The sequence below is a fragment of the Pandoraea communis genome (assembly GCF_902459745.1).
Taxonomy (GTDB): Bacteria; Pseudomonadota; Gammaproteobacteria; order Burkholderiales; family Burkholderiaceae; genus Pandoraea; species Pandoraea communis.
The window spans coordinates 115,344-173,014 of the sequence record NZ_CABPSJ010000006.1 but is presented as its reverse complement, the minus strand read 5'-3'; the positions used below and the strand labels follow the sequence as shown (position 1 = coordinate 173,014).

General features: G+C 61.9%; 45 protein-coding genes, 2 tRNA genes and 1 pseudogene (2 of these 48 cut by a window edge). 25 read left to right on the top strand and 23 right to left on the bottom strand.

All coding sequences use genetic code 11. The features are described from left to right. The 3 genes from mhpA to PCO31110_RS20515 all read right to left on the bottom strand — a co-directional run. A protein-coding gene (gene mhpA, locus PCO31110_RS20525) for a bifunctional 3-(3-hydroxy-phenyl)propionate/3-hydroxycinnamic acid hydroxylase MhpA (RefSeq protein ID WP_246189920.1) crosses the window boundary here: on the bottom strand, window positions 1-418 show its 5' portion. The gene continues 1,286 nt to the left of window position 1, outside the view; the window shows 418 of its 1,704 coding nt (coding positions 1-418); it begins with the start codon at window positions 416-418; the stop codon falls past the left edge of the window. A gap of 48 nt (window positions 419-466) precedes the next feature. Next, entirely contained in the window at window positions 467-1,405 is a 939-nt protein-coding gene (locus PCO31110_RS20520; protein WP_010808759.1) for a VOC family protein, read from the bottom strand. Window positions 1,406-1,469: 64 nt separating this feature from the next. Beyond that, on the bottom strand, window positions 1,470-2,321 hold the full coding sequence (locus PCO31110_RS20515) for a fumarylacetoacetate hydrolase family protein (RefSeq protein ID WP_010808758.1): 852 nt from the start codon (window positions 2,319-2,321) through the stop codon (window positions 1,470-1,472). 215 nt (window positions 2,322-2,536) lie between these two features. Here PCO31110_RS20515 and PCO31110_RS20510 point away from each other — a divergent pair, with 215 nt between their 5' ends. Then, on the top strand, window positions 2,537-3,148 hold the full coding sequence (locus PCO31110_RS20510; RefSeq protein ID WP_246189919.1) for a TetR/AcrR family transcriptional regulator: 612 nt from the start codon (window positions 2,537-2,539) through the stop codon (window positions 3,146-3,148). Window positions 3,149-3,367: 219 nt separating this feature from the next. Here PCO31110_RS20510 and PCO31110_RS20505 read toward each other — a convergent pair whose 3' ends face one another. The 3 genes from PCO31110_RS20505 to PCO31110_RS20495 all read right to left on the bottom strand — a co-directional run bounded on the left by PCO31110_RS20505 (window position 3,368) and on the right by PCO31110_RS20495 (window position 6,132). Beyond that, a complete protein-coding gene (locus tag PCO31110_RS20505) occupies window positions 3,368-3,784 on the bottom strand; it encodes a cupin domain-containing protein (RefSeq protein WP_150691289.1) in 417 nt (138 codons plus the stop codon). 123 nt (window positions 3,785-3,907) lie between these two features. Continuing rightward, window positions 3,908-4,684, bottom strand: coding sequence for a 3-hydroxybutyrate dehydrogenase (locus PCO31110_RS20500; RefSeq protein ID WP_150691288.1), 777 nt, complete (start codon window positions 4,682-4,684; stop codon window positions 3,908-3,910). A 47-nt stretch (window positions 4,685-4,731) separates the two neighbouring features. After that, window positions 4,732-6,132, bottom strand: a complete 1,401-nt coding sequence (locus PCO31110_RS20495) for a GntP family permease (protein ID WP_010808754.1) — start codon at window positions 6,130-6,132, stop codon at window positions 4,732-4,734. 419 nt (window positions 6,133-6,551) lie between these two features. Between PCO31110_RS20495 and PCO31110_RS20490 the strand changes: the two genes are divergently transcribed. From PCO31110_RS20490 to PCO31110_RS20480, 3 genes are all read left to right on the top strand, one after another. Then, window positions 6,552-7,982, top strand: coding sequence for a sigma-54 interaction domain-containing protein (locus tag PCO31110_RS20490; RefSeq protein WP_370855847.1), 1,431 nt, complete (start codon window positions 6,552-6,554; stop codon window positions 7,980-7,982). 191 nt (window positions 7,983-8,173) lie between these two features. After that, complete coding sequence (locus PCO31110_RS20485; protein ID WP_246189918.1) at window positions 8,174-9,100, top strand: AraC family transcriptional regulator; 927 nt, start codon at window positions 8,174-8,176, stop codon at window positions 9,098-9,100. A 278-nt stretch (window positions 9,101-9,378) separates the two neighbouring features. Then, entirely contained in the window at window positions 9,379-10,800 is a 1,422-nt protein-coding gene (locus tag PCO31110_RS20480; RefSeq protein ID WP_036662296.1) for a DUF1254 domain-containing protein, read from the top strand. 36 nt (window positions 10,801-10,836) lie between these two features. Here the strand turns inward: PCO31110_RS20480 and PCO31110_RS20475 are convergent, their stop codons facing one another. The 3 genes from PCO31110_RS20475 to PCO31110_RS20465 form a co-directional block, all read right to left on the bottom strand. Next, a complete protein-coding gene (locus PCO31110_RS20475) occupies window positions 10,837-11,490 on the bottom strand; it encodes an aspartate/glutamate racemase family protein (RefSeq protein ID WP_036662293.1) in 654 nt (217 codons plus the stop codon). A 19-nt stretch (window positions 11,491-11,509) separates the two neighbouring features. Further along, window positions 11,510-12,943: an MFS transporter gene (locus PCO31110_RS20470; protein WP_150691285.1), complete on the bottom strand. Its 1,434-nt coding sequence runs from the start codon at window positions 12,941-12,943 to the stop codon at window positions 11,510-11,512. A 357-nt stretch (window positions 12,944-13,300) separates the two neighbouring features. Beyond that, a complete protein-coding gene (locus tag PCO31110_RS20465) occupies window positions 13,301-14,143 on the bottom strand; it encodes a MurR/RpiR family transcriptional regulator (RefSeq protein ID WP_010808748.1) in 843 nt (280 codons plus the stop codon). A gap of 371 nt (window positions 14,144-14,514) precedes the next feature. Here PCO31110_RS20465 and PCO31110_RS20460 point away from each other — a divergent pair. Continuing rightward, window positions 14,515-14,640, top strand: a pseudogene (locus PCO31110_RS20460) (IS3 family transposase); the annotation flags it as partial. Window positions 14,641-14,732: 92 nt separating this feature from the next. On the opposite strand, the gene yiaY reads toward PCO31110_RS20460, so the two are convergent. Both yiaY and exaC read right to left on the bottom strand, forming a co-directional pair. Further along, entirely contained in the window at window positions 14,733-15,881 is a 1,149-nt protein-coding gene (yiaY, locus tag PCO31110_RS20455) for an L-threonine dehydrogenase (protein ID WP_010808746.1), read from the bottom strand. A 172-nt stretch (window positions 15,882-16,053) separates the two neighbouring features. Beyond that, the gene (gene exaC, locus PCO31110_RS20450) at window positions 16,054-17,574 is read right to left on the bottom strand and encodes an acetaldehyde dehydrogenase ExaC (protein WP_010808745.1); all 1,521 of its coding nucleotides are present in this window, start codon (window positions 17,572-17,574) and stop codon (window positions 16,054-16,056) included. A gap of 293 nt (window positions 17,575-17,867) precedes the next feature. Between exaC and PCO31110_RS20445 the strand changes: the two genes are divergently transcribed. Continuing rightward, the gene (locus PCO31110_RS20445; protein WP_150691284.1) at window positions 17,868-19,772 is read left to right on the top strand and encodes a sigma-54-dependent Fis family transcriptional regulator; all 1,905 of its coding nucleotides are present in this window, start codon (window positions 17,868-17,870) and stop codon (window positions 19,770-19,772) included. Between the two features lie 30 nt (window positions 19,773-19,802). Here the strand turns inward: PCO31110_RS20445 and PCO31110_RS20440 are convergent, their stop codons facing one another. The 6 genes from PCO31110_RS20440 to PCO31110_RS20415 all read right to left on the bottom strand — a co-directional run bounded on the left by PCO31110_RS20440 (window position 19,803) and on the right by PCO31110_RS20415 (window position 27,212). After that, window positions 19,803-20,273: a CreA family protein gene (locus PCO31110_RS20440; RefSeq protein WP_010808743.1), complete on the bottom strand. Its 471-nt coding sequence runs from the start codon at window positions 20,271-20,273 to the stop codon at window positions 19,803-19,805. 94 nt (window positions 20,274-20,367) lie between these two features. Continuing rightward, window positions 20,368-22,506 (bottom strand): UvrD-helicase domain-containing protein, encoded by a 2,139-nt coding sequence (locus tag PCO31110_RS20435; protein WP_150691283.1) that lies wholly within the window; start codon window positions 22,504-22,506, stop codon window positions 20,368-20,370. A 239-nt stretch (window positions 22,507-22,745) separates the two neighbouring features. Next, window positions 22,746-24,176, bottom strand: a complete 1,431-nt coding sequence (locus PCO31110_RS20430) for a CsgG/HfaB family protein (protein ID WP_174979679.1) — start codon at window positions 24,174-24,176, stop codon at window positions 22,746-22,748. A gap of 22 nt (window positions 24,177-24,198) precedes the next feature. Further along, window positions 24,199-24,849, bottom strand: coding sequence for a hypothetical protein (locus PCO31110_RS20425; protein ID WP_010808740.1), 651 nt, complete (start codon window positions 24,847-24,849; stop codon window positions 24,199-24,201). Between the two features lie 39 nt (window positions 24,850-24,888). Next, complete coding sequence (locus PCO31110_RS20420; protein ID WP_010808739.1) at window positions 24,889-26,019, bottom strand: hypothetical protein; 1,131 nt, start codon at window positions 26,017-26,019, stop codon at window positions 24,889-24,891. Next, window positions 26,019-27,212: a hypothetical protein gene (locus PCO31110_RS20415; RefSeq protein ID WP_010808738.1), complete on the bottom strand. Its 1,194-nt coding sequence runs from the start codon at window positions 27,210-27,212 to the stop codon at window positions 26,019-26,021. Before PCO31110_RS20415 ends, PCO31110_RS20420 begins: the two co-directional genes overlap by 1 nt. Before the next feature lie 296 nt (window positions 27,213-27,508). Here PCO31110_RS20415 and PCO31110_RS20410 point away from each other — a divergent pair. The 13 genes from PCO31110_RS20410 to PCO31110_RS20350 all read left to right on the top strand — a co-directional run bounded on the left by PCO31110_RS20410 (window position 27,509) and on the right by PCO31110_RS20350 (window position 43,095). Further along, window positions 27,509-27,584: transfer RNA gene (locus PCO31110_RS20410), tRNA-Ala, on the top strand. Window positions 27,585-27,601: 17 nt separating this feature from the next. Next, window positions 27,602-27,677: transfer RNA gene (locus PCO31110_RS20405), tRNA-Glu, on the top strand. Between the two features lie 656 nt (window positions 27,678-28,333). Next, on the top strand, window positions 28,334-29,503 hold the full coding sequence (gene wecB, locus PCO31110_RS20400; RefSeq protein ID WP_150691282.1) for a non-hydrolyzing UDP-N-acetylglucosamine 2-epimerase: 1,170 nt from the start codon (window positions 28,334-28,336) through the stop codon (window positions 29,501-29,503). Between the two features lie 15 nt (window positions 29,504-29,518). Next, the gene (locus PCO31110_RS20395) at window positions 29,519-31,885 is read left to right on the top strand and encodes a hypothetical protein (protein WP_306439171.1); all 2,367 of its coding nucleotides are present in this window, start codon (window positions 29,519-29,521) and stop codon (window positions 31,883-31,885) included. A 19-nt stretch (window positions 31,886-31,904) separates the two neighbouring features. Further along, the gene (locus PCO31110_RS20390) at window positions 31,905-33,611 is read left to right on the top strand and encodes a glycosyl transferase family protein (RefSeq protein WP_010808735.1); all 1,707 of its coding nucleotides are present in this window, start codon (window positions 31,905-31,907) and stop codon (window positions 33,609-33,611) included. After that, window positions 33,608-35,842 (top strand): NfrA family protein, encoded by a 2,235-nt coding sequence (locus PCO31110_RS20385; protein WP_150691281.1) that lies wholly within the window; start codon window positions 33,608-33,610, stop codon window positions 35,840-35,842. The genes PCO31110_RS20390 and PCO31110_RS20385 overlap by 4 nt, the downstream gene beginning before the upstream one ends. Window positions 35,843-35,850: 8 nt before the next feature. Next, window positions 35,851-36,552, top strand: coding sequence for an alginate O-acetyltransferase AlgF (locus tag PCO31110_RS20380; RefSeq protein WP_168162885.1), 702 nt, complete (start codon window positions 35,851-35,853; stop codon window positions 36,550-36,552). Window positions 36,553-36,640: 88 nt separating this feature from the next. Beyond that, the gene (locus PCO31110_RS20375; protein WP_150691280.1) at window positions 36,641-37,624 is read left to right on the top strand and encodes an alginate O-acetyltransferase AlgX-related protein; all 984 of its coding nucleotides are present in this window, start codon (window positions 36,641-36,643) and stop codon (window positions 37,622-37,624) included. Between the two features lie 7 nt (window positions 37,625-37,631). Then, the gene (locus PCO31110_RS20370; RefSeq protein WP_010808731.1) at window positions 37,632-38,744 is read left to right on the top strand and encodes an alginate O-acetyltransferase AlgX-related protein; all 1,113 of its coding nucleotides are present in this window, start codon (window positions 37,632-37,634) and stop codon (window positions 38,742-38,744) included. A 141-nt stretch (window positions 38,745-38,885) separates the two neighbouring features. Next, the gene (locus PCO31110_RS20365) at window positions 38,886-40,787 is read left to right on the top strand and encodes an HAD-IIIC family phosphatase (RefSeq protein ID WP_150691279.1); all 1,902 of its coding nucleotides are present in this window, start codon (window positions 38,886-38,888) and stop codon (window positions 40,785-40,787) included. Then, on the top strand, window positions 40,784-41,035 hold the full coding sequence (locus tag PCO31110_RS20360; protein ID WP_010808729.1) for an acyl carrier protein: 252 nt from the start codon (window positions 40,784-40,786) through the stop codon (window positions 41,033-41,035). The genes PCO31110_RS20365 and PCO31110_RS20360 overlap by 4 nt, the downstream gene beginning before the upstream one ends. 50 nt (window positions 41,036-41,085) lie before the next feature. After that, window positions 41,086-42,678: an MBOAT family O-acyltransferase gene (locus PCO31110_RS20355; RefSeq protein WP_010808728.1), complete on the top strand. Its 1,593-nt coding sequence runs from the start codon at window positions 41,086-41,088 to the stop codon at window positions 42,676-42,678. Window positions 42,679-42,687: 9 nt separating this feature from the next. After that, window positions 42,688-43,095, top strand: coding sequence for a VOC family protein (locus tag PCO31110_RS20350; protein ID WP_010808727.1), 408 nt, complete (start codon window positions 42,688-42,690; stop codon window positions 43,093-43,095). A gap of 36 nt (window positions 43,096-43,131) precedes the next feature. On the opposite strand, the gene PCO31110_RS20345 is transcribed toward PCO31110_RS20350, so the two are convergent. Beyond that, complete coding sequence (locus tag PCO31110_RS20345) at window positions 43,132-44,118, bottom strand: DUF4434 domain-containing protein (RefSeq protein ID WP_036662284.1); 987 nt, start codon at window positions 44,116-44,118, stop codon at window positions 43,132-43,134. Between the two features lie 216 nt (window positions 44,119-44,334). Here PCO31110_RS20345 and PCO31110_RS20340 point away from each other — a divergent pair, with 216 nt between their 5' ends. After that, window positions 44,335-44,559: a hypothetical protein gene (locus PCO31110_RS20340; protein ID WP_010808725.1), complete on the top strand. Its 225-nt coding sequence runs from the start codon at window positions 44,335-44,337 to the stop codon at window positions 44,557-44,559. 121 nt (window positions 44,560-44,680) lie between these two features. Here PCO31110_RS20340 and PCO31110_RS20335 read toward each other — a convergent pair whose 3' ends face one another. Genes PCO31110_RS20335 through PCO31110_RS20325 form a run of 3 tightly spaced genes read right to left on the bottom strand, consistent with a single transcriptional unit; the run spans window position 44,681 to window position 49,055 of the window. After that, complete coding sequence (locus PCO31110_RS20335) at window positions 44,681-45,820, bottom strand: acyltransferase family protein (protein WP_010808724.1); 1,140 nt, start codon at window positions 45,818-45,820, stop codon at window positions 44,681-44,683. Between the two features lie 5 nt (window positions 45,821-45,825). Then, entirely contained in the window at window positions 45,826-46,815 is a 990-nt protein-coding gene (locus tag PCO31110_RS20330; protein WP_010808723.1) for a DUF6492 family protein, read from the bottom strand. 20 nt (window positions 46,816-46,835) lie between these two features. Next, window positions 46,836-49,055 carry a GumC family protein gene (locus PCO31110_RS20325; RefSeq protein ID WP_150691278.1) on the bottom strand — a complete coding sequence of 740 codons (2,220 nt, stop codon included), beginning with the start codon at window positions 49,053-49,055 and terminating at the stop codon, window positions 46,836-46,838. Window positions 49,056-49,261: 206 nt separating this feature from the next. On the opposite strand from PCO31110_RS20325, the gene PCO31110_RS20320 reads away from it, so the two are divergent. The 4 genes from PCO31110_RS20320 to PCO31110_RS20305 all read left to right on the top strand — a co-directional run bounded on the left by PCO31110_RS20320 (window position 49,262) and on the right by PCO31110_RS20305 (window position 54,364). After that, window positions 49,262-49,978, top strand: a complete 717-nt coding sequence (locus tag PCO31110_RS20320) for a polysaccharide biosynthesis/export family protein (protein WP_010808721.1) — start codon at window positions 49,262-49,264, stop codon at window positions 49,976-49,978. A 106-nt stretch (window positions 49,979-50,084) separates the two neighbouring features. Beyond that, window positions 50,085-51,380, top strand: a complete 1,296-nt coding sequence (locus tag PCO31110_RS20315) for a hypothetical protein (RefSeq protein WP_010808720.1) — start codon at window positions 50,085-50,087, stop codon at window positions 51,378-51,380. Next, window positions 51,355-53,022 (top strand): glycoside hydrolase family 44 protein, encoded by a 1,668-nt coding sequence (locus PCO31110_RS20310; RefSeq protein WP_010808719.1) that lies wholly within the window; start codon window positions 51,355-51,357, stop codon window positions 53,020-53,022. The genes PCO31110_RS20315 and PCO31110_RS20310 overlap by 26 nt, the downstream gene beginning before the upstream one ends. A 1-nt stretch (window position 53,023) precedes the next feature. Continuing rightward, the gene (locus PCO31110_RS20305) at window positions 53,024-54,364 is read left to right on the top strand and encodes an oligosaccharide flippase family protein (protein ID WP_246189917.1); all 1,341 of its coding nucleotides are present in this window, start codon (window positions 53,024-53,026) and stop codon (window positions 54,362-54,364) included. Here the strand turns inward: PCO31110_RS20305 and PCO31110_RS20300 are convergent, their stop codons facing one another. After that, window positions 54,365-55,294: an NAD-dependent epimerase/dehydratase family protein gene (locus PCO31110_RS20300; RefSeq protein ID WP_010808717.1), complete on the bottom strand. Its 930-nt coding sequence runs from the start codon at window positions 55,292-55,294 to the stop codon at window positions 54,365-54,367. Window positions 55,295-55,307: 13 nt separating this feature from the next. Beyond that, on the bottom strand, window positions 55,308-57,032 hold the full coding sequence (locus PCO31110_RS20295) for an FAD-dependent oxidoreductase (RefSeq protein WP_150691277.1): 1,725 nt from the start codon (window positions 57,030-57,032) through the stop codon (window positions 55,308-55,310). A 233-nt stretch (window positions 57,033-57,265) separates the two neighbouring features. On the opposite strand from PCO31110_RS20295, the gene PCO31110_RS20290 reads away from it, so the two are divergent. Then, window positions 57,266-57,671 carry the 5' end (the start) of a WecB/TagA/CpsF family glycosyltransferase gene (locus PCO31110_RS20290; protein ID WP_150691276.1) on the top strand. 425 nt of this gene lie beyond the right edge of the window, so only the first 406 of its 831 coding nucleotides appear in the window; the start codon lies at window positions 57,266-57,268; the stop codon falls past the right edge of the window.

The window sequence follows — 57,671 nt, the reverse complement described above, 5'->3', positions numbered from 1 at the left end:
CCTTTTGGTCGAGCAGTGCCTCAAGGTTCGGCTGATTGAAGAGATAGCAGTTCGGGCCATCACTGATCGATTCCGCAGACCAGTCGATTTCCACGAGCGTTTTCCAGTCGGCGTTGAACCACTGGTACGTGGCGGACGGTTGCGAGACTGCTTCGATCGCTTTGCCTATCCCCATCGCATGAAATACGCGCCGAATTTCATGATCGTGAACCACCGCGCGGGGCAGCGGATACAGCGACGGCCAACGGTCGAAAACCGCGACGTCATAACCGCGCTCGCCGAGCATGATGCTGAGGGATTGTCCGATTGGCCCGTAGCCGATCACGGCCACATCGTGAATTTTGTCTTCAAACATATTAGGATACCTAAATAAATATGTGCGACTCCCTGGCGCCAAACATAGGCAGCCATACGGCACAAATCTAGAAATGAGATTGCTTAGCCTTGCGGCTTCACACCCGGGCGCTTATACCGGCGCCTCAGTGTTATGAATGAAATTCTGCGGAACCGGCGGTCCCCACAGATATAGCGAATCTTCGGGGGGGTAATCACCCGCAGGCCATTGATGCCCAGCGGTAACGAAATCGATGTCAGCCGAGTATTCGCAGAATGATCCCCATGGATCTTCGACGTAATGGAAATAATTCGATCCGAGGACGTGCCGGCCTGTGCCCCACCCTTTCGTATAACCAGCAGCCGCCATTTGCGACGCACCTTCGCCCACGACGTTGATGTTGTCCACGTCCCACGCCGAGTGATGCCAGCCGCGCGCGCTGCTCTTCGCGAATGCAACGAGATGGTGATCGCTGCCGTGCGGGGCATGAGTGAATGCAATCACATCGGCCGAGCGATCGGATAATCGAAGGCCCAAGGCCTTCGAGTAAAAATCGAGCGCACGCGAAACATCGGGCGTGAACAGAAGCAGATGTGACAAGCGTCGCGGCCGCACGCTCTGGGACGATGAACGGGTATGGGAGCCGCGCTCGTCGGCGGCGCAGACATCCACTTTGCTTGGCGATTTCGCCGACGGACTGGTTTTCGGTCCGACCTTCACCTGAATCAGGTTGCCGTCGGGATCGTGGAACCCGAAACCCTGCGCGTCGGGTACGTCGCTCGTTTCGATGGTCGCGCCAGCCGCTCGAACCTGGGCGCGCAGCCCCTCCAGATCCCCCTCGAAACAATTGAAGCTCAGCCACGCCAGACTTTTCTTCTCGGCGGGCAGCACACGTGCCCAGCGATGGCCGTCGGCAGCACGAAGCTCAAGCTCCGAACCCGTGGCCCCCACTCTCCTCACATTGAGTCCGAATGCACTGAAAAACCGCTCGGCCACGTCAACCGAGGGAACGTTAAGCGCGAAATGGTCTATCGAATGCACGGCCACGCCTGCGGAAATCACGCTATCCATGATTCGTCTCCTACCTCCGTGGAATTTGGCCCGGCTCTATGGCCGGGTACCCTGATCAAACGCTTCAGATCACCGCTTCGTCGGCAATGACGTTTCGCAGCGTGCCGATCTTCTCCACGGTCACTTCGCAAACGTCGCCGGCTTTCATCAACAGCTTGGGTGCACGTGCCCAGCCGATGCCGGCTGGCGTACCCGTCACGATCACATCCCCGGCCTCAAGCGTGATCGCCTCGCTAATGACGCTGATCAGCGTCGCCACATCGTAGATCATGTCGTTCGTGCTGGCCGACTGCACGACCTCACCGTTCAGGCGCGTCTCAAGTTTCAGTCCCTTGATGCCCGGTGGCAGTTCATCCGCCGTCACGAGATCCGGGCCGAATGCGCCGGTACCGTCGAAGTTCTTGCCAACCGTCCATTGCGGCGCCTTGAACTGGTATTCGCGTACCGAACCGTCGTTGAACACCGAATAGCCGAGCACATGCGAGAGCGCGTCAGCCTTGGCGATATGACGGCCACCCTCGCCGATCACGGCGGCAATTTCGCCCTCGAAGTCCAACCCCTCGGAGTCGGTTACGCGTGGACGGATCATCGGCTGCTCGTGCGCAATCAGACTCGTAGCGACACGGAAGAACAGTGTCGGATACTCAGGCTGCTTATACGGACTCTCGGCGGTGTGGTCCGCGTAGTTCAGACCCACGCAGATGATCTTTGGCGGACGACTCAGCGGCGGAAGGAATTTCAGTCCGGCCGGGTCCACATATTCCTCTTGCGAACCCTGGCTGTTGGCATAGGCCAGAAGATTCACCCCGCGCGCAAGCAGCGACTCCAACGTCTCTTCACCCAGCACCCGCACCTTATCGCCTTCGCGCACACCGAGCGCTGCCTTGCCGTTACGTTCGAAACTGACCAATCGCATATTTGTCTCCAATGACTCGCCGCAATAGGGATCTTCGGCGATGATTTGATGAATTTGTCAAAACGTATTTGGCTACGATTTGACAAAATCGTCAATACTAGGACTTACCCGATAAACCCGCGCTCAACAACGCGTACAATTCACCGATGGATACACCGACCAAGAACTATCAAAGCCGAGTTGGCGCGTTGCGCCGGGAGAAGACGCGCAACCGTTTGATCGAGAGCGCGCTCGCCGTGTTTGCCGGAAAAGGGCCGGACGCTGCGACGATTGAGGATTTCATTGCTGCCGCGGGTGTTGCGCGGGGCACGTTCTACAACTACTTCCAAACAACTGACGAATTGCTTGCCGCCGTCGCTGGCGAAACCAGTGACGAAGTCCTGGACGTCATCGATCCGGTCGTGCAGAACGAATCCGATCCTGCATGTCGCGTCGTAGTGGGTTCGCGGCTATATATGGGCATGGCCGCGCGTTATCCCATGTGGGGAGCATTCGTGACTCGGGTCGGTGCTCGGCGGGGATCGCGCGGGAGACTGCTTGATGAATATCTGACTCGAGACTTGCAAGCCGCAATCGCGAGCGGAAGATTCAAGGTCGGGGACATTACGGTGGCACGCGACATCGCCTTGGGATCGATCATGTACGGCATCGCCACATTGGTGTCCGGCGAGGCGCCTGCCGACTACACGGAGCAGGCAATGTTCGCGCTGTTGCAAGCGTTCGGTGTGAGCGCGCGGGAGGCACGCAAGATCGCTTGGGCACCGCTCGCCGAGTGTCGAGAGCCACGCGGCGTCATCTTTCAGAAAAATCGCGCGGAGGCCGCTTAAACCCAGCGAGCGCAGCCACGCTCCTCGTGGTGATTGTCGCTTGGGTGAGATTTCCGAGGGCTAAGGCGAAAAATCAAAACTGTCCGGTCTCCCGGCGTCTGGCGTGCGCGTGCTTGAGCGCGTTCATTGCCGCAACCGAATCCAGATCTCAATGGATGACGATGAAAAATGAGTCGGTAGCGGCCTGTCGCATCGCCTGTTCCGCAGGTGCGATGAGCCTCACCATTTCGCCGGAGCCGGCACCTCGCATGGCCCTTCAACGCCAACGCTCGTAAAATCCGCTGGCCCGACGACTTCCAGATATTCCATATCCGGCGAGTAGTCGAAGAGAAAGTGACGGATGCCGGGGCGCTGGTGCACGCAATCGCCGGCTTCGACGAGCGTTTCCTTGTCCTCGTACATGAACTTGGCCCAGCCTTTGAGCATGTACACGATATGGAAGTCGGCGCCGTGGATATGCCATCCCGTCCCGGCCTCGGGTGCGCTGTTGGCGCGAACCAGATGGGCGATAACCTTGCCGCCGGTAGCGTCCGAAATACCGAGATCTCGGTACACGAAGAAGTCACGCAGCCCGCCGCTGACGAACGCGGTGTCGCCCGGCTTGATGTGAGAGAACTTGTTTTCGTTGCTGTTCATGATGTATGTCCCGGCTCGGAAGAAACTAGGGGTTAGGAAGATGGCGCCACGGAATCTTTCACAAACGTTCTGACATCGACGGACCCAAGCTCGTCAGCAAGGGTCCGGACTACTGGTTAAGCGTTACTGCGCGGTCCAACCACCGTCGACGGCCCACGTTGCGCCGCGCACCTCGGACGCCAGCGGCGAGCAGAGCGTCAGGGCCACATTTCCGAGAGCTTCGGGTGTCACGAACTCCCCCGACGGCTGCTTTTCTCCCAGCAAGCGAGCACGCGCGTCGTCGGCAGACAAGTTTTCGCGCTTGGCCAGATCGTCGATCTGCTTCTGCACCAACGGTGTCAGCACAAAACCCGGGCAAATGGCGTTGCACGTCACACCGGTCTTCGCAGTTTCCAGTGCCGTGACCTTCGTCAGTCCCACCAGCCCGTGCTTGGCCGCCACGTAGGCCGATTTGTTCGTGGAGCCGACCAGGCCATGCACCGATGCGATGTTGATAATCCGCCCCCAGTTCCGCTCACGCATGCCCGGAAGGGCGAGGCGCGTCGTATGGAAGGCCGAGCTGAGGTTGATCGCAATGATGTCGTCCCATTTGTCCGGATCGAAGGTCGCGATGGGGGAGACATGCTGAATGCCGGCATTGTTGACGAGAATGTCGACGCCGCCGAAGCGCGCTTGCGCGGCCGCAAACATCGCTTCGATCTCATGAGCGCTGCGCATATCCGCTGCATGGTGGATGACTTGTGCGCCAATCGATTCGATGGCCGAGACGGCAGCATCTGCATCGCCAAAGCCGTTGAGCACGAGGTTTGCGCCCGCGTGTGCGAGCACTTGGGCGATGCCCAGGCCGATGCCACTGGTCGAGCCGGTGACAAGCGCGGTTTTTCCCTTGAGAGTCGTCATGGTGTCGCCTGAAGAAAGCGTGAGGATGGAGTGCGCGCCTGTCATGTTCAAACCAGGCCAGTCGCGTAGTAGAGCGCGATGACGAAGAACACGGCCATCGTCTTGATGACGGTCACGGCGAAAATGTCCCGATACGATTCGCGGTGCGTCAAGCCGGTGACGGCGAGCAGCGTGATGACGGCGCCGTTGTGCGGCAGTGTGTCCATGCCGCCGCTGGCCATCGCAACAACGCGATGCAGCACCTCGAGCGGAATGTGCATCTCCTGCGCGGCCTTGATGAAGGTATCGGACATCGCGGCAAGCGCAATGCTCATACCACCTGAAGCCGAGCCCGTAATGCCTGCAAGTGTCGAGACCGACACGGCAGCGTTGACGAGCGGATTGGGAATGCTCTTCAGGGCGTCTGCCACCACCAGAAAGCCCGGCAGCGCGGCGATGACACCGCCGAAACCGTACTCCGAAGCCGTATTGAGCGTGGCGAGCAACGCCCCGGAAACGGCGACCTTGGTGCCATTCGCGAATCGGTCGCGGACTTTACTGAAAGCCGTAATCAGTACCAGCAGGATACCGGTGAGCAACGCGCCTTCCACGGCCCAGATAGCGACCACGCTGTTGATCGAGACCGACAACGGCGCATGAAGCCCGGGAAGAAGGTCCGGGGTCACATCGAAGCGATCGCCATACCAATGCGGAATAGCCTTCGTGAGCGCATAGTTGACCACGCCGACGAGGATCAACGGCGTAATGGCCAGGAAAGGATTCGGCAAGTTGTCCGAATTCACGCGCTCGGGTTCATTGAGCAGCGAAGTGCCATAGCCTTCGCCATTGGCCGCGGCAACCCGGCGGCGCCATTCGAGATAGGTCAGCCCGACCACGATGATGAAGAGCGCGCCGGCGATGCCGAGCACCGGTGCGGCCCACGCCGTGGTCTTGAAGAATGTGGTGGGGATGATGTTCTGGATTTGCGGCGTGCCCGGGAGCGAATCCATCGTGAAACTGAAAGCCCCTAACGCAATGGCGCCGGGCATCAACCGTTTCGGAATATTGCTCTGCCGGTAGAGTTCTGCCGCGAACGGATAGACGGCGAACACAACGACGAACAACGAAACGCCGCCGTAGGTGAGCAGCGCACACACCGCGACGATGACGGCATTGGCCCGTGTGCGTCCGATGTACTTGATCGCTGCCGCGACGATGGACTCCGAGAAGCCGGACAGTTCAATGACTTTGCCGAATACGGCGCCGAGCAGGAAGACGGGCAGATAGAGTTTGACGAAGCCGACCAGCTTCTCCATGAAGATGCCGGAAAAAACGGGGGCGACGGCTTCGGGGCTGGTCAGCAGGATAGCGCCCAGCGCAGCAATGGGGGCAAAGAGAATCACGCTATAGCCGCGATATGCGACCAACATCAGAAACGCCAGTGCGGCGAGCACGATGAGAAACGACATCTTGTCTCCAGTATGTTTGCCTGCACTTCGTTGTGCAGGTTGATGTTCTTAAGGCCGGCTGCCCATACGCAAAAAGTATGCCGTGATGGCTTAAGTCGTTGATCGGGAAGGACTCCGACATGGATTGCGTGCTTTACGCAGTCGGTCGGCCAAGGGGAAGCCGCAGTATGGCGGCGAAATGTCTCAATTTCGAGACAGTGGTGTGAGCGCCGCACCTGCCGTGGGGCGAGTCATCAGGGAATATTCGCTGAGACCAGCATTTTCACTGATGGAGCGCATGTCTCGATTCGTGGAATAATCGTCTCGAAATGGAGACTGACGACAATTCCAATATGTACGAAGACGAAAAACCGGACCCGATTGCGTTGGGCGAGCAACGTGGGTTGCTCTCCGACTATGCATTTGTTCGCAAGCAGGCGATGCAATCGCTGTTCGAGACGCTCGACACTTCCAGCGAAGGCACCGTTGTCGTGGATAGCGATGCGCGAATTGTCTGGATCAATCGGAGCTACGCTGAGCGATTTGGATTCACCAATCCGGACGCCGTGATCGGGCTCGATTGCGAAGTCGTGATTCCGAACAGCCTGATGCGCGAAGTCGTCACGACCGGCAGGCCAATCCTGCTCGATATTCTCGAGACGGGGCAGGAGCCTCTGGTGGTCACCCGGCTGCCGATCAAGGATTCGCACGGCAAGACGGTGGGCGCGGTGGGGTTCGCATTGTTCGATGAGTTGAAGGTGCTGACTCCCATGTTCAGCACGTACTCGCGACTGCAGTCGGAACTTCTCGCGACCCGTCAGTCGCTCGCACAGGCGAGGCGGGCAAAATACAGTTTTTCGAGTTTCGTCGGCACCAGCGCGGCAAGTCTGGAGACGAAGCGCCTCGGGCGCCGCGCGGCTCAGCTCGATTCGCCGGTGTTGCTGCTCGGTGAAACGGGCACGGGAAAGGAGTTGCTGGCGCACGCGATTCACGGCGCGTCTCCACGGGCCGACAAGCCGCTCGTCAGCGTCAATGTCGCCGCTATTCCCGACGCGTTGCTAGAAGTCGAATTCTTCGGCGCGGCAGCCGGTGCGTACACTGGCGCAGACCGGAAGGGGCGGACCGGCAAGTTCGAGTTGGCGCAGGGAGGAACGCTCTTCCTCGATGAAATCGGCGACATGCCGCTGCCGCTGCAAGGCAAGTTGCTACGCGTCTTGCAGGAGCGGGAGTTCGAGCCGATCGGCTCGAACCGCGTGGTGCAGATGGATGTGCGCATCATTGCCGCCACCTCGGCCGATTTGCCGACGCTCGTTGCGCAGGGGCGATTCCGTGCGGATTTGTACTATCGGCTCAATGTGCTGATGATTCGGGTGCCGCCGTTGCGCGACCGTCCGTCGGACATCGAAGCCATGTCCTATGCCATTCTGGACAGGCTGAGTTCGCAGCGCGACGCAGGTCATCTGGAACTGGACGAGGGGGCTGTCAAGCGACTCATGGCCTATCACTGGCCCGGCAATGTGCGAGAGCTTCAAAACACACTTGAGCGCGTCGCGTTGCTCTCCGAGAGCGAGCGCATCGATGCGCTCGCGCTGGCGCGCTTCATTGACGACGGGCGTGGTTCGACGAGCGAAGCCAGTGCACTGGATGTCGCCAAGGCCGCCGATGTGACCGAGGCGACACCTGCGGAGCGGGTGGTGGAGTGGAAACGATACGATGACGCGATGAAGGCGTTCGAGCGGCAATTCCTCACCGAGTCTCTGCGCGCCGCCGGCGGACGGGTGTCCGAGGCGGCTGCCCGGTTGGGCATGGGGCGAGCGACGTTGTACAAAAAGATGGCATTGCTCGGCATTGACCTGCTCACCTCCGAATAGTCCTACGACGGTGTGGCGTCATTTGCCTCCGCAGTCGGGCATAATCTGCTATCAAGTACATAGGTTACCTAATCGTTTGTACTTGCATTTTCGCGAACGCAAACGATTTCCATCCGTACTGCCTCAGGGAATTGGTGTCAGCGCCTATGTCGAATGCCGTGCCAACAATCAGGCTCAGAAGCTTTCTGCAAATGGCGCCCTATCTCGCCATGCGGGGGGTGTCGTCGCTGGAGTTTCTCCGGCGGCTCGGTATTTCGTCGGACTTCTTTCAAAACCCCGATATCTGGTTGCCACAGACGGCCTGCTTTCGTATCGGCAACGAAATGGCAGATATTACACAGGATCCATTCGGTGGCGCATATGTAGGATTCCTGACAGAAATACGCTCACTCGGCGCATGGGGAGAGTCGATATTGGGTTCGGAAAACATTGCTCAGGCTTGTGCGATGGCTGCCTCCAATTCGGCCTTGCTGCATCAAGGGGGCAAAGTGAAGATCGTCACCGAAGGCCGCACGACGAAACTGATTCATCAGTTCAGGGGGCCATGCGAAGCCGATCCGAGGCATTTCATCCTGGGTAGTCTTGCCGTGCTCAGGAAAATTCCCCTCATGTCCGGTGAGCCTTCCGCCATACGCGTACACATCAAAATGCCAAGAGCGAGAGGGGATGATGCCCTCGAAGAATGCCTGGGCCAGAACCTCGAAACGAGCGCGGAGTACAACATGATCGAGTTCGACCGCGATTTGCTCGACAGTCCCCTGCAACATACTCGGGATAATGCGAGGAAAATCACGGAAGCCATCAGATCGACGCTTGAAACGGCAAACACACTCATCACGCGGATATCGGATCGGGATCAATCAAAACTTGCCACTATTTCAAGAAGCGTTGGGCTGTCTCCCCGAACGCTGCAACGCCGCCTCAATTATTGCGGTGTCGACTTCGATGCCTTACGTGACGAGACGCGTCGACTTGAGGCGCTCCAGCTAATTTCTCGCGGTAATTATTCCGCGACCGAAATTGCGTATATGGTCGGCTATAGCGATCAAGCACACTTTACTCGCGCCTTCAAACGCTGGACCGGGAGCATCCCGTCGCGCTATCGCTTCACCTCATAAATGGTAAGGCCCACCCAAAGACGTCTCTCCGTCAATTAGGGCTAGAGACTCTGCGTCTTCGTTTTTGGCGCCAAATGGCAAGTTTCCATCGAGTCGTTCTTATATAGTCCGCAAGAACAGTTACGAGGCCAACTGGCTGTGCGGCGCGCGATCCATGCGCCATCCAATTATTTTTCTTATACAAATAGGAATGCGAACGAACGGCCTGACTGTCGGCGCGACGGCACGTTTCTGATCCCGCCCGTACGTCAGGTGGTTCACAACCCAGGGGTACACGTATGAAGATCACTCGTCGTTCTGTATTGTTAGGTGGATTGGGCTTGGCCGCCGGCTCCGCAATGACCCGGTCGGCGCTTGCCGCGCAGGGGGCCTTTGACGCTTCCGGCGACCGTTCCGAGGATTCGCAACTGGCGATCGATGCTTACGTCTTTGGGTACCCATTAGTGACGATGGAGATGACCCGGCGGATTATCTCCAATGTCTCCGAGATAGCGGGCTCGCGCGGACCGATGGGGCACATCATCAAGATGCGCAGCTATCCTGACGCAGCGTTCAGGGACGTCACAGCGCCGAACGCCGACACGCTCTACACAAACGCCTTCTTCGACGTTGGCAGCGAGCCTTGGGTGCTCAGTATCCCCGATATGAAGGGGCGCTATTTCCTGATGCCAATGCTTGATGGCTGGACAACAGTATTCCAGGTTCCGGGTAAGCGCACGACGGGCACTGGCGCGCAGACGTATGCGATCACCGGTCCGGGCTGGAAAGGAACACTTCCCGAGGGCGTGAAAGAATACAAGTCGTCCACCAGTATCGTGTGGCTGCTTGGCCGTATCTATTGCACTGGAACACCGGAAGACTACGCCGAGGTCCACAGGCTGCAAGACGAGTTCAAGCTTGTTCCGCTCAGTGCCTATGGCAAGCCTTACACACCGCCGCCAGGCAAGGTCGACCCGTCAATCGACATGAAGACGGCGGTACGCGATCAGGTCAATCGCATGGATGCGGTGTCCTACTTCTCTCTGCTTTGTGAACTGATGAAGACGAACCCGCCGTCAGCTGCCGATGCGGCTCACGTCGCGAGGTTCGCGCGCATCGGCATTGTCCCCGGCAAGCGCTTTGACGAGAGCAAGCTCAAAGGGGATTTCGTCAAGCGCGTTCCGGAGGTCGGGTTTAACAGGATCATGCAGCAATACAAGACGCTCAAGAACGAGAACGGTTGGTCGTACACGACCCGTACCGGCGTCTACGGCACCGATTACCTGACGCGGGCCCTCGTCACCGCCATCGGGCTCGGGGCAAACCGCCCGCAGGACGCGCTCTATCCGACCTCGAACCTGGATGTGAAGGGGCGAAAATACAACGGGTCGAACAAGTACGTCATGCATTTCCCCAAAGGCCGTTTGCCGCCTGTAGAGGGGTTCTGGTCGTTGACGATGTATGACGACGGCTACTTCTTCGTGAACAATGCGCTCAACCGATATGCGATCAGTGCGCGCCAAAATCTGCGGGTCAACGCAGACGGCTCGACCGATCTCTACATCCAGAAGGATTCGCCTGGTAAGGATAAGGAGTCGAACTGGCTTCCGGCGCCTCCCGGGGACTTCATTCTCATGTTGAGAATGTATTGGCCGAGCGAGACGGACCCGTCCATCATCAATGGAACATGGACCATTCCTGCCGCCCGGATGGTTAGCTGAGGGGGTATCGATCCCCCGGCGCGCCCGAGCCTGCTATCAATCCGGCCTCAGCATTCTCGAGAGCCTACGCATTGCGGCAGGTATCGGCGCGATCACCGGCACTTGGAAGCGGTGTGCGAGTCCGATTGCCGCTTGCCCGAGCGGGCCACCGCCGATGACGACGGCTTCGGCGCCGTCCTGTTCGACACATGCGGACACCACGGCTGCGAGCGCTTCCTCAAGGCGAAGCGGATCGGACGTGAGTTCTTGCGGATTCCCGCTGGTCAGGCGGGTGCCGGTATAAACACTGCTCAAGCCGAGTGCGTCCACGCTGGCGTCGATCGACTCGACCAAATCCGGTGTGACCGTCGCGATGCCAAACCGCCTCCCATCCTGCGCCGCCTCCAGAATCGACGACTCGCAGATACCGACGACGGGCACGTCGGTCAGTTCGCGCAGCAAGTGGATTCCGGGGTCTCCGAACGCGCTGATCACAACGCCATATACCTTCGTCGTGTGTCGTTTCCAGACTTCCACAACCTCGCCGGCAGCCGCGTGAAGGCGCGGCGCATCGACAATCATCGGCACGCCGCGTGTCGCGGTCGCTCCGCTCACCGTGTAGCCGGGCGGCGCGCAGGACTGGGCGATCGCAACCATCATTGCGGTCGTTTCGGTCGAGGTGTTTGGATTGAGCAGCAGGATTTCGCGCATATCGAGAGAGCGTGATAGGTCAGCCATGAACGGTTGCTGCTACGTTCGGTTGGGTGTCGAGATCGGCGGATTCATCGAGCTTATGTCCATATGTTTCGGGAGCGAACTGGATGACGGCGGTAAATATCGCGTACATCACGGCGATCAAACCGAACACGCCGGCGATCCCTTGCAAGTCGAACAAGCGGCCCGACACGAGTGGCATCAGCGCGCCCGCCGTCGTGCCGAGGGCGAGGATGAACGAGGTGCCGAACGCTCTCACCCGTGTCGGGAAAAGTTCGGGCGCGTAAATCCAGATCGTCGTGTTGAGCAGCAGGACAAAGAACTGGAACAGGGCACCGCATGCGAGGATCAATAAGATACTCTTCGCGAGGAAGCCAAAAGCAAGCGCGGCGAAACAAGCGAGCACCGCACCGATCGTCAAAACGCGCTTTCTCGGGAAGTGATAGCCGAGCAGCGCTGCCGCAGAGGCGCCGAATAAGCTGCCGCCTTGCATGATCAGCGTAAATACGAGACTGCGCGTGATCGTGTAGCCCTGCGCGACGAGAATCGTCGGCATCAGTGTCAACACGGAAATCTGCGCGCCATAAGTCATCCAGATGGCGATGCCAACGGAACACGTACGACGCGCAAGACGGCCGCGGAAAATGTCGAGCACGTTCACTTTTTCGTTACCGGCTGCCGCCGGCATGTTTTCCGACACGTAAATCTTCACCTCTGCCGGCTCGCCCGTCAGCTTACCGGTGGCCAGCTTGGCAAGTACGACGTTCGTCTCACGGAACCTGCCTTTGGCGAGGAGAAAGCGAGGCGTCTCCGGAATGATATGCCGGTAAAACGCGGCGAGTATCGCGGGAACCACCAGGCAGGCGAATAACCAGCGCCAGCCGTCGGGGCCGGGAAAGACGGCGAATACTGCGATGCCGAAAGCCGGTGCGAGAAAGTTGCCGAGACCGCCAGCCCCGACATTCACGAGGCCCACGGCCGTGCCGCGAAATTTCTGCGAGCAGAATTCGGCAAGCATGGTGACGGCAATTGCGATTTCACCGCCGAGACCGAAGCCCACGATGGCGCGCCCCACGCAGAGGACGACAAACGTCGGCGCCAGCGCACAGATTACCGCGCCAAGCGTGAACAGCAGGAGGTCGGCGGTCAGCATCATGCGACGGCCGAATCGGTCGGCTATGTAGCCCGAGACCAGCCGACCGAGTGCGGCCGACGCGAACGTCACGGTATTGAGCAGGCCAATGTCAGTGGCGCTCAGGCCCCACTGTGCTCGCAACATCGGTGCGATAAGGCCGACGGCGTTCTGCTCGAAACTGTCGAACAGGCAACCGATTAGGATCAACAGGATGATGGTCTTGTGTGCGGGTGTGACGCCGATGTTGTCGAGCGCCTGATCGAGCTGCGCAGAGCTTGTGAGCGTAGAAGACGCGCTATTCGGTGTGCTGGCCATGATCGCCCCTTTCAGGTGTTGACGGTGACGAATGCGGCCACCGCTTCGTCCGTGAGGCGATCCTACGATTTCAATTTATATTTATCAAGAAATATTAATTTCACGTACGTGAGATGCTAAGTGACTGTGTTTTCAATGCTTTTCAAGCTGCACCGTAGTCGATCATTGCTGGGTTGAATGTGCACATTCGGGGTGCGGGAAGTGGGCCGAAAAGCGTGTTTCTCCCCTTGTTAATGCATGTGACACTTGGGTGTGCATCGGGGTGGTGCAATTCATGTTTCTCTTTTTGGAGATACATGAAATTTCAGTTCCGTCAGTCGCCGGCGTGCGGAATGTCATACGGCGAACAGACTGACGTCAAAGTTCTCCCATGTGATCATGTGCGCTCTCGATCGCACTCAGGCGTTTTCGCCCGCGAGTTCCCGCATGTTCAAGGACCTTCGTCGCGAGCAGCCCGCACAGACCGAGCACGGCGACATGATTATCGAGCGGCCCCGGCGCCGTGGTCTCGCAGTTGATCGACCAGGTAGCGCCCTGATGTTCTGGCGCCTGTTGATCGGTGATGTAGAGGGTCTTCGTGCCTGCCGACGCGGCGTAATCGAGGATCGCATCCGTTTGCGGGACGCGACGGCGCAGACCGAAGACCACGACGAAATCCTTTGCTTCCATGCTTGCGAGATGTTCGCCGACGGTCTCGCCCGGACCGGGCAACACGATGACGCGCTCCACGACCTGAAGAATTTGCCAGCGGAAGTAGCTGGCGAAGGGTTGACTGCTGCGGAAGCCGAACACGAACACTTGTCGCGCGGCCACGATGGCCTTCGCAATTCTGTCGATCTCCGTGTTCGACAGACGCCCGAATGTGCCGGTCAGGTTCAGCGCGCCCTGGTTGGCATGGGCTTCCACCGCATTGGGGCTGGCAGCTTTGGCCGAGTCGGAAAGCAGCAACGCCGCGCCAGTCTGTTTCTCGTCGCGAACATGACGCCGCGCTTCTTCGTAGCCGGGATAACCGAGACGCCGCACGAAGCGGCTGACAGTGGCCTTGGAGACCTCGGCGAGTTCGGCAAGCTCGGCGCCCGTGTAACTGGCCAGATCGCCGGGAAAATCGAGCACGAATTCGGCCAGCCGACGCTCTGCGGCGGGCAACTCGTTCAATTGTGAGCGGATTCGCCCCACGAAGGATCGCGATGCGGCTTGCATAGTGGGTTTCTCGATATCGCAACGCTGTGCGCTGAAGCGCGGTGCTCAGGGTAGGGGCGGCGATGGTTTGACGCGGCTAGTTTCGCCGAATTATATCTGCGATGGCGGCTGACGAAGTCGCTCGGCTAATAGCCGCAACGGTGCTGCCAGGTTCATCGCACCCGTGCCCCACCGCCGCTGCCCGACACCTTCCGTGACGATTTCGCGCACCTTTGGCGATCGCTTCGCGACTTCGCTGATCGTGATTGACCCGTCCGAAGTGCGGCGGCCGCAGGTAATGTAGCGGATGAGGGGACAGGGGCCGCCTGACGTCTCCCTGATTTGAGTAGCGCGGCGATTTAGAGTCCAATCACGTAGTCAGGAGATTGGACATGCAGAAGAGATTCACCGACGAGCAAATCATCGGCTTCCTGCGGGAAGCCGAGATGGGAATACCGGTCAAGGAACTATGCCGCCAGCACGGCTTCTCCGAGGCCAGTTACTACCTACGGCGCAGCTAGTTCTGCCTCACGTCCGATTTACCGCATTCCATTCGGCACGTTGACGAGCCCGCCACGGAGCCGCGTCAACGAACCGATGCAACTCGTTCTCAGAACGCCCGGCGGAAGATCTCTTCGATCTCGGCTTGCTCTGCGCGTCGCGGGTTGGTGAATCCGCAGGCGTCCTGCATCGCATTCGCGGCAAGCGTCGGGACGTCTTCCAGCTTCGCGCCGAGTTCGGTCAACCCGTTCGGAATCCCGATGTCCTTCGACAGCCGGCGGATCGCGGCAATCGCCGCCTTCGCGCCTTCTTCGTCGCTCAGACCGTCCACCTTCTCACCCATCGCCTGCGCGATATCCTTCAACCGTCCCGCACTCACGCTCGCGTTGAACTCTTCCACATGCGGCAGCAGTACCGCGTTGCAGACGCCGTGCGGCAAGTCATAGAAACCGCCGAGCTGATGCGCCATCGCGTGCACGTACCCGAGGGATGCGTTGTTGAACGCCATCCCTGCGAGGAACTGTGCGTACGCCATGTTCTCGCGCGCCGTCATGTCGTCGCCATGCGATACCGCACGACGCAGGTTCTGCGAAATCAGCGTGACCGCCTTCAGTGCACAGGCATCAGTGATCGGCGTGGCCGCGGTCGACACATACGCTTCCGTCGCGTGCGTCAGCGCATCCATCCCTGTCGCGGCCGTCAGCCCCTTGGGCATCGCCGCCATCAGCGCCGGATCATTGACCGATAGCAACGGCGTGACATTACGGTCGACGATTGCCATCTTCACATGACGCTTTTCGTCCGTGATGATGCAGAACCGCGTCATCTCGCTCGCGGTGCCTGCCGTCGTGTTGATCGCGACGAGCGGCAGTTGCGGCTTCTTCGAACGGTCGACGCCTTCGTAATCGGCAATCTGCCCGCCATTGGACGCGCACAGCGCAATGCCCTTTGCACAGTCATGCGGCGAGCCGCCGCCCAGCGAGATCACAAAATCGCACTGGCTCTGCTTGAGGACGGCGAGTCCGGCTTCCACATTGCCGACCGTCGGGTTCGGCTTCGCGCCGTCGAACACCACGGATTGAATGTCCTGTTGCGCCAGCAGCTTCGCTACCTTGTCTGCAACACCCGCCTTGGCGAGTCCGGCGTCGGTCACGATCAGTGCACGGCGGAAATGGTACTGACGCAGGGCGCTAATTGCCTCGTCGAGGCTGCCAATGCCCATCATGTTGACGGCGGGGATAAAGAAGGTCGTGCTCATGGTCATGCTCCTTATTCGTTCTGTGAGGGGCACACCACGCGCGCCGGTTTCTCGACGCGAGCGCGCATATGGTGTCCAGAATCATCGTTTGCAAGCACTGAAGACAGCATCGCACCTATGGCGCGATGCGTCTTTGATCTGTTGCAAACTCAGAGGCGACTAGCGTGAGCGCTCAGAAGAATCCGAGCGGATTGATGTCGTAGCTCACCAGCAGATTCTTCGTCTGCTGATAGTGGTCGAGCATCATCTTGTGCGTCTCGCGACCGATACCGGACTTCTTGTACCCGCCGAACGCGGCATGCGCCGGATAGAGGTGATAGCAGTTGGTCCACACGCGTCCTGCCTGAATGCTGCGGCCCATGCGGTATGCGCGATTGATGTCGCGTGTCCACACACCGGCGCCCAGACCGAACTCGGTGTCGTTGGCGATGGCCAGCGCTTCCGCCTCGTCGCGGAAGGTGGTCACGCCGACCACCGGACCGAAGATCTCTTCCTGGAACACGCGCATGCGGTTATCGCCCTTGAGCAGGGTCGGCTGGATATAGAAGCCCGACGCCAGCGGGCCCTCCAGTATTTCGATGCCGCCGCCCGTCAGCACCTGTGCGCCTTCCTTGCGCGCGAGATCGAGGTACGTGAGGATTTTGTCGAACTGCTGCTGCGACGCTTGCGCGCCGACGGCCGTTTCCGTGTCGAGCGGGTCGCCGCGCTTGATACGTGCGACCCGTGCCATCACGACTTCCATGAAGGGCTCGTAAATCGATTCCTGAACGAGCGCGCGCGAGGGGCAGGTGCAGACCTCACCCTGATTCAGGAAGCCCAGCACGAGGCCTTCGGCGGCCTTCTCGATGAACTCCGGCTCGCCGCGCATGATGTCTTCGAAGAAGATGTTCGGCGACTTTCCGCCCAACTCGACGGTGCTCGGAATCAGATTGGCGGCGGCCTTCGCCAGGATGTGGCCGCCCACGGGTGTCGATCCGGTGAAGGCGATTTTGGCGATGCGGCGGCTGGTCGCCAGGGCTTCGCCGGCTTCCTTGCCGAAACCCTGAACGATGTTGAGCACGCCCGGCGGCAGCAGATCGCCGACCAGTTCGGCGAACAGGGTGATCGAAAGCGGCGTTTGCTCGGCGGGTTTTAGCACCACGCAGTTGCCTGCGGCGAGCGCGGGAGCCAGCTTCCACGCGGCCATCAGCAGCGGGAAGTTCCACGGAATGATCTGGCCGACGACGCCCAGCGGCTCATGGAAGTGATAGGCGGCGGTGTGCTCGTCGATCTCCGCAGCCGTACCTTCCTGGGCGCGGATGCACCCGGCGAAGTAGCGGAAGTGATCGATGGCCAGCGGAAGGTCGGCGGCGAGCGTCTCGCGCACCGGTTTGCCGTTGTCCCATGTCTCGGCGACGGCGAACCGCTCCAACTGCGCTTCGAGGCGGTCGGCGATTTGTAACAGAATGCGCGAGCGCGCCTGTACCGACGTCTTGCCCCACTTGGACGCTGCGGCATGCGCCGCGTCGAGCGCAAGCTCGATATCTGCCCCGCTGGATCGCGGAAACTCGCCGATGGTGCCGCCGGTGACGGGCGACGTGTTGACGAAATACCGTCCTTCCACGGGCGGGACGAACTTGCCGCCGATGTAGTTTTCGTACCGCGCTTGCAAAGACAGCAGGGCACCGGGCGTGCCGGGTGGAGCGTATCGCATGTTGTGTCTCCGAATATTGTCGTGTCGGTGGCGCTGTGGCCACGCGGGGTAGTAAGCAATTCGCGGGCCACCTTCGGCCAATGCCGTATCCACGCGGTTCATGGGCGTGCGGCGGTCGCCGGGTGTCACGAATCCGTGACACCTTTGTCCCTGACGGTGACACCCCTTGTCTCGTCGTTGTGACAGACAATCGATTTGCGTCTTCCGATTGACATAGCGCATTGCAATGAACCCCGGCATGGGACATGCTTCGGGAACGACTACGAGATCATCCGGCACGGGGGAGACGACCAATGCCAGCCAATACAGAGTCCGCGCACGCGCGCCGTGTGCTGAATGCGGTACAAGGTCATTCGCCGCACGGTGCCGCCGCGACGGACCCGAACATCGCCGATTCCTGGCGCCGCTGTCTGGATACCCACGCGCTCGATCCGGGCGCGCGGATGGCGCCGCGCGTGCTGGAGTCGGCACAGTTGCGCGAGCGGCGCAGCGCAATGGAGCGGCTGCGCAGCGTATCCACCCCTGTGCTCGAGCGTCTGCAACGCCAATTGATGAATCCGCATCAGGCGGTGTTGCTCACGGCGCCGGACGGGGTGATCGTCGACTCACGGCTCCACGACGGCCAGCGCGACGATTTCCATCGCGCAGGGCTTTGGCCGGGCGCGGACTGGAGCGAGTCGTGCGAAGGCACCAACGGCATTGGCACCTGCGTGGTCGAGCGTGCTCCCGTCATCATCTGTCAGCAGGATCACTTCCGCGCGCTGCACACGGCGCTCACCTGTACGGCAAGTCCCGTATTTGCTCCGCAAGGCGAACTGCTGGCCGTGATCGACGTGTCGTCGACGAGCGCCGACCTCACCCGGCAGAGCCAATTCCATACGCTCGCGCTCGTGAATCTGTCGGCGAAGGTGGTGGAGAGCGAGTATTTCTTCCTGCACTATCGCGACGAATGGCTGCTGCAATTGCAGGAGCAGGCCGATCATCTCGGCGGCTTCGCGCAGGCATTGATCGCGTTCGACGACGCCGGCCGCGTGCTTGCCGCCAACCAAAGCGCGTTGAATCGACTGGGCGTGCCGCGCGACGAGATCGTGGGCACACGCGTGGATCGATGGTTTGCGCAAACCCTCGACGCGCTGCTGGCACAAGGGCATCCCGCGCCGAGCGCGTGCTGGCCGATTCGCACGCATCACGGCGAATCGCTGCTGGCGATGGTGCGGGCGCCGCACCGCGCAGCGCGGCGCGTTAGCCATCTGCCGATGTCCCGGCAGGAAACGTCTGCACCGCCGTTTTCCGATCCGGCGCTGGCGCGCGAGTTTTCGCGGGCGTGCCGCGTCTTCGCTCACGATGTGCCGGTCCTGATTCGCGGCGAAACCGGGAGCGGCAAGGAAGTCTTCGCGCGCGCGGTGCACGCGGCGAGTGCGAGAGCAAACGGTCCGTTTGTCGCGCTGAATTGCGCGGCGATTCCCGAGTCGCTCATCGAGAGCGAGCTTTTCGGCTACGTGGGCGGCAGCTTCACCGGGGCGCGCAAAGAGGGGATGAACGGCAAGCTTTGGCAAGCGAATGGCGGCACGCTGTTTCTCGACGAGATTGGCGATATGCCGTTCGCCATGCAAACCCGCCTGCTGCGCGTGCTCGAAGACCGCATGGTGTCGCCGCTCGGCGGCGGCGAGCCGGTGCCGCTGGACATTCGCATACTCAGCGCGACGCACCGCGACCTTTCCGAGCGCATCGCCGAACGGCTATTCCGCGAGGATCTCTTCTATCGCCTGAGCGGGCTGGAAGTCGGGGTGCCGCCGCTGCGCGAGCGTGAAGACAAGATCGACCTGATTCAACGGCTATTGGCACAGGCCTGCGAACAAGGCCGGATCACCGTGACGGACGCGGCGCAGGACCGGCTTTGCGCCTACGCGTGGCCGGGCAACGTGCGCCAGATGCGCAGCGTCATCCGCACGCTCGTCGCGCTGAGCGAGAGCGGTGTCGTCACGCTCGACGACTTGCCCGGCGAGTTGCGCGACGTGGAGCGCGTGGCGGCCGAAACACCTCGGGCAGAGGCCCCGCTGGAAGCCGCGGAGCGCCAGGCGCTGCGGGCTACGCTCGACGCTTGTCAGGGGCAAGTGAGTGCAGCGGCGCGCAAGCTCGGTGTGAGCCGCAACACGCTTTACCGGAAATTGAAGCGATTCGGTTTGCTGCGCGGATGAGGCTTGCCGCGCAGACGTCAGGCCGAGCGCTTACTTCATCGGAATCGGCGTGTCCCGGTCCACGGGAACTGCGGTCACGCTGTTCTGCGGGGAGCCGTCGATGAGCTTGTCGGAGTAGGTGAGATAAACGAGTGTGTTGCGCGTCTTGTCGATCATGCGCACGATACGCAGCTTCTTGAAGAGCGGGGACAGCCCTTCCGAGAAGACCTCTTCTTCCTTCGGCAGCGGCGCGCCGAACGAAATCGGTCCCACGGGGCGGCAGGCAATCGAGGCTTCGGACTTGTCTTCCGCCAGCCCGACCATGCCCTTCATGCCACCGGTCTTCGCGCGCGACACGTAGCACGTGACGCCGCGCACCTTCGGATCGTCGAAGGCATCCACGACAATCTTGTGATCCGGGCCCAGCAATTTGAATGCCGTGCTCACGTCGCCGATCCTCTCGGCATGTGCCCAATTCGCGGCGGCTGTCAGCGCCAGTGCCAGTCCGAGTGCTTTCTTCATGAGGATGTGTTCCGTCAAATGTTGCGTTAGCAGCGACCTTCGCCCGCGATGTGTGCCGCGCGTTGCGGATTCTACCCGCGTCGCGTGAGCATCGTTACAACCATTGCGAGAAGGCCGCCGAGTCCCTCTCCGGCGTGATGTACCACTGTCGCCGCGCGGGGTCGTAGACGGCGCCGAGGGCCATCAGTTCGTCTTTTGCGCCATAGGTGTCGCCGCTCAGATAGCGGCGCGCAGGTGCGGTGTCCACGGGCGTCGCCATGTTGCGAACGAGCGCGTCGTCGGCGAGGCGAGTCGTGCGGGGCAGGTCGAGCGAGGCGATGAACCCGCTCTGACGGGTTTCGTCCCGCGACGTAATCAGCGACAGCGATTCCCGCGCCCGGGTGAGCGCCACATAGAACAGGTTCTTCTCGCTTTCCATCTGCGCGAACGGATTCGGGAACTCGTTGCGTTCCAGAAAGGGAATGATGACGTGGTCGAACTCCTTGCCCTTGAGGTTCGCAACAGTGTCCACGCTCACGCGAGTGCCCGTTCGTGTGCGCCGGATGGCAGACAGGCGCGCCATCATCGACGAGAAATAGTCGGCGAGCGGCGTGTCGTCGGAGGGGAGTGTCGACGCAAACGCGCGCAGCGTGCGTTCGACGAGATCGACATCGTAGGGGCGCGCGTAGAGGCGCGTGGCTACTGCCTGAAAATCGATTTTCTGACGGATGCGGCGGAAGGCGTCGCTGGCCGAGAGCGTCGGCAGGCTCGCGCGCAATTCGCGAATCAACTGCCCGATATTGGCCGCCGGTGTGCCCGGTGGCGCGCCCAGCAAATACGACGCGTAAATCTGTTCGATCAGTTCCGGGTGTTTTGCCGTCAGTTGGTACTGATCGCGCGAGAGGCGAATGCTCGCGAAGATGCCCAGCACTGCCGCAACGGACATGCGCTCGCGCTCGTCGATTGTCTCGTGTGCGCGCATCGCCAACGCGAATACGGCGCGCACGAAACGGATCTCTTCCCGGAACTGAAAACCCTCCTTGTTCGGCGACTCGAACGGAATCTCGGCCTGCCACAGTGCTTCTTCTATCGCGGCGCTTTGATGCCAGTCGCGCAGAAGTACCGCGCACGTCGAACGCTTATCACTCTCTTGCAGCCAGCGACGCACGTCTGCAAGCACGACATCGGCAACGGCATTTTGCGCGCTGTCGGCCGTGATGACCTCAATGGGCGTGTGACGCCGGACATACGATTCGATGGCCTTGCGCTTGAAAGCGGCGACCGGATAGGCGATATGCGGGCCATGACGGAACGTGCGCGTGAGTTTGTAGGCGGTCGCGCCGGAGAAATCCATCTGGAAGCGCTCGCCCATATAGACGTCGCTCGCGCCCATCTCTCCGTGGATGACCTGATCGCGATCGCCAACGCCGACGAAGCGGCAATTCGGCGTGCGAAGCAAATGGCGCAGCACGCGATACGACGCTTCGTTGAAGTCGTGTTGCTCGTCGCACACAATCAACCGGCAAGGCGCGAAGTATTGCGGCAAGACACTCTCCCGATCGATCAACTGCGCGAGATCGTACGTCGCGTCGAAACGGTCCCGGAACTTCGGCTCGTCCAGCGCGCCCAGGCGAATGCGTTCATAAGCCTGAGCGATGGCGTATTGGGCCGGCGTGACGTCCAGACGTTCGAGTAAATCGCCAAGCTGTTCGTCATCGACGTCGTCGAATAGCGCGCCGCCCGCTTTGAGCTTTCGCATGGCTTCGAGACTTTGCGCCACATTGATGTGATTGTCCTCGAAGGCGCCCGGTGCGTAGCGGTGTTCGACGTCGTCCCGCAATGTCTCCATGGCGTCGGCGATGGAGGACGTGAGGAAGCTGTCGCGCTGAATGCGCCGGGCGCGTTCGTTCGCAGTGGGCAAGGTCTCGAGCACTTCGTGGCTGTAGTCGTCGAAGGTCGAGACGCGCACGCGCTTGTGCAACTCGGGGTGGATGCCGGAGCGTTGCAGGCGGGCGCGCAGCACGTCGGCTGCGGTGACGGTGAAGGTCAGCGCGAGGATCTGCTCAGGGGGTGTGCCGCCGGCGATGGCTTCGCCGATACGCGCGACGAGTGTCGTCGTCTTGCCGGTGCCGGCATTGGCCATGGCGATGCAGATCCGCTCGTTCGCGACCTGAAGGGCGATCTGCTCGACGGTCAATGCGGGACCGTTGGGCACGAAGCGTGGGCTGCGCGCAGGGGATGGAGTTTCACTCATGACGTCGACCTTGCTGAGGGCGGGGCGACACACGATGATGCCTCATGCGTCTGGCCCGTCGAATTCTGCGGCAGCGGCGACAATCGCCAACTGTTTGTGTCGCGGATTCTACTCGCCTCGCGCGGCCGGCCCCGGCAACCTGCCTCGGAGCCCGCTCATGGATTTGCGGACAGCGCCGTCGCCCCGGCGAGGGGCGACGGCCTGATGCTTGACTGTACGCTACGACTTGCTACGGTGCTTTACCACTTATCGTCTTGCGCCGGTGCTGATTGCGCACTGGCCGGCGTCGAGCCCTTCTTCGCCGCCTTCTCCCCGGTCGCGGCCTTGCCTGCCACGGCGGCGGGCGCTGCGGTGCTCCCGGCCTGAGGTGCCGAGCGGCCTTGCCCGCCAGCAAGCTCGCCACGTACCTGAAGACCGGCGATCGGCAGCGTGTCGAGGTTGAGATTGCTGCGCACGTTCTCGAGATGCCCATACGACAGGTTCTGCGTCACGCGTTCCACAACCAGTTCGCAGCACGGGTTCTCGGTGCGTCCGAGGCTTTGCCCCGTCTGCGGATCCTTGAACTCGTTGCCCAACGCGACGACCGCGTAGCGGCCCCCTTCGCGCAGCGCCTGTCCGCCCTGACTGACGACGACATTCGTGCCGTCGCGTCCGAGTACCGTAATCGGGAACGTCGATTGCAGGATTGCGCTGACGATGGCCTTGCTGGCCTGATCGGTCATCTCGGCGAGAATGCGTTGTCCGTCGACGCCGGTGCCCAACGTGGTCGGCGCGGTCGCCGGCAATGTATTGCTCAACGAGCTGGCCGCCGAGACCTGGCGTGTCGCCACGTTCACCATTTTCTGCGAAAGCGCCCAGCCGCCCGAATAGCTCACGAGTTGCCGATCGCTCGTGCGCAACTGCCGTGCCTGCCGGGTGTAGTTGAACGCGCTCACGCGTGCACTCCACACCAGATCGGCACTGGCGGCTTGTGAGAGCTTCGCCAACTCGGCGCTGGGCGCTTCGCCGGACTTGATCATGTCGAGTTCTTGCTCGATCTCGGGGCTCATCTCCCGGTCGAGCACCGCAAAACGGCCAGTCTGCACGAGGGCATCGCTGACCCGTTGACGCAGTGTTGCCGCGACTTCGCGAGACGCAACGGTGGTGTCGCCCATCGGCAGCGAGGCCTGCGAGAAGACGACCGGACCGACGACGACCTTGAGCTTGCGCATGTCGGCAGACGGCTTGAACTTGGCGATATCGGCCTCGATGCTGGCCTTATAGCGTTTGGACAGCACGCCCGGCTCGTCAAGGCTGATCACGCGCAGATGCTGAATAACACCCCCCGAACGCTGCTGCACGATGTCGGCGAATGCGTTTGCGCGCAGCGATGCCGAATCCTGATCGAGGCTGACGTCCAGCCCATACTTGGCCGTCACGCTGTCGGACTGCACCACGGCGCCGTTGACCTGCATCAGCGCGAGCTTCATCGCTTCGAGCATGGCTTCGCCCGCCGTGTTGCCGAAACCAACTGCCGTTGTCTTTTCGGTCTCGACCTTACCGGCGTCCGGTACGGGCGCGGCTGCGCTCGGTGCGGAGGAGGGGGCCTGAGGCGCGTCTGCCGGCTTCTCGGAGCATCCGGCAATAAAAAAGAGGGCCGCAAGGGCCCCCGTGAGCGAGTTACGCATCATGTTGTGGGTAGGGTGCTTTGGCTTACAGCGCTGCGAGTGCCTTGGTGGCATCCGCCGGGACTTCGATGCCGTTGCTGCGTGCGAAGTCGATGGCGTTCTTCAGTGCCTTGCCCGCTTCCGTGACCGAGCCAGGGAAGTTCGACACGACATAGGTGGCGCCGCCCAGCGAGGTGAGCGCCATCGGTGAGGCGCTCTTCATGTTGTTGCCCATCGACGTCACGTCGTTGCGCATGCCGACGTAGTGCACCATACCCAGAGCGAGGTGGCCGAGGCCTTGCGTGAACGTCTTCTTCGAAGCATCGTCGAGCACCGGCTTCTCCTTGAGCTTCGCTGCGATGGCGCCGCTCGTGTCGCCCACGGCGTTGACGGCCTTCGAGGCCGAGTCCTTGTCCTGCGTCGAGCCCGACGACAGTTGCGCCACGACGGCGGCTGCTTGTTCGGCTTGCGTCTTCAGGCCGAGGGCTTCGCCCATCTTGGCGTTGGCGTTGAGCACGTCGACGTTGGCGGCGACGTAGTTCTTCACCAGCGCCGCTTGCTGGCCCGACAGATCGGCGGTGCTATCCGACTTGCTGCCGCCGCCCACGAGACTGGTCAGCCCGCCGAGTTGAGCATACGAGGCGCCCGAGGCACCCACCAGAGCGGCCGCAACGGCGCAAGCGATGATTTTCTTCATGAACGTCTTCTCCAGGAGAGGGAGGGTTGAATCCGCTGATTAACGCAGACTGAGATTGGTGATCTGGCTGGTCAACTCGCGCGCGGCGTTGTTGGCCGCCAGACGCAGCGCATTGGTTCGGGCCTCGTCTTCGGTCGGACCGGTGCCGGCGTACTGAACGGGGCCCACCGAGGCGACGGTATCCGGAATGGTCTGGCCGATGTCGAGCAGTTTTGCGTTGACGGTGACAGCCACGCGCATGAGCCCGGAGTTCGGATCGCGATCGGCGAGGCCGACGTCGAGCGTGCCTAGTGCGATGTAGGACATGCGTGCGACGCGCATGCCCGAGACCATCGACGCGAGCGTTGCCGGCTTCAGATCCATGCCGTTCTTGTAATCGTCCTCGACATTGGCGACCTTGAACTGGCCGCCGGTATAAGGCTCGACCAGCGCGGCTTCGTTGACCTTGAAGCCGGCCTTCGCGAACGTCGACGTGAAGACTTGCGACAGATTGGCGCTGGGAATCAGGCGATACGTGTTGTCGGTGGCGCGTCGCGTGGTGCTGCCACCCGTCTCGACGGACGCGGAGCTTTGCATCGATGCGGACATCTTCGCGTTCGTCGCCGCACTCGTGCCGATCTGATTGCCGCGAATGTTCTCGCCCTCGGTGCCTTGCTCTGACGCATTGACCTGGGCCTTGACGTCGGCTTTGCGGTCAATGCGCTTGTACACGCGGTCGTCATACGCCCGCGAGGTGCCGACTTCACGAGAGACGAAGATGAACGCCAGCGGCGAGCGCCCGGCCGGCCCTCCCTTGGCGACCACGGAATTGCGCTTCACGGCGTTGCGCAGATTCGCCACGTTGAGCGAGACACGCACGGCCACGGTGTACTGCTTCTTGTCCGAGTTTTCCTCTTCGGCAAGGATCGTCGAGTCGAGGATGTAGCGATCCGGCTCGGCGAGAATCTTCTGGCGAATCGCGTCGAAGTTCTCCGACTCGGCTTCGCCGGCCTCGGCGTAGTAGAACTCCACGGCCTTCATCTGGGCGGCCGACAGGGCGCGCGCCTTGTCGTCGCGCGAGATCGACCAGCCCTCGTAGGTTACGGTCGCTTTGCCGCGCGCCTGCTGCACCTGTGCAGCAGCACCCGATGCGAACAAGGCCGCGGCACACAACAACAAAAATCGCTTCATTACTTGCATAGCTTCATCAATCCCATCGTCTTGTCGATTTGCGACGAAATGTCCGGCGCCGAAGCGGCAGACTTCACCCATGATGTGTCCGTCCCCGCCACCGACTCGGCAAGCTTCACGAACAGACCGTTGACGGAGTCGTAATAGGCCGGGAAATCGTCGACCCACGTCTGCGATGCAGGAACCGGCTTCACCTCACCGTTCTTGAGCGAGGTGTTCAGGTAGGTCGCACCGGTCAGCGGCTCGCGAATGGCGACATCCGCGTAGCTGCCGTAGATGTACGCCGTGCCCACAGCGTTCTCGCTGTACTTGATCTTCTTGAAATTCTTGAGCGCGACGTCGATCTCATAGTCCGGCTGCGGCAGCTTGAGATTGAAGACCGTGCCGTCCATGATCTGCATCGACATGACATTGCCAATGGCATAGCCCTTCGAGTAAGGCACAACGGGCACGCCGATGCGTGTGGAGATCGCTTCGCTGGCCATGTCGGCGACCCACGTCTGCGCAGCGGCGGGTGTGGCCTTCAGATAATCGGGCAGCACGGCTGCGGCCTCCGGCGTGACTTCCACGTGGGTGACTTGCAGATAGCGGGGGGCCTGATCGGGCAACTGCGCTTGTGCGACGGACGAGGCAAAGCGGGCGTACAGCCCGGGCTTGCCGTTCGCACCGTCATAGACCATGCGCACGCGTTCCAGCACTTCTGCGCGCGTCGGCTCGTGATCGAGGTTGTCGACGTAACCGAAGCTGACCGGATAGGAGCGCAGTACTGTCATCGACTTGAAGTCGAAGAACAGCACTTGGCCGCGCAGCAGGACAAACAGCTTGCGGATAGCGCCGAAGCGCTCGACGGAGACAGTCTCGGTATTGATGACGAGCGATACGACGAGCGCTTGGTCACGGCCCTTCAACTGGTCGATCGGCCCGGTCGTGAGCGTGAGGTGTCTGGCCGGATTCTGATTGACGGCCGCCAGCAGACGTTTGTATGGCGAATCGCCCGCCGCTTTCAGGCCGGTTTCATAGGCGCGCGAATAGGGAAATCGTTTGTCGATGCTGGCGGCGTCGCCCCCATAAGCTGCGCCAGCGAATGTCACTGTCTTGTCTGCGGCCTGGGCCTGAACGCGGCCCGCAAACGCCATCGAGAATGCCATCGAAATGATGATGGCAAGACGGAAGAAGAATCCGCCGGCTTTCATATTGTTATGCTCCCCCGGTACGCCCCCATTGAAGATGGGCGCGTGGACGCGGAATACTGGACTACTAACTATTTCAAGTCAATTCATTGGCATTGATCCTATATGAATTGATAGGGGGGGGCGGCAGAGCCTGTTTGTATGTCCGATGCAGGTAATTTGGCGTGGATGCCGGGGCCGGAAATTCGATGGCGATACCGGGGGGGCGATCAGCGGTCTTTCACGGCGGCCCGCCGAAGCGCCCGAGGCGCGGGTTGTCAGCCCCCGCCAAATGCGCTATAGTCACGCCTCTTCGCGCGGGGGGTATAGCTCAGCTGGGAGAGCGCTTGCATGGCATGCAAGAGGTCAGCGGTTCGATCCCGCTTACCTCCACCAAACGAATGACAGTTTCCGTCCCCTTCGTCTAGAGGCCTAGGACATCACCCTTTCACGGTGAGTACAGGGGTTCGAATCCCCTAGGGGACGCCATCTATCGGTCGCAGTGGGTTCACACTTCGCGACCGGCCGGCGTCGGATTCGGCAAAATGCATAGGAAAGGCCGGATGTCTTTAAAGACATCCGGCCTTTTGCGTTTACCGTTCCTATTGATTTCCTTATGCGATCGCACAGTCGTCATGCGCAATGACGGTTTCATGACGATCGGGAAATCAATAAATCTGCCTGACTATTTTCCAGTGCGTGGGCCCCGCCTCGACGTCGATTCCGGCGTCGGCACGGGGGTTTCGTCGCTTTCGCTACCCCTCCGATCCCGCCTCTGCCGGACTTCAGGTGTTGTGCCTGCGCGACATGAGTAATCTTCCGAATATCGGGGGGACAGTAAGGGGACGATTGGCTTATACCATCCGTCATCGAGTTTGCATGGGATGCCGGGAGGGGAACGGCGCCGTGCGAACACACAGGTGGTAAGAGGCGCGCATCGATCCAGGTATTCTCGCCTGCGCATTGATGATCGCCAGTCGAGATGGCCAAATTCATCGAAATAAGTCGGCTTCCAATGTAATCGAATTGGATTCGATGCGGGGGCTCGACCTCATGCCACACACCGCCCTTGCCTGAAGTTTCCAGGGGCAAATGAAGCCTGAGTGCCGCACGGCATGAATAGGCTCCGACGAAAACGTAGAACTATGAAAGTCCTGTCTATCTTCGGCACGCGTCCCGAAGCGATCAAGATGGCGCCTCTCGTGACGGCGCTCAATCGCGAACCCGGTATCGATAGCGTGGTGTGTGTAACCGGTCAGCATCGGCAGATGCTCGATCAGGTGATGTCGTTATTCGATCTCAAGGCCAAGTACGACCTTGAGGTCATGGTGCCCAATCAAACGCTCAACGGCCTCTTCTCGCGGACCATCGAACGGGTCGACGCAGTACTGGAAACCGAAAAGCCCGATTACGTGTTGGTTCACGGCGACACGAGCACGGCCTCTGCTTGCGCACTCGCTGCCTTCCACCGCCGCATTCCGGTCGGTCATGTGGAGGCCGGTCTGCGTACTGGCGACCTGTCAAAACCGTTTCCCGAAGAGATGAATCGCCGCGTGGTCGACAGTGTTGGCGATTGGTTGTTCGCGCCGACTGCGACATCTCGGGAGAACCTTCTGCGTGAAAACCTGCACGGCCGAATTGCCGTGACAGGCAATACCGTGATCGATGCGCTCGCGGCACTCACCGCCCGCCTGCGCGATGACTCGCCGCTCGCCGCTGCCGTATCGGCGCGTTATTCGTGGCTTGACGCATCGCGCCGTCTGGTACTCGTGACGGGCCACCGTCGCGAGAGTTTCGGCGATGGTTTCCGCAACATCTGCGCCGCGCTTGCCGAACTCGCACGGCGCGACGATGTACAGATCGTCTACCCGGTGCATCTGAACCCGGCGGTTCGCGAAGTGGTGATGACCGAGCTGGCCGGCTTCGGCAACGTGCATCTGATCGATCCACTCGATTACGTCGATTTTGTCTGGTTCATGCAGCGCGCCTACGTGATCCTCACCGACTCGGGGGGCGTGCAGGAAGAAGCGCCGTTCCTTGGGAAGCCGGTGCTGGTGATGCGAGACGTCACCGAGCGGCCCGAAGCGGTCGAGGCCGGCACGGTGGCGCTGGTCGGTGCAAACCGGGGACGCATCATCGAAGGCGTGATGCGTCTTCTGGATGATCAGGCATATCACACGTCGTTCTCGCGACGCCTGAACCCGTATGGCGATGGCCATGCGGCGGGTCGCATCGTCGACGCACTGTGCGGACGTCCGGTGGCAGAGTTCGCCCCCGGACTGATGGGCAGCCCAGACGCTTCGAGCGTCAATTGATCGGGAGCGCCGACCGTGTCCGATCACGTGTACGCGAATTTGCCGGATTTGCCGGTGCCGTTCTACTCCGTGCCGTCGCGTCTGCGCAACGTCACGTCAACTCACGGAATACCCATGCCGTTGCCTAATCGGATGACCACCCACAGCGTTTCCTCCCGCCAGCCGTCGCGCGCGCAGCGCGCCGTGAGCCGTGCGACTTCGACCCTGGCGCTTAGCGCGCTGGCTGCCGGCGTGATGCTGCCAGCCGTATCTCACGCTAGCGCGCTGGGCGACGGTGTCCGGGCGTTGGGGGCGGGCGCTAACCTATCGCGCACCATTGCGCTTGCCGACCTCGGCGTCACGGCGCCGATCGTGCTGTCTGGTGACGCAAACCAGGATTTTTATCTTCCCGTTCCGAAGGGGTTGCCGCTGGCCGACGCTTCGCTCACCTTCGATGGCCGCTATCTGAAGGGGGAGAAGGGCCCGGCTTCGGTCGTGCTGTCGATCGACGGTCAGCCCCTGACTTCGCAGTCGGTGCCGGATGGCGACGGGCCGCTTCAGCGCAGTCTGGCCGTGCCGTCGCGTCCGCGCGACACCGGCTTCGTGCGCCTCGGTGTGAATTGGCATTCGCGCACCGGCACCTATCGCTGCGAGCCGGATCATTCGCTTGCCAATTCGGTGACGATCATGCCGCAAACGCGTCTGACCTATCGAATTGACCAGAAGTCGGTCACCAGCCTGGACGACGCGTGGAGCACGTTGCCGGGCTCGCCCGCGCTGCTCATTGCATCGAAAACCCTGAGCAAGGAGGCGTTCGACAGCGCATGGCGTATCGGTGTCGCGCTTGAGCGCAGCGGTAAGCGTGTGGTCGTGCGCGCACTGCCGGCCGTGGGAGATACGGTGGACACCCGCGATGTGGTCGTGCCCGCCGCGCTTGCCGGCGTGCCTGCGTTTGCCGCCATCAAGGACAACAATGCGGCGCACAAGCTGGCCAACGATGCCGAACTCGGCGCGCTGCTGGCTGTCGGGGCCCCGGCAGTGAGCGGCGAAATCGCCGTTTCGGACGCTGCGATGCGCACGCGCCTGGCTACCGCTTTCGACGCACTGCAAGGGCAACTGGTCAACGACAGCGATGCCACGGACGCCTTCAAGACATGGCGTGCCCAACGTGCACCGCTCGCTACCGATGCGCTGGGCGCGAATCAGATCCGTCTGCTGTCGATGGGCAACCGGTCGGTGATCGCCATTGCCGCCGGCGCCGGTGCGCAAGCCTCCGGTCTGTTCGACGATTCGCTGCGCCGCGTGTTGCTGTCGAGCAATGTGACCGCACCGATCGCTCGCACGCCGGATATCGAAGACAAGCAAGTCGTGCGTCTGTCGAGCCTCGGTGGCTCGGCAGATAGCTTCGACGTACTGGCGCGCGGCGACTGGGTGGTGAGTTTCCCGCTCTCCGCCGTGGCCTCGGGCGGCAGCATGCCCGGCGAGATCTCGCTGTATCTGTCGGCGGCGCCTGGTCCGGCGACTTCCAAGCCGGTGGCGACCGTGTTCTGGAACGGCATTCTGCTGGCCGCGAAGCAATTGGATGCCAATGGCCGTCCGGAACAACTCAAGGCTCGCGTGCCGGGCTATGCGCTTGGCGTGACCAACAATCTGCGGGTCTCGGTGCAACGCCAGCCGTATTCGGCCGACTGTAACGAGATTCCGCAGGCTTATCCGGTCAATGTGCTGCCCGCTGCCAGCTATGTCCGCCCGGGCAAAGCGGAGCCGGACGGCACCTTCGTCGGCCTGTTGCCGCTTATGGCGGGCAACGCGCAACTGATCGTGCCGGAACGCTATCTGCAATCGGCGCCCGAAAATATCCGCCGTGTGATCGGTATCGCAGCGGCGAGCGGTCTGTCGCCCTCGCGTGCCGAATTGACGGTGGCGCCCACCGACAAGAGCGTGAAGCCGGGCAAGCCGTTCGTGGCGATGGAAGTGCAGGTCGATGGCGCGAAGCCGTCTGCGGTCGTGACCGATCGCAAGCGTCTGGAGATCGGCGGTAAGGACGCCAAGTGGCTCGACATCACGGGTCTGCAACAGCTGTCGACGGCAGAGGTCGTGCGCGGCGGCGGTCAAGACGGTCTGCTGTGGTACGCCATCGGTGAACCGAAGGCCGATGTCGGCGTGCCGTTCCTGCTCAACCGCGGCAATCTGGCAATCATCGGACCGGCCGGTCCCGTGGCATGGATCGATACCAGCAACCCGGACGCGAGCTTGCCGCCGGGCGCAGGTGAAAGTGCGTTCTACGAGTGGCGCCGTTACGTCTCGTGGGGCGTGCCGACGATCGCCATCGTGCTGCTCATCTTCCTGACGCTGCTGGTGCTGGCGCTGCGTGCAGGCCGAAAGAACAAGAACGATCGTTAAGCACTCGCAGCAGGTCGACGTGATCTCTTCGCTCTATTGGCCGTATCTGGTCGCCGACTACTACCACGCGCTCGAAATCGTGAGCGCGGTAGTCGGCGTCGTCATTTTGCTATCGAGTCTCGACGACCTGTTCGTCGATCTCTGGTACTGGGTGCGCCAGATCTATCGGTCGCTGTTCATTCGGCGGCGCTACACGCCGTTGCAGGCGTCGCAGTTGCGTGCGGTGCGCGAGCAGCCGCTCGCGATCATGGTGCCCGCGTGGCTGGAGTACGACGTGATCGCGGCCATGCTCGAGAGCATGGTGGGTACACTCGAATACAAAAACTACATGATCTTCGTCGGCACGTACAAGAACGACGACAAGACGAAGACCGAAGTTGAGCGTATGCGCCGCCGGTATCGCCAGCTCGTGCACGTGCAGGTGCCGCACGACGGTCCAACCTGCAAGGCCGACTGTCTGAACTGGATCGTGCAGGCAATTTTCAAGCAGAACCAGTCGCAGCCCGAGCCGTTCGCGGGCGTGATTTTGCATGACAGTGAGGACGTGCTTCACCCGTTGGAGCTGAAGTACTACAACTACCTGATGCCGCGCATCGACTTCATTCAGTTGCCGGTGACATCGCTTGAGCGCGAGTGGTATGAACTCGTTGCCGGCACGTACATGGACGAGTTCGCCGAGTGGCACACCAAGGATCTGGTGGTGCGCGAGAGCATGTCGAAGATGGTGCCGTCGGCAGGCGTGGGAACTTGCTTCTCCCGCAGAGCGCTCGAAGAACTCGCGGCAGAGACAAACAACCAGCCGTTCAACACGGACACGTTGACCGAGGACTATGACATCGGTCAGCGTCTGTCGCAGCGCGGCATGAAGCAGATCTTCGGCAAGTTTCCGGTCGAGTATGTGACCAAGCGGACTTCGCTGTTCGGCTTCGGCAAGGAGAAGATTTCGACGATCAGCATGCCGCTGGGCATTCGCGAATACTTCCCCAACACGTTCAAGACCGCTTACCGTCAGAAGGCGCGCTGGACGCTGGGTATCGGCTTACAGGGCTGGGCGCAGGTCGGCTGGGAAGGGTCGCTCGCCACGAAGTATCTGCTGTTTCGCGACCGCAAGGGTCTGGCGACATCGTTCGTGGCGATTCTCGCGTATGTGCTGCTGCTCAACTTCCTGATCTTCCTGCTCGCGGACAAGATGGGCTGGTGGAAGATTTATTACCCTTCGGTGTTCCCGGCGAACGGCTGGCTCGTGACGCTCATGGGGATCAACGCCGCAGCGCTCGCACTGCGCGTTTTTCAGCGCAGCTACTTCGTATTTCACATGTACGGCTGGGAGCACGCGTTGCTGGCGTTTCCGCGCATGGTCATCGGCAACTTCATCAACGCGATGGCGGCCGCCCGGGCATGGCGCTTATTCATCGTTCACCTGGTGACGGGCAAGCGGCTGGTCTGGGACAAGACGATGCACGATTTCCCGTCTACCGACCAGCTCTCGCAACAGCGTCAGCGTCTGGGCGAGCTGCTCATGTCATGGCAAGCCATCGACGAGACGAAGCTGGCGTATGCACTCGACGTGCAAAAGCGCGAAGGCCGCCAGCTTGGCGAGATTCTCATCGAGCAGGGCTGGCTGGACGAGGCAACGCTGCACGAGGCGATTTCATTCCAACAAGGCGTGCCGATTGTCCCGGCATCGCAAGCAGGACCCCCTAAACTGAGTAAGACGGCCACATGATGTTCTTCACCCGTTCCCTTTGCTACACCGCCGTGCTGGCCAGTCTGTCGGCCGGCGCGCTTGCGGCGCCAGCCAGCGCGGCCGTTGAAGCCCCGCTTGAAGGGCCGGCGTGGCAATTCGGGGACGCCGCATTCAAGGCGTACAACCGTAAGGACTACAAGGGCGCCGAGGCACAGGCCGCCAAGGCGCTGGCCTTGCGCCCGGACGTCACGAGATTGTGGTTGCTGCGTATCTACGCCTTGCAGAACATGGGGCGTACGAAGCAGGCGCTGGAGATGGCAGAACAGGCCATCGCTCAGGGGCACCGCGATCCGGCGCTGAGCGCGGCCCGCGAGAACCTGCGTGCGTCGCTCGCACCGAAAGCGGCGACAGGCAAGGGCGATGCCGTTGGCGGCACGATGCAGTCACCCGCGTATAAGGCAGGCGATTCGGCCTACAAGGCGTATGCCGCCGGCCGCTACGATGAGGCCGAACGCAACGCCCGGGAATCGCTTCGTCTGGCGCCTGGCAATTCGGGCATGCGCAGCCTGCTGATCTATTCGCTCGAGCGTCAGGACAAGGTGCAGGCTGCTGCCGATGAGGCCGATGCGGCTCTTCGTCTCACACCTGACGACGAAGCGTTTCAGGCGTTGCGCGATCGCATGCACCGGCGGCTCGCGCCGGCTCCCGCGATGGCGGCATGGGACGCTTACCGCGAGCGCGACTACACCAAGGCCGTCGGTCTGGCGCGTCAGGCTGTCCGGCAGGCCCCCGACGTGCAGAGCTATCACTATCTCCTCACTGGCGCGCTGCTGAGCGAAGGGCAATATGCGGAGGCCGACGCCGCCGCGTCCGATGCGCTTTCGCAGGACGGTGAGGATGCGCTGTCGCTCGCCATGCGCGGCTTTGCGCGGCAGAAACTCAATCGCCCGGACGACGCGCGCAAGGACCTCGACAAAGCCGTTGCACAGGACTGGCTCTCAGAGCCGCAACTCGCGACGGTCAAGCGCATTGCGTCCGACACGCTGCGCCCGGTCGACACGCGTCGCGTGCGCGGCCCGGCCGACGAAGCGCCGGTCGTCTTCTGTACGTCGGACTCGCAGGACGTGCTGTGCAACCTGTTGCCGGCCGGCTCAAGCCTCGCAGGCAGCGGCCCCGGCTACGAAGCGGCAGCGCAAGCCTATGCCTCGATGGCGAAGAAGGATTACGATGCAGCGGCAAAGTCCGCGCGTGAGGCGCTCGATGCTGCACCGGACAATCAAGCGTATCGTCTGCTGCTCGTCAACGCCCTTAGCCTGGCCGGGCACAAGGATGAAGCCCGCGAGGTCTATGCGCCGATCGCCACGCGTACCGATGTGCCGCCGGAGAGCTTGCTCGACGCGGCTTACAGCGCCCAGCGTCTCTATGACAACAAGCAGGCGAGCTTTTGGTTCTCGCGTGCGATCGATGCCGCCGACGCTGGCCAGATCGAACTCGAACCGCAGGCACGGCAGAACGTGCGGCAGGCCGTGTCGGATCTCGATCGCACCTGGGGCTTCGTTGCGGCGCTTGGCTACGGCACCGTCGGCGTAATGAACTCGGCCTTTTCACCGTCGCTGAGCGCACGCAAGACCTTGCAGTCCTCGGAAGAGATCTACTGGCGTCCGCCCGTGATCGGCAACCGTGACGGCAGCACTTTCGAAGTCTACGCACGCATGAATCAGGCGCTGTACGACGGCACGGGAGGGGTGACCGGGCTCTCGACGAACCAGGGGGTGCTTGGCGCGCGCTGGAAGCCGTTCAGTCGCCAGAACTTCGTGTTTGCCGTTGAAAAATTCATTCCCGCCGGCAGCAACAGCCGTACCGACTGGCTACTGCGCGCGGCGTGGTCGGAAGGCGAGGGCGGCGCTCTGCGTGTCGACAAGTCGAATTGGCAGTACTGGCAGTTATATGCCGAAGGCGACTACTTCATCGACCACCCGCAGACGCTTGGCACTGCCGAAGCCCGCTACGGCCGCTCGTTCCGCATGGACAGCATCAACAGCAATCTTGTGCTCACCCCGTATCTGGGGGCCACCGCCGGATTCGACAGCCTGCTCGCGCAGCGCTTCACGATGGGCGTCGGTCCGGGCGTGACGGCACGCTGGTGGTTCCGTGAAGATAAGTATCATGCGCCGCAATCGTTCATCGATCTGAACGTGCAGTACCGCGTGCGCATCGCAGGCGACGATCGCTCCCAGGGCATCTTTGCCGGCCTCTATTTCTCTTATTGATGACGAATATGTTCGCATTGCTCAACCGTTTGCCGGGTGAAGGCAAAGCCCTGGCCGCAGCAGCACTGGCGGCCCTCGGCACAGCGGCGCACGCCGCCCCTGCCGACGATATCGCAAAGCTGTACGCGTTGCCGCCCGACGGGTCAGTCTACGTGCGTGTGCTCAACGTCGCCAACACGGCCGTCGGCGTGCAACTGGGCGCCGGCGCGAAGGCCGAGTCGCTCGCAGCGAACGACAAGATCGTGTCCGACTACCGCGTGCTGCCGGGCGCTCAGGCGTATGTCCTCAAGGTGAACGGGCGCACCGTAGAGGTGGCGAGCAAGGCCCCGAAGGGCGGCTTCGTGACGCTGGTGGTGGACGGCGCGCAAGCGAGCGCACCGGTCAAGGTCATCACCGACGTGAGCACCGTGGTCGACGGTCTGAAGGCGGAGTTGGCGATATACAATCTCGTGCCCGGCTGCACCGCCAAGATCGGCGTGGCGAACGGTCCGACCGTTTTCCCGAATGTGGCCGACGGCACACGCGCTGCGCGTGCCATCAATCCCGTCTCGGCGTCGCTGGTGGGCGAATGTGCGGGACACGCCTCTGTGCCGCTGGCGCTTCCGCCGTTAAAGGGCGGTGACCGCTACAGCCTGTTCCTCGTGGGGACGGCACAGTCGCCCGTGCTGGTCGGGGCAACTAATCGGGTGCTGCCCTATCGGGCTAACTGAGGTTCGGCCTGAGCTATAGCACCTGTTGCGGTAACCGACGCGCGCAGGTGTCATCGTCAGAACACGACAATCCATCATCGTAAGCATCATGAAACTGAACGCTGATTTCCCGAGAAGTGCCCGGAAGCTGGTGTCTGGCCTGCTGGTCGCCTGCGCCTGCTTTGGCGCCGTGAGCGCTCAGGCGCAAGCCGTACTCATCGGTAAGGACGACTGGCTGTTCTATGCGCAGGACAACATGACCGACGCAGGCCGTGCCGGCATCGATAATTCGGTGAATCTCATGCGCTCGGCGCGCGATGCGCTCAAGGCCAAGGGCATCGGTCTGGTCGTGATCGTGGCTCCGCTCAAGGCCCGTTTCTACGAAGACAAGCTGCCCGCAGGAACGGCCATGGCGCCGGCGGTACGCGATCGGTATGCGCAGATGATCGACAGCCTGCGTCGCGCCGATATTCAGACGGTCGATCTGATGCCTGTGCTCAAGGGTGTGGCGCACGACAACCAGACCGCGTTTTTCCAGAAGGACTCGCACTGGACCGCGTGGAGTGCCGAAGCAGCGGCCGCCGCGACCGCCGACGTCATCAAGAAAAACTGGTCGCTGACCGGCCAACCGGGCACCGGCAAGAAACTGGGCAATTGGATCAAGGAACGTCGTTTCGCCGATTTCGCAGACTTGATGACGGCCGCACAGCGTAAGGCGGTGGGGCAGGAAATCTACGTCGTGCGCTCGAACAAGGCCGAAGAAGGCGGTCTGCTGGACGATGTCGCTTCCCCGGTTCACGTGGTGGGCAACAGTTTCGTTCAGCCGTACCTCGGCTTCCCGCAGGCGCTCTCGGCGGATATTGACCGGCCGGTCGGGCTCACGTGGAAGTACGGCAATTTCGGGCCGTGGGCCGTGTTTGCGCAGTATCTGGAATCGCCGGCTTTCCAGCAGGCGCGTCCGCAAGTGGTGGTGTGGCAACTCAACGAAGTGCAGATGCTGTACGGCCCGAACACGAGCGGCCAGTGGGACGCCGCTTCGCTCATGACTGATGCTGCATGGCGCGAACGTGTCGCGGCCGCTATCGCCAAGTGATGCGCCCATGAGCTTGTCGACTTCTTCGCCGGATGCCGTAACAGCACCGCTCGCGCAGGTCTCGCATCGACTGACGGCCTGGTGCTTCGGGTTGATGATGGTCATCGGCCTGATCTACGGCGTGTATGAGTCCGCCAAGGCCGGACTGGGCGATTTTGCGCCGAAAGCGTGGCTCGACGGCACGGCAGGAAAACGCCTCGATGCTTCGCTGGCCCTGCCGTTTCGCGACACGATGGAAACGGCAGACGCCGCCTGGCGCTACCGAGTGCTGGGACAACTGGGCACCCAGGTTCAGCAGGGGTGCCCGGGGTGGTTGTTCTACACCGACGGCGTGCGCGCACCCGTTGGGGATGTGCGCGCCGTGATTGACAAGCGCATTGCGTTGATGCGCCGGCTCACCGCGCAACTGCGTGCCGATAACGTCAAGGTGCTGGTGGTGACCGTCCCGGACAAGTCGCGTATCGCTGCGAACGCGCTTTGCGGCATGACGCGTCCCGTCGGCACCGTGATGGGACTCGCGCAGTGGCAGCAGGCACTCGACGTTGCCCACGTGGCGCATGTGGATCTTGCGCAAGTTCTGCAACCCATGCCCGATGCTTTCTATCGCACCGACGTGCACATGAATCAGACCGGTGCGGCCGTTGCAGCACAGGCCGTAGCGAAGGCGGCACTGCCGCTGGTGGGGGAGAAGGGCGAGTTGCGCTACGACATATCGCGCGCGCCGCGCGCTGTGCCGCGCGTGGGCGATCTGCTGGTGCTGGCCGGATTGGCGAAGGCCCCCGACGGTTGGCGTCCGGCCCCGGATAGTTACGTGCCGGAGACCTTCACGTTACCCGCCAGCGGTGGGTTGCTCGACGATGGCCCACCCGTCGAAGTGTTGCTGGCCGGCAGTTCGAATTCGCGTCGCAGCAACTTCGCCGAGCAATTGGGACAGTCGCTCGGTCAGTCTGTCTGGAATCAGAGTCGCGACGGCGGCAAGTTTGCCGATGCGCTCGTTCAGGCCATGCAGGAGCGCGAGCGCTGGCCGAAGAGCCTGAAGCTAGTGATTTGGGAGATGTCGGAGATGTCACTGCTCCAGCCGTTGACGGAGCAGGAGAAGGCGCTGCTGGATGACCGTTGAAGCACACGAGCGACATCGGGTACATCGAGGATAAGGCCAGACGTGCCTACGTTGTGATAGCGGCCGATAGGGTGAATATCGGCCCCGAAAGATTGCCAGGCGCGCGTTGCACGCCGTCATTTTTTCTCTCTGGATACGCTCATGCCGGAACTGAATTGGTTGCCTTGCTCGCCCGACTGGGCGCAGCAAGTGGATGCCTTGCCGAGGGATGTCGCGCCCGCATGGAGCGAGCTGACGAGGCTCGCCAACGAGAACCTGGACTTTGTGCAGACTGCGAAGCTCGACAAGCGTCTGATCAAGGCCTATGGCACGCAGGCGCCTACGGCGCTGACGACACCGCCGGTGCGTCTGGCCGTGCTCGGTTCGTCGACGATGGACCAGTTGCTGCCAGGGCTGCGCGTTGGCGCGTTGCGTCGCAATCTGTGGATGCAGATGTACGTGCCCGACTACGGCCAGTACCTGCGCGAAACTCTGGACCCGTCGTCCGGCCTTTACGCTTTCGCGCCCAACGTGGCGCTGTGCGCGTTCGATTCGCAGCATCTGATCGGCAATGAGACGGCGGCAATGACGGCCACCGATGCCGACGCAATCGTGGCGGGCGCGATCGACAATCTGCGTGAGCTGTGGCGTCGCCTGCGGGAGGATATTGGCGCTCACGTCATCCAGCAAACGCTGATGCCGACGCAGGTGGCGCTCATGGGCAACAACGAGCAACGCATGCCGGGCGCTGCGCGCTGGCTTACGCACCGTTTGAACAAGGCGATGCGTCAGGCTGCCGACGAGGCCGGTGTCGATATCCTTGCACTCGACGACGCATGCGAGCAAGACGGCCTGAACGCGTGGCACGATCCGCGTCTGTGGTTGCGCGCGAAACAGTACGTCACGCCAGCGGCAGCGCCGGCCTACGGCGATCTGGTGGCGCGTCTTATTGCTGCGCGCCGAGGTGCGAGTGCGAAGTGCCTCGTGCTCGATCTGGACAACACGCTGTGGGGTGGTGTGATCGGCGACGACGGTCTGGCGGGTATTGTGCTGGGCCAGGGTAACGGCGAAGGCGAAGCTTACGCGGCGTTCCAGCGCTATGCACGCGATCTGACGCGCCGGGGTGTGATCCTCGCCGTGTGCTCCAAGAACGACGAAGCCAACGCGCTGCAACCGTTCACGTCTCATCCGGAGATGGTGCTCAAGCGCGACGACATCGCATGCTTCGTGGCGAACTGGCAGGACAAGGCGAGCAATTTGCGCACGATCGCTTCGCAGCTCAATATCGGTCTCGATGCGCTGGTGTTCGCCGACGACAATCCGTTCGAGCGCAATCTGGTGCGGCGAGAACTGCCGATGGTGAACGTGCCGGAGATGCCGGAGGACCCGGCGTTGTACGCGTCGACGATCGCACGTGGCGGGTACTTTGAAGGCGTGACGCTGACCGCCGAAGATCGCGAGCGTGCCGGTCTGTATCAGGCGAACCTGCAGCGTGAAGCGATGCGTACGAGCCAGAAGGATCTGGCGTCTTATCTGGCCAGCTTGCAGATGGTGCTCGAATGGAACACGTTCAACACCACCGATCTGCCGCGCGTCGTGCAGCTCATGGGCAAGACGAATCAGTTCAATCTGACAACGCGCCGTCACACGGAAGATGAAGTCCTGGAGATGATGCGCGATCCGCGCGCCGTACTGCTGCACTTCCGTCTGAAAGACAGTTTTGGCGACAACGGCATCATCGCGGTCATTGCGGCATTGCCGGACACGAAAGCCGGTGCCGAAGGCGACTGGCGTATCGACACGTGGCTGATGAGTTGCCGCGTGCTCGGCCGTGAGGTCGAGCGGGCCACGCTGGGCGTGCTGGCCGAGCAGGCGCGTGCCGCCGGGGCCAAACGGCTGATTGGCGAGTATATTCCGACAGCGAAGAACGGCATGGTCAAGCATCACTACCAGAATCTTGGCTTCGCATCGCTTGCAGAACACGAGAACGCCACCGAATGGGTGCTGGACCTTGGCGAGTTCTCTCCACAAAGTGCACCCATGGAAATCAGGAGCATGAAATGACCGACACCGAAATCCTCGACGCGCTGACCGATATCTTCCGCGACATTTTCGACGACGACGCCGTGACCATTACGCCACAATCGTCCGCAGCGGACTTCGACGCCTGGGATTCGCTCTCGAACGTCAACATCATGGTCGCGACCGAAATGCGTTTCGGCGTGCGTTTCAAGACTTCGGAAGTCGAGGGACTGAAAAACGTCGGTGAACTCATCGAGTTGATCAAGAAACAACTGGCTGCCAAGCGCTGAGCGCACGTCAGCCGTAAGGTCTCGCGACTATTCGATACAGATTCCCCGGTATGCTGTTCAATTCCCTGCCATTTCTCCTGCTGTTCCTGCCCATTTCGCTGGGCGGGTACTACCTCGCTGGAGCGTTGCGCCCCATCGCGGCCGCCGCATGGCTGTGCATCACCTCGCTGGTGTTCTACAGCTGGTGGAACCCGGTATTTGTGACGCTGCTGCTCGGGTCGATCGCGTTCAACTATGTCGTGAGCCTTGCCATTCTGTCGACGGAAAACCGCCCGCGCCTCCAATCGTGGATTCTGACGGGGGGCATCGTTGCGAATCTCGGGCTGCTCTTCTATTACAAGTATCTCGTCGCGTTACTCGACTTCCTCGCCGGATATGGCCTCGGCTCGCATAGCGTGAGCGAGATGATCCTGCCGCTGGGAATCTCGTTCTTCACGTTCACGCAGCTCGGCTTTCTGCTCGATTGCCGCGCGGGTGTGGTCCGTGAGCGGGGTTTCGTGAGCTATGTGTTGTTCGTCACGTTCTTCCCGCACCTGATCGCCGGTCCGATTCTGCATCACAAGGAGATGATGCCGCAGTTCGCCGACCGGGAGAGCTACCGGTTCAAGGCCGAGAATCTGTCGATCGGCGCCACGCTGTTCATCATCGGTCTTGCCAAGAAGGTATTGCTCGCGGACAGCATCGCGCCGTGGGCCGAAGCAGGCTTCAATTCACCCGGCGAGTTGCAATTTTTCGCGGCATGGGGCACGGCGCTGGCCTACGCGTTGCAACTGTACTTCGATTTTTCCGGCTATTCGGATATGGCGATGGGGCTGGCGAAGATGTTCGGCATCCGCTTCCCGCTCAACTTCAACTCGCCCTACAAGTCGACCGGCATCATCGAGTTCTGGACGCGCTTTCACATGACGCTCACGCGCTATCTGACGGCCTATCTTTACAACCCGGTTGCCATGACCATCACGCGCGCGCGCGCTCGCAAGGGGCTGTCGGTCGGGCGCAAGGCGACGGGGACGGCGCGCGGCTTTAGCAGCATGATCTTGTTTCCGACGGTCTTCACGATGGGACTCGCCGGTGTCTGGCACGGGGCCGGGTTGCAGTTCCTCATTTTCGGTCTGCTGCATGGCACGTATCTGAGCGTGAATCACGCGTGGCGCCAGTTCGGTCCGAAGCGTGCGCAACCGGCGACGGGATTCGCACGCGCAGGGTACGTCGTGCTTACCTTCCTGTGTGTGGTGTTCGCGCTGCTGTTCTTCCGCGCGCATAGCACGCACGATGCTTTCACGCTCGTTGGCAACTTGCTCGGCATGAACGGCCTTGAGCCGCTCGCTCCGGTGTTTTACCCGTTGCAGGCGTTGACGCACGCCGATCCGAGCTGGACGGCAGGCGACATTCTGCGTCTGTTCCTGGACCGCTGGAGTCAGGGCCTGCTGATCGCAGTGCTGCTCGTGGTGGTCTGGTGCGCGCCAAACTCGAATCAGATCATGAACGTGTACTCTCCTGCGCTGGAAGGGCCTGCCGCAGGCGCACCGCGCTGGCTGCAATGGCGCCCGACGCTGGTGTGGACCGTGCTGTCGACGGTCGTACTGGCCTATGCCGCGCTCAATCTGCACAAGACGGCCCGCTTCCTATATTTCCAGTTCTGACGCCCGATCATGTTGACCGACCTTGGTTGCACCTTTCATCACATCGGCATTGCCTGCCGCGATCTCGATGCCGAACAGGCCTATTGGGAAGTGCTGGGCTATTCGTTGGAGTCGCCTGAGTTCGAAGACCCGATTCAGCGCGTGCGCGGACGCTTTCTGACGGGACCGGGGCCGCGTCTTGAACTGCTCGCGCCCAGCGCAGAAGGATCGCCCGTGGAGGGCGTGCTCAAGCGTCGTACGAAGATGTATCACCAGGCCTTCGAGACCCGCGAATTCGATCGCACGCTGGCGGCGCTGGAGGATACGGGCGCACGCCGTACGGCGGAGCCCGCGCCGGCGATTGCCTTCGGCGGCCGCCGCATCGTTTTCCTGTTCCTGCCTAACGGGAACATCATCGAAATCGTCGAAGCGGCCTGAACGTGCAGGCGTCTCTGAACGACGCCTGAGAACGTTCTAGCGCATCGCCGACTGCCAGCGGCGCAACAGCGTGCGCGCTTGCGGCGTGTCGCCAAGCACCCACGGATCCACCGCGAAGGCGATCACCCGTTGCGCGCCATAGTCGCGCGCGATATCCCACTGCTTCTGCACGCGTGAGAAGCTCGCGGCATGTGCCTTGAAGTCGGTGCCATCCTTCTTGCCGTCCGGCGCGCTCTGGAACAGTTCCAGAATCAGATCGAACTTCGTGCCGCCCGAGAGGAAAAGCTCGCGAAGCGGGGCAAGGGCGTCGTAGTTCTCGACCCCCCATTCGCCGACGCCGTCCTGAATCATGGGGTAGACGTCGGTTCGATTCAGCAGTGTGCGCCACATGTCCTGCAATGTGCCCGGCCCCTGGAGATGGCTATAGAACGTGGAGATCGACGGGGCACGTCCGCAGGAATCGTGCGACAGGCGCGAGAGCGTGCCAAGCCAACTGGCGATCTTGTCGAGTCGCACCGGATCCGACCAACTGTATTGCTCCAGTTCGTAGGGCAGATACCAGCCGCGAAACGCCGGATGACGCGGCCACGCCGAGTCGCGCAAGGTGGCGGCGACACGGTCGTGCGCGTCGTTCAGATAGCTGTCGAGGGCGGTGGCGTCGGGGCTTCCGAGGACGGCCCACCAGCGTTCGTCGTAGGGCACCCCCAGATGCACCCCCATACCTTGGGCGGCACATTCATCGAGTAGACGCGAGAGAAATGCCGCCGAAGCCTGCCATTCGCTCGCCGAATTGCCGTACAGGGCGATCCATTGAACGAAGACTTCCTGGCACCCGAGCGCGCGTGTCATGGCAATGCGTGCACGCCACTGCTCGGGGCCCCAGTCCAGATGTTCGCGCCAGAGTTGCAGGAACGTGCCGCCGATGCCGACGGCGCGATCGCAGGCGGCCAGCGGCAGGCACATAGCGAGCGAGGCCGCTTGCAGCAGACGTCGGCGCATCGGGGAAGCAGGAGGGGCGAGCATTGCGGAATCGGCGAATGGAGTGAAGGGAACATTTGCGGCGCAAGCGCCAACGGCGTCATGCAGGCATCTTACCGTGGCCGGGCGCGAGGCCAAGGTTTGGCGGTTGCGGCGTCCAAGCGAAGTCGAGGTGATCCCCGGTACAATTCGGGACACTGTGCCTTACGGCGCCACCCTCAGGCGGCTCCGGCAGCGTTATCCCCTTCGAACGTTTTCCTTATGAGCAAACCTGCCCTCACCCTCAAGTTCAAGTGCACCAAGTGTGCCAAACCGGTCACGCTGTATTTGCAGAAGACGTCGGCCTGCTCGCATATCACGCCGTATCAGGGATGGTGCAAGTGCGGCCAATTGATGCGCCACGCCACGGGTGATACGCAAGCGGTGGCGTCGTTCGTCGATTCGATGGACCCGCTGTGGTCGCATCACCACCATCACCATCATTGACGGCACGGTTCCGCCCACCTCCTCATCCCCGCATAGTGCCTTCGGCACGTCCCCGGCCCGTCCCCCGGCGGGGCCATGTGGCTGGGGACGGAGCGTCTTCCGATAGCGTTCGCCGTTGCTGTCAGCGAGCGGTATTGACAGTCTGGCGTCCGCCGAGCCATGCCATGCGACGGCGGATGAGGGTTTGCGCAGGGGCTTCCAGCGCCCGATAGACCAGACGCGCCAGCGCGAAAACCACAACGAGATAGGCCGCGAGGAACCACGGGCTCATGGCGAGCGTCGCGCTGCCGATGCCGAACAGTGACAGCACGATCACGGTCGTCAACTGAAGCGGGAAGTGGATGAGATAGCTTGAGTAGGTCGTGTTGCCAAGGTTGGCAATCGGCCCGGCCAGCCGCTCGGGAATCCACGGCTCGACGACTTGCAGCAGAACAATCGACACGGGCGCAATGACCGTGGCCGCCAGATACTTCGTGCCGCCGAACACGATGCAAAAGCCGATCAAACCCAGATAGGCAGCGCAGCATAGCAACACCGTAGCAAGGCGCCGCGACTCAATCACGCGCCGCAGCCGGTCATACACCAGATGCACGCCGCCGCCCATGAAGAAATAGAAGGCGCAGAAAACGATGTTCGATTCGCTGCCCTTGATCTGGTGGTGGATCAACAGCCCGCCGGCGATGGCCGACAGGCCCATGAGCGACAACGTCCACACCAGCCCGATGCGGAAAAAACGCGCCAGCAGGAAGAACACGAGATAGATGACGATTTCCGTCGACACACTCCACACTGGCCCGTTGAACGAGTCGGTGTAAGGCGTGAGCCACCCCGATGCGAAGATCACATTGACGAAGAAATCGTAGGGCGTGTTGTACGGGTATACGAAAAACGCGTGATTCTCGCGCACGTAGACCGCCTGAAGCGCAGCAACCGCGACAAGCGTGACGATATGCAACGGATACAGCCGCGAGAAACGGTTCAGGAAGAACAGTCCGCCGGACACCCGGCGCGCGGCAATCTTCGCCAGATATCGGTTGAAGAAGATGAAGCCGGAGATCGTCCAGAAGACATTCACGCCGAGCCATCCGTAGTCGTAGAACGGATGGAGCAGGGCGTAGAAGGGCTGAGTGCTGCGTACGACGTCGATCGACGCCGTCGCCGGCTGAAAGAAGAAGTGCTGGTAATGCCAGATGAGAACGGCGAACGCGCTGAAGAATCGCAGGATCTCGATGCCGACCAACCGGTCTTGGGTACGGCTCATCGGTCTTATCCCTTGATTCCTTTCTCTCCGCGAAGTTTTCGCAGCATTTTGAGCCCCTTGCGTATGGCTGCAGAGTATATCTCTTTGCCCTTGAGCAACGGATCGACATGCCGGTCGTACGGCTGAATCGTGATCGGGAAGTAGGGCGACAGCTTGGCGACAACCTGATCGATCGGAATTTTCGTGTTGCTCTGAACGACTGCGAACATGCCATCGCTCTCGGGCGCGAAATAGTGCGCGGCGTCCCACTCCTGCATCTTGTCGGCGAACCACACGCTCTCGCTCGCGTGCAACGTGCGCTGCGGCGGCACTGCCTGCGTGTGATACCGATCGAGCAGTCCCGCGTGCTCGGCATTGAGCCAGTACAGCGTGTATTCCGTCCAGTCGATGGCGTAGTTGGCGAGCAGCACGCGCTTCCAGTCGGTACCGTTCACGGCTTCGAGCCGCTGCTGCAACGACAGGCAGAGCGAGCGAGACAACGTCGCGGGCGTCCACCAGACACCCTCGCGGTCCAGATGCGGGTCGACGTCGAGGAGCTTGGCCGACGCTTCCCAGTAGTACGGCTCGACGCTGCGCCCCTTGAGGTGCGTGACCGCACGGCCATCGACAATCAGCGAATTGAAGTCGAAGGCGTGCGTGGCGAAGCAATCCGGGTCGAAGATCAGGAAATACTCGGTCTCGATCCACTCCGGCGCGTTGATCTTGATGATCTGCTGGCGATGCCAGTTGCGGATCTGGTGGCGTTGCGAGAACTCGGCAAACGCCCCCATATACAGCGATTCGTCGATCACCTCGATGGGGAAGTCGGACCAGGCCTTGGCATAGCCCCTGACCTCGTCGACTTCGTCGTGCGGCACGATGATCACGAAGCGATGGAACAGGTCCGGCGTCGTGAAGTGGCGCAGCGACGAGAACAGGATGTCGCAGCGGCCGATGTTGTCGGCGTAATGCCGTCCCCGTGTCTTGATCGGCAGAATCGCACTGATTTGTTGCATGGTGGGTCTGATGCCGACGGTTAGAAGAAGCGATAGACGAAGCTCGGGATATACCCGCGACGATGTGTGAGCGCCACGCCGATCAGTCGCCCGCCCGCGTCTTCGACTTGTGCCTTGAGTTCTGCGACGACCGGTTTGCGCGTCACTTCGGCCCGCACCACAAGCACCGTGGCATCGGCCAGCGAGGCGTTCTCGATACCGGTGAACGACTGGCTCGACGGCGGGGCATGGACGACGATGTAATCGTGCGACTCGCGCAGCGCCTCGAACAGACGGTTGACCTGCTGCCAAGACGACGGGATCGCCCCGCTGCGCGGCTGCGCGACGACAATGTTGTGGTCTTCCACCCGCGTGAACTTGAGATCGTCGATGGCGGCCGAGTCGGCTGGCGCGGTAGCGTCGGCGTTGAGCGTGCCGCTGCCGCCGTTCGACGGCCATGCCAGGAGGCCCTGCGCATTGGGTTTGCCATACGTCGGCGAATCCGGTGTGGAGGCGATGTCGAGGATCAGGATCGGCTTGGCCGTGCGATGTTCGAGCTCCGTGGTCAGACCCTGAATGACGGACGGCAGACCGTCGTTCTTGCCCGACGAGAGAGCCATGACGACCTTGGCGTGTGCGTCGGTGGCGCTATTGATCGCTGCAATCATGCGGCCGTAGGCCAGATGCGCCGGGCGCGCGAAAGCGGGTTCGGTGTCGGCGCTCGCGGCGTTCGCAGGATGCACGGCAGCGGCACCTGCCGCCCCTGTCGCGCCCGCCGTGCCTGCAACATCCGCCGCGCCGGTTCGCCGGTCGCCGCCGAGCAGCACCGGTGCGTTGACGACCGGCAGAAGCAACGCGCGTTCCACCTGTTCTGGACTCAGGAAAGTCTCACGCATGCTCGCCATAATCAGCACCGTCAGCGCGGAAATCAGCAGGCCGGCGACGATCGATGCGGCAATCAGGAGGCTGGCCGAAACGCTGCGCTGCGATGGCGGGAACGGTGCCTGAATCACGCGCACGTTCGTGCCGTTGATCTGGCTCACCTGCCCTTGCTGCACGCGCGCGAGTTCGACCTGACGCGAGCGGTCCTTGAAGCTGTCGGCAAGAATGTCGCGGCGTGCCTGCAACTGACTCAACTGGCTCGAAACATCGCTCATCCCTTGCAGTTTGGATCGCGTTTGCTTGATCTGATCGTCGAGCGCACTTTGCTGTGCGAGGCCGCCTGCAATGCTCGCGTTGAGAACCGCCAGACGTTCCTGCACCACGTCGTAGTAGTTGTTGTGGCCCAGACGCGTCGCCGTCATCATCTGCTGCTTCTGGTTCGCGATATTGGCGCGCATGTCGGCAATCTGCTTGTCGAGCTGCTGCACGAAGGGCGACGTCGGCAAATAGCGCGAAGCAAAGTCGGCACGCTTGGTCTCCAACTCCATGAGCGTGACCTGCATGCCGTTGATCGCACGGCTGGATTCGGAATCATCCGCGTAAATCGGAATGGTCGAGCGCACGTCCTTGGTCGACGTCTGCAACGACTTCAGTTCGCTGCGGTCCTGCGCCAGCTTGGCGTCGGTTTCCAGCTTGCGTTGCACGAGTTCGGCCTCGAGCTGCACGGCGCGCGATGTCTGGTCGTCGATCTTGACGATGCCGTGCTTTTTCTGGAACGCGAGCAAATCGGCGTCGGCCTTGTCGAGTTGCTTGCCCACGTCGTCGCGCTGGCTGACCAGCAGATTGACACGGCCCGAGGTGAAAATCGACGCGCGTTGGCGGAAATACTTGTCGAGCAGACGCGCCAGGGCGTCAGCCGCCACTTTCGGATCAGTGTCCGAATAGGTCAGCGAGATGGTGTTGGCGAGGTCGTTCTGCTCGATGTGCAGGCGGCGCTCGAAATTCTGCAATTCGCGATTGATGTCGCTTTCGGTCGCCCCCGGCCCCAATTTCGACAGAATCACATCCCGGTGCAGTTCCGGGCTCGACAGAATCTGGGCTTCGACGCCGTTCAACTGGCCGGGCGGCGGCTGCATCGATACGCCGGGATTCGGGTTGTTGGTCTGATCGTAATAACCCGCGTTGAGCACCAGCAGCGTGGCTTGTGCCTTGTACGGAATGGGCACGAACAGGGCGGCGAGAATGCCGATGGCAACGATTGCGAGAAATACGGTTGTCGCAATCTTGCGGTAATAGAAGAATGTATTGAGATAATCCCGGATCGTCACGTCGACGACAGCGGCACGCCGGTCAGGCCTTGTTCTAGTCGTAATTGCCATAGAGATGCAAGAAGCGGAAAGGTTGCCCGGCCATTTCGGATGGTTGCCAGGCGCATATCTTACGGAAGAAAGTCCCCGAAAAGTCCCCCCGAAACCTGTATTGTCCTATAAATCCGACGCCGTTTTATCGCGCTTGGCGAGACGGCCGAACTGCTCTAGAGTACGCTCCAAACCGTGAAACTCCTCGGCTTCCTGCCACCTGTCCAATGAATATTCTCCGCCCGACCTGCGTACTGGTGCTGACGATGCTGACGGCATGCACCCACACGTGGGTTGACACGAAATACCAGCAAGCCGATCGCTTCGCCACCTGGGTCGACGCCACGCCGAGCCCGTACCGGTTGCTGGCCGGCGACGACATCTCGGTGGTTCTGCCATTCAACGTCGAACTCAACTACAAGGGCCGCGTTGCCCCGGATGGCACGATCGCCATGCCGTTCGCCGGTAATCTGCCGGCCGCAGGCCAGACGCTCGCCCAATTCGGCGAGACGGTCAACCGCGCCCTGGCGACCAACGGCATGACGGCCAACGCACACGCGATTGTCGCTGTGACGCAGACCGCCGCGCACATTTTCGTGGGCGGCGAAGTGGGCAAGCCCGGCGAGTTGGCGCTCACGCCGGGCATGAGCGTGATGCAGGCGGTCATCACCGCACAGGGTCTGCTCGATACGGCTCGCACCGGCGAAATCGTGCTGATTCGCCGCAGCCCGGACGGTCGTCCGATGTTACGTACGGTCGACGTCAAGGCGCTCACCCAGCAGGGCGACCCGGCGCAGGACATCGTTCTGCAATCCAACGACACGATCTTCGTGCCGAAGTCGTCGATTGCCGAAGTGGATCTGTGGGTCGACCAGTTCATCAACAAGGGCCTGCCGTTCCAGAAGAACGTGAATTACGACATCAACGGCGCACGCAGCTTCTGATGCCCCCTCTCGTCCGGTTGCCGCAAACGCACAGCGGTAGCCGGACTCGCCAAGTCTAACCACCGAATTCAACCACTTCGTGACAGCCGGGCCGCAAACCCTCGACATGAACTCCTCGGCACCCAGCGATACGACGGACGCACTGCCGCCCGTCTTCGCGGGTGACTTGCCGCGCACGTTTGTCGTCGGGTGTCTGGTCATACTCCTGCCGTTGTTCGGCCAGACCTTCCATTACATTACGGCGCTGTATCCGTTATGGGCGCTCTCCAAGGCGTTCCCGATACTCACGCTGCCGCTTGTGCTGCGCCTGGGCAGTCAGCCGCGTTTTCCGATGACCCGGCAAGTGCTGCTGAGCTTCGCCTGGCTGCTACTGGTGCCGAGCTTCGCCGCCGTCATCTATTTCCACGAGAGTGTCTTCGTGAGCGTCACGGCGCAAGTGAAGCTGCTGCCGATTCTGTATTTCTTCTCGTTTCTCGCGCTGCTTCTGATGCTCAAGCCCACCTTGAACGAGTTGGCGCGCAGCTTCCTGATTCTGGGCGCGGCCATCGTCGGCGCGCTGATCGTCATGTGGATCGTGGTGCCTGCCAGTTGGTACAAGGAAACCTACGTCTTCGGTCAGGCGCCATTCTTCACCAGCGACAGTCGCGGGCATCGCATCCGGATGTCGATGTATTTCCCGTTCATCCTGTTGTTTTTTTGTTACCGCCGCGCATTTTTTGAGCGGCACCTCGGCTATCTCGCCGGCGCGCTTGTCGGACTGGCCGTCGCGCTGCTGATCGTGAAGTCTCGCGCGCTGGCCATCGGTATCATGGGCGTGCTGGTCATCAACACGTTCGTTTGGGCACGCCCGCGTGCACGTATCGGGTTGCTGCTCGTCGCGCCTGTCGCGCTGGCTGCAATTTTCTCGATGGGGTATCTGGCGACGATTTTCAGCGCCGGTACCGAAACCGGGTTCGATACGCGTCGCATTTCGGCGCAATTGGCCACCCGCTTTCTCGGTGACGACTGGATGCGCTGGTTGTTTGGCGTGGGCACCATCAGCCCGGCGAGCGGCGATACGCTCACGACCTACTTCCACCATTTCTTCTTCCTGGCGGACATTACCTGGCTGGGCATTGTGTTCGAGTTCGGCCTGATCGGCGCATTGCTCATCGTTTGCCTGCAACTGCGGGGGCTGTTCTTCTACCGGCGCTTACGCGTGGAAGTGGAAGACGATTTCCTTGGCGCGCTATACGACTATCTCGTCTTTGTCCTGCTGGCCTCGTTCTTTTACCCCCCAACGCTTGCGCCAGGCGAGACCGCCGTCATTCTGGCCATATTTGCCTACATCTGGCGCGCAGGCGGTTTCGATCATCGTGCAGATCTCCGGAGTCTCCATGCGCCGCGTGTTGCCGCGCCGTAGTGCGTGTCCCAAATTGATTCATCTGGTGGGCGCGGCCGTGCTGTTGTCGGCGGCAGCTTGCACGAACGCGACCCCTGGCGAACCGCTGCCGGTCGCCATTGCGGTGGACGCCGCCGCGAATCGTCATCCAATCAACCCGCTGGTCTACGGCATCAATTTCGGCACGACGGCGATGCTGCAGGACTTGCGTGCGCCGCTCAATCGCTCGGGCGGGAACAGCGCATCGGCCTACAACTGGCGGCTCGACGCGCGTAACGCGGGCCGCGACTGGTATTACGAAAGCCTGCCGGTGAATCCGGCCGATATCAATGACCAGTTCGGCGATCGCTTCGTTGCGCTGACGCAGGCCGGAGGCGCGACCCCCATCATCACGATTTCGATGCTGGGGCGCGTAGCCACACTGTCACGCGCCCGAGAACGGCTGGCCAGTTTCTCGATTGCCAAGTACGGTCCGCAACAGAACCACGACGTGGACGGCATGACCGACGCGGGCAACGGCATCCTGCGAGACGGCACGCCCGTCGTCAACGATCCGAACGACGCCACCGTGCCCGACGATCCGGCGAGCCAGCAGGCCCGTGTCACAGCGATGGTGCAACAGTTCGGGCCGGCGCGTGCGGGGGGCGTGCGGTACTACGCCATGGATAACGAGCCCAGCATGTGGCAACTGATCCACAACAATTCGCATCCTGTTGGCGCCCACGCGAGCGAAATTGCCGCGAAGGTGATCGCCTATTCGCATGCGGTGAAGACGGCAGACCCGGGTGCGAAGGTGCTCGCGCCGGAAGAATGGGGCTGGAACGGTTACCTCTATAGCGGGTTCGATCAGCAGCATTCGATCAAACACGGCTATGCGCAAGCCCCGGACCGTCAACACGAAACCGGCGGCATGCCTTATATCCCGTGGCTGCTCACGCAGTGGAAGAAGGCCGGCCGTCCGGTCGACATCTTCAGTCTGCACTTCTACCCGCAGAGCAAGGAGTACGAGGAGCCGGCCGGCAGCAATTCGCAGGCTATCGCGCTCATGCGCAACCGCTCTACGCGCAACCTGTGGGACCCGAATTACAAAGACCCGACGTGGATCAACAGCGTGGTCGCGCTGATTCCGATGATGCGTCAATGGGTCGACACGTATTACTACCCCGGCACACCCATTGCGCTGACCGAGTACAACTGGGGGGCGGATACCCGCATGAACGGGGCGACGGCGCAGGCCGACATTCTGGGCATTTTCGGCAGAGAAAGGCTGGATATGGCGACTCGCTGGGGCACGCTCGATCCGTCAATGCCGGTCTATAAGGCGATCAAGCTGTATCGCAATTACGATGGCCAGGGAGGTGAATTCGGCTCGACCAGTGTCGCTGCCACTGCTCCGGACCCCGACACCGTTTCAGCGTTTGCCGCGCTGCGAGAGAAGGACGGCGCCTTGACCGTCGTTGTCATCAACAAGCAACTCGAACGCGCCGCTCAGGCCACGATTTCGCTGGCCAACTTCGCACAGACGGGCACGGGGGAAGTCTGGCGTTTGGCAGACAATCAATTGACGCGCCAACCGGATGCCACGTATTCCGGCGGCGAGTTGCGTGCCGATTTGCCGGCCCAGAGCATCATGCTCTTCGTATTGCGCAAGCCGGTGAAGTGATATGACGCAGACGCGCACGCCGCCGGGCAAGACGGGCGCTTCGATGATTCGCGGCAGCGTGGTCAGCCTGGGCGTTCGCTTGCTCGACCTGCCCAGCCGCTACGGTTTTCACTTGCTGATCGCAGCGGCGCTCGGCGTTGTCGATACCGGCAACTTCTACATCGTCTTCAGCACGATGGTGGCGCTCGCGGGGTTCGGGCGATTGGGGATCGATCAGGCGCTCACGCGTCAGTTGGCGATGGACGTCGCGTCAGGGCAGTTCGGCGCCGTTCGTCCTACGATTCGACGCGCGCTGGGGCTGGTCTTCTTCGCGTCGGTGGCGGTATCGGTCTTGCTGGCCGCCGCAGCCGCGCTGTTTGCGCACGATGTGCTGAGGAAGCCGGAGCTGACGGTACCGCTTATGCTGGGGGCGCTCTCGTTCGTTCCTCAGAACGTGGGGGCGGCGCTCGCTGGCGCGCTCGCCGGATTGCAGCGCGTGGGCTACAGCCAGATGATCTATTCGTGGCTCTGGCCCGCGGTGTTTTGCGTGGCAGTCATCCCGCTGGTGGTCACAGGGCACCTGACAGTGGCGAATGCTCTTGTCCTGATCGCCGTGAGCTTCACGCTTGCTGCGATTGCCGGTGCTGTGCTGCTGCGACGGTTCCTGCGCGAGATTCCGGCAGACATGCCGCACGGTGTCCTCCCTGGCTTGCTAAAGCCCGGCCTGTCGCTCTTCTCGCTGGAGCTGACCAAGCTGCTGATTACCTCGGCGCCCGCCATCGTTCTCGGGATTGTCGCCACCTCGCGCGAGACGGGGCTTTTCGCGCTCGCGTGGCGTCTGGCGCTGGTCGTCAACATTTTGATCAGCGGCGTGACCGGGATGGCCGCTCCGCGATTCGCGAGCCTCTATGCGCGTCATGATTTGCCGGGGCTCGAACGAAGTGCTGCACAAGCCATCGGACTGGTGCTGTGTCTGGCGCTGCCGGTGACGCTGGGCATGTTGGTCATGCCGCAGCACCTGCTGGGTCTGTTCGGCCACGGCTATGACGACGGCGCAAGCGCATTGCGCGTGCTGGCCCTCGGGCAGATTGCCGCGGCTTGTTTCACCGCGATGCCCGAACTGCTGGGCATGACGGCGCATACGCGCGCACTCATGCGTATCAACGTGGTATCGGTCGGCGTGCTGTTGCTGGGTCTTGCGGTATTGACGCCCATCGGCGGAAGCGTTGGGGCGTCGGCGGCGGCGTCGCTCGCGATTGCCGTGAACGGCGCCGCCGCAGCGTGGGCGGCACGCCGTCTGCTCGGCGTGTCGCCGTTCACCACGCTCTGGCACTGGACGGCGGGGCGTGTCGCCCGCCGTTGATCAGGACCGTACCGCTTCTGCCTGAAGGGCCTCGCGCCACGGCGTCCACGTCAAACCGAAGGTCTTTTCTGCCAGACTGGCATCGAGGCAAATGTCTTGCTGCCAGAGGCGAGCGAGCGACGGCGGCAGTGCCGGCGGCAATGCCCTCAGGCCGATCTTGCGGCCTGCGATCTCGGCAATCTTGAGCGCGGGCGCGAGCAGTTTCGTCTCGATCTTCAGACGACGTCCACCGATGCGTTTGACGGGCGTCGCGCCCAGCGCCTTCGCGTAGGCGATGAAATACTCGTTCCAGCGTGGCGCGTTCGCCATGGCGAGGTTATATGCGCGGCCACCGGCCTCGGGTTGGCGCAACGCGCTGAGCGCGGCGGCAACGACATCGTCGACGTGCACCAGATTGCTGTGCGCGTCGCCCGCCGCACCGAGATCGCCGAGGCGGCCCGCGCGCAGAAGTTGCGCGATGCGCGCCGACCACTGCGGGCTGCCGCCGCCGTAGACGCATCCCGGGCGGAACAGCGAGACCGCCGGCAGGCCCGCGAGCACTTGCTCGGCTTCCACCTTCGCCATGCCGTAAGGACTTGCCCCCGCGAGTGCCGCCGTCTCGTCGATTCGGCCTTCGGCCGTGCCATACACCGCCATCGAACTGAAATACACCACCGGTAACGGAGTGCTGTGTGCGTCGAGCGCGCCGCGCAGCGCGCGGGCGTTGGCAACGATGGTATCCGGCGAACCGGCGACGCAGTTCACCACACCGTCGGCATCGGCGAGTGCTGCGCCGAAGGAGGTGGCGCTGAGCGCGTCGACGGCGCGCAGGCCGGTGTCGACGCGGCGGGACGCGGCAATCGGTTCGGCCCAATCGGTGGCAGCAAGGGCGTTGACGACGTGGCGGCCGATGAAGCCGGTTGCGCCGGTGACGAGGATGCGGGCTTTCATGTGGCGGGCGGAATCAGGTGGAGGTGGATGGAAGGGAAGCCGTCGAGGCGGTCGAAGCCGTTGGCAGGGGCAGGGTGGACACGTTGGCGTGCCCCTGCAAATGATCGGCAAGCCGCAGCGCCAGCGCCACGATGCTCAGGGTTGGGTTCGCCTGACCGGAGGTCGGAAAGACTGCCGCACCTGCGACGAATACATTGTCGGCCTCGTGCAGGCGGCTGTCGGCGTTGACCACGCTGCTCGCAGGATCGCTGCCCATGCGCGCGGTGCCGATATGGTGGCCGCCATAGGCGCCGTAGCGCGTCATTTCGGACTCTACGCTGGCGGGGTCGTACGAGAAGTGCCCGACGCCCGTGCGTTCGACTTCCTGCGCAAGCGCGGCAAGGGCACGGGTGACCGTGGCGACATCCTGCGCCGTGTAGTGCCAGTCGATGTGGAGGCGGCGCATGCCCAGCGCATCCACGTCGTCACCCAGTGTCACGCGGCTGTGGGCGTTGGGGACTTGTTCGGCGTGGAAATCCAGACTGAAGCGAAGGTTGGCCGGCCGCACGATCACAGAGGGGAATTTTCGGGCAGCCAGCGTCCGGTGCAACAGCCAATGCGTGAGGAAACGCACGGTGTTGGGCACATCCGTGACGACGTTGCGTGCGTGTGCGAGCCAGTTCCCAACGCCACCCGGCGCATCCCCGTAGAGGCGCTTCGCGTACTCGTACGGCACGATGGGCCTCGCCAGATACAGTGCCGAGAGAATGCCGTTCCCGTGTCCTGCGTCAGGAATGCGCGGATGGTGCAGGCGGGCGATGAAGTTGCCCGTGTGAAGGTTGCGCTGTGCTTGCGGGCGAAGCGCCAGCCGGCGGCGGCAATAGATGCCTTCGTCCGACACGTCGTAGCCATGCCAGACCGAGGTTGCCTTCGAGAGATCGAGCGTGCCGATGGTCCCGGCCAGGTGGCTCATGTAATAGCGGCCGACGATATCGTGCGCGTTCCCGAGGCCGCGGCCGCTGACACCGGGGCTGCTCAACAGCAAACGGGGCACTTCGAGGCCGCCGGTGGCCAGCACGTAGGCGCGTGCGGCAACGGTAAAGGTGTTGCCATCGAGCGTTCTGACGTCGGCCGGGCCGACGAGACGCGTTTGACCTTCCTGCATCGGCAGGCGGCAGAGATTGGCGTGCTGTACGACGCGCACTCGTCCCTTGGCCAGACGGTTCCGGTAACGTCCTCCAAAATCCGTCGGACAGCTAAATCTCTCGAGTGTGTTCGTCGAAAACACATCGCTGTCGAAGTTGCCGATCATCGGCGGCGACGGGTGCGATGGCGGAAATGCCTGTTCGGCGGTGTAGGCGAATTCGCCGGCCTCGCACAACGCATTGGCTTGCCCATACCAGGGCATCAGGTCGTCAAGGCCGATGGGCCAGCCACTGTGCGGCACGTAGTCGCGTGTTTCGAAGTCGATGGCATCGAGCGGCATGCAGCGTCCGCCCCACAGGGTGGTCGACCCGCCGAAGCGGCGCACCCGGTAACTGTCGGCGGGCGGATGGAGCCGGGTGTCGGCAACGGTGCCCGCATAGAGTTGCTGGACGGCCGGCTCGGGTGCGTCGCTGCCGCTCTCGAGCAGGATGACATCGAGCCCGCTCGCTTCGAGTGCGAGGGCGAGCGTAATGCCGGCGGCGCCTGCACCTGCGATACACAGGTCGGCTTGCAGACAGGTGCCGGAGGGAATGTCGTGAGCGTCGAGGATCATCGTCTGCGGCAACCGGCAGCGTAGCTGACCGTAAAGAAAAAAATGGGTGAAAAGAGGCGGTGCGAGCAGCCGCTGCGATGGTAGCCGATCCACAATGCCGGCATGACGACTTTTAACGACAGGTGCGCACGATGTGGTGAAAAGTGTCGCTGACGGACGGGGGACACGCTGCTACTATCGTGTCTGCCATCGAACGTATCCGGCACCGCCGGGTGACAGGAATACGACAAGTCATGACCCGTGACACCGATCCGAAAGCAGCGCCAGACACTTCCCTTCGCAATCGATTCGAGCCGAGCATTTCTCTGTTCGGATTGAATATCGCTGCCGTGCCGTTCGATACGGCGGTCGACGTGCTCGCTCATGCCGCCGCGCAACGCGACGGACGAGCGCGCATCGTTGTGACACCGAACGTCGATCACATCGTGCGGCTCGACAAGCTGCCCGAGTTCAAGCAGGAGTACCGTGAAGCCGATTATCTCTTCGCCGACGGCATGCCCATCATTTGGGCGAGCCGTCTTTTCGGCATGCCGTTGCCGGGACGCGTGACCGGGGCCGATCTGCTGCCGGCGTTGTGCGACAGGGCGCGGGCATCGGGACGCCGCGCGATCTTCGTGGGCGGACGGCCAGGGCAGGAAG

Excerpts from the sequence above, each read along its gene's own strand:
- PCO31110_RS20520 (WP_010808759.1), bottom strand. The coding sequence starts at position 1,405 with ATGGATAGCGTGATTTCCGCAGGCGTGGCCGTGCATTCGATAGACCAT.
- PCO31110_RS20515 (WP_010808758.1), bottom strand. The coding sequence starts at position 2,321 with ATGCGATTGGTCAGTTTCGAACGTAACGGCAAGGCAGCGCTCGGTGTG.
- PCO31110_RS20505 (WP_150691289.1), bottom strand. The coding sequence starts at position 3,784 with ATGAACAGCAACGAAAACAAGTTCTCTCACATCAAGCCGGGCGACACC.
- PCO31110_RS20500 (WP_150691288.1), bottom strand. The coding sequence starts at position 4,684 with ATGACGACTCTCAAGGGAAAAACCGCGCTTGTCACCGGCTCGACCAGT.
- PCO31110_RS20495 (WP_010808754.1), bottom strand. The coding sequence starts at position 6,132 with ATGTCGTTTCTCATCGTGCTCGCCGCACTGGCGTTTCTGATGTTGGTC.
- PCO31110_RS20490 (WP_370855847.1), top strand. The coding sequence starts at position 6,552 with ATGCAATCGCTGTTCGAGACGCTCGACACTTCCAGCGAAGGCACCGTT.
- PCO31110_RS20485 (WP_246189918.1), top strand. The coding sequence starts at position 8,174 with ATGGCGCCCTATCTCGCCATGCGGGGGGTGTCGTCGCTGGAGTTTCTC.
- PCO31110_RS20480 (WP_036662296.1), top strand. The coding sequence starts at position 9,379 with ATGAAGATCACTCGTCGTTCTGTATTGTTAGGTGGATTGGGCTTGGCC.
- PCO31110_RS20475 (WP_036662293.1), bottom strand. The coding sequence starts at position 11,490 with ATGCGCGAAATCCTGCTGCTCAATCCAAACACCTCGACCGAAACGACC.
- PCO31110_RS20470 (WP_150691285.1), bottom strand. The coding sequence starts at position 12,943 with ATGGCCAGCACACCGAATAGCGCGTCTTCTACGCTCACAAGCTCTGCG.
- PCO31110_RS20465 (WP_010808748.1), bottom strand. The coding sequence starts at position 14,143 with ATGCAAGCCGCATCGCGATCCTTCGTGGGGCGAATCCGCTCACAATTG.
- yiaY (WP_010808746.1), bottom strand. The coding sequence starts at position 15,881 with ATGAGCACGACCTTCTTTATCCCCGCCGTCAACATGATGGGCATTGGC.
- exaC (WP_010808745.1), bottom strand. The coding sequence starts at position 17,574 with ATGCGATACGCTCCACCCGGCACGCCCGGTGCCCTGCTGTCTTTGCAA.
- PCO31110_RS20445 (WP_150691284.1), top strand. The coding sequence starts at position 17,868 with ATGCCAGCCAATACAGAGTCCGCGCACGCGCGCCGTGTGCTGAATGCG.
- PCO31110_RS20440 (WP_010808743.1), bottom strand. The coding sequence starts at position 20,273 with ATGAAGAAAGCACTCGGACTGGCACTGGCGCTGACAGCCGCCGCGAAT.
- PCO31110_RS20435 (WP_150691283.1), bottom strand. The coding sequence starts at position 22,506 with ATGAGTGAAACTCCATCCCCTGCGCGCAGCCCACGCTTCGTGCCCAAC.
- PCO31110_RS20430 (WP_174979679.1), bottom strand. The coding sequence starts at position 24,176 with ATGATGCGTAACTCGCTCACGGGGGCCCTTGCGGCCCTCTTTTTTATT.
- PCO31110_RS20425 (WP_010808740.1), bottom strand. The coding sequence starts at position 24,849 with ATGAAGAAAATCATCGCTTGCGCCGTTGCGGCCGCTCTGGTGGGTGCC.
- PCO31110_RS20420 (WP_010808739.1), bottom strand. The coding sequence starts at position 26,019 with ATGAAGCGATTTTTGTTGTTGTGTGCCGCGGCCTTGTTCGCATCGGGT.
- PCO31110_RS20415 (WP_010808738.1), bottom strand. The coding sequence starts at position 27,212 with ATGAAAGCCGGCGGATTCTTCTTCCGTCTTGCCATCATCATTTCGATG.
- wecB (WP_150691282.1), top strand. The coding sequence starts at position 28,334 with ATGAAAGTCCTGTCTATCTTCGGCACGCGTCCCGAAGCGATCAAGATG.
- PCO31110_RS20385 (WP_150691281.1), top strand. The coding sequence starts at position 33,608 with ATGATGTTCTTCACCCGTTCCCTTTGCTACACCGCCGTGCTGGCCAGT.
- PCO31110_RS20380 (WP_168162885.1), top strand. The coding sequence starts at position 35,851 with ATGTTCGCATTGCTCAACCGTTTGCCGGGTGAAGGCAAAGCCCTGGCC.
- PCO31110_RS20375 (WP_150691280.1), top strand. The coding sequence starts at position 36,641 with ATGAAACTGAACGCTGATTTCCCGAGAAGTGCCCGGAAGCTGGTGTCT.
- PCO31110_RS20370 (WP_010808731.1), top strand. The coding sequence starts at position 37,632 with ATGAGCTTGTCGACTTCTTCGCCGGATGCCGTAACAGCACCGCTCGCG.
- PCO31110_RS20365 (WP_150691279.1), top strand. The coding sequence starts at position 38,886 with ATGCCGGAACTGAATTGGTTGCCTTGCTCGCCCGACTGGGCGCAGCAA.
- PCO31110_RS20360 (WP_010808729.1), top strand. The coding sequence starts at position 40,784 with ATGACCGACACCGAAATCCTCGACGCGCTGACCGATATCTTCCGCGAC.
- PCO31110_RS20355 (WP_010808728.1), top strand. The coding sequence starts at position 41,086 with ATGCTGTTCAATTCCCTGCCATTTCTCCTGCTGTTCCTGCCCATTTCG.
- PCO31110_RS20350 (WP_010808727.1), top strand. The coding sequence starts at position 42,688 with ATGTTGACCGACCTTGGTTGCACCTTTCATCACATCGGCATTGCCTGC.
- PCO31110_RS20345 (WP_036662284.1), bottom strand. The coding sequence starts at position 44,118 with ATGCTCGCCCCTCCTGCTTCCCCGATGCGCCGACGTCTGCTGCAAGCG.
- PCO31110_RS20340 (WP_010808725.1), top strand. The coding sequence starts at position 44,335 with ATGAGCAAACCTGCCCTCACCCTCAAGTTCAAGTGCACCAAGTGTGCC.
- PCO31110_RS20335 (WP_010808724.1), bottom strand. The coding sequence starts at position 45,820 with ATGAGCCGTACCCAAGACCGGTTGGTCGGCATCGAGATCCTGCGATTC.
- PCO31110_RS20330 (WP_010808723.1), bottom strand. The coding sequence starts at position 46,815 with ATGCAACAAATCAGTGCGATTCTGCCGATCAAGACACGGGGACGGCAT.
- PCO31110_RS20325 (WP_150691278.1), bottom strand. The coding sequence starts at position 49,055 with ATGGCAATTACGACTAGAACAAGGCCTGACCGGCGTGCCGCTGTCGTC.
- PCO31110_RS20320 (WP_010808721.1), top strand. The coding sequence starts at position 49,262 with ATGAATATTCTCCGCCCGACCTGCGTACTGGTGCTGACGATGCTGACG.
- PCO31110_RS20315 (WP_010808720.1), top strand. The coding sequence starts at position 50,085 with ATGAACTCCTCGGCACCCAGCGATACGACGGACGCACTGCCGCCCGTC.
- PCO31110_RS20310 (WP_010808719.1), top strand. The coding sequence starts at position 51,355 with ATGCGCCGCGTGTTGCCGCGCCGTAGTGCGTGTCCCAAATTGATTCAT.
- PCO31110_RS20305 (WP_246189917.1), top strand. The coding sequence starts at position 53,024 with ATGACGCAGACGCGCACGCCGCCGGGCAAGACGGGCGCTTCGATGATT.
- PCO31110_RS20300 (WP_010808717.1), bottom strand. The coding sequence starts at position 55,294 with ATGAAAGCCCGCATCCTCGTCACCGGCGCAACCGGCTTCATCGGCCGC.
- PCO31110_RS20295 (WP_150691277.1), bottom strand. The coding sequence starts at position 57,032 with ATGATCCTCGACGCTCACGACATTCCCTCCGGCACCTGTCTGCAAGCC.